The organism is Burkholderia sp. AU45251 (assembly GCF_030482905.1).
Lineage (GTDB): Bacteria > Pseudomonadota > Gammaproteobacteria > Burkholderiales > Burkholderiaceae > Burkholderia > Burkholderia aenigmatica.
The window spans coordinates 1-42,431 of record NZ_JAUJQH010000040.1 but is presented as its reverse complement, the minus strand read 5'-3'; the positions used below and the strand labels follow the sequence as shown (position 1 = coordinate 42,431).

At 66.3% G+C, this 42,431-nt stretch carries 35 protein-coding genes; 15 read left to right on the top strand and 20 right to left on the bottom strand.

Features of this window, described 5'->3' with window-relative positions; all coding sequences use genetic code 11:
• Window positions 1-301: hypothetical protein (locus QZM67_RS37600; protein ID WP_301811114.1), on the top strand; the 301-nt coding region annotated here is incomplete at its 5' end.
• A 239-nt stretch (window positions 302-540) separates the two neighbouring features.
• On the top strand, window positions 541-2,463 hold the full coding sequence (locus tag QZM67_RS37595; protein ID WP_089451894.1) for an SMP-30/gluconolactonase/LRE family protein: 1,923 nt from the start codon (window positions 541-543) through the stop codon (window positions 2,461-2,463).
• 43 nt (window positions 2,464-2,506) lie between these two features.
• Here QZM67_RS37595 and QZM67_RS37590 read toward each other — a convergent pair whose 3' ends face one another.
• From QZM67_RS37590 to QZM67_RS37575, 4 genes are read right to left on the bottom strand one after another with little or no spacing between them, the layout of a single operon-like run.
• Window positions 2,507-3,442 (bottom strand): c-type cytochrome, encoded by a 936-nt coding sequence (locus QZM67_RS37590; protein ID WP_175023383.1) that lies wholly within the window; start codon window positions 3,440-3,442, stop codon window positions 2,507-2,509.
• Window positions 3,439-4,125 (bottom strand): c-type cytochrome, encoded by a 687-nt coding sequence (locus tag QZM67_RS37585; protein WP_175023382.1) that lies wholly within the window; start codon window positions 4,123-4,125, stop codon window positions 3,439-3,441. Before QZM67_RS37585 ends, QZM67_RS37590 begins: the two co-directional genes overlap by 4 nt.
• A 60-nt stretch (window positions 4,126-4,185) precedes the next feature.
• Complete coding sequence (locus QZM67_RS37580) at window positions 4,186-5,235, bottom strand: substrate-binding domain-containing protein (RefSeq protein WP_301811110.1); 1,050 nt, start codon at window positions 5,233-5,235, stop codon at window positions 4,186-4,188.
• An 8-nt stretch (window positions 5,236-5,243) separates the two neighbouring features.
• Window positions 5,244-6,035: a transcriptional initiation protein Tat gene (locus QZM67_RS37575; RefSeq protein ID WP_301811108.1), complete on the bottom strand. Its 792-nt coding sequence runs from the start codon at window positions 6,033-6,035 to the stop codon at window positions 5,244-5,246.
• Between the two features lie 387 nt (window positions 6,036-6,422).
• Between QZM67_RS37575 and QZM67_RS37570 the strand changes: the two genes are divergently transcribed.
• Entirely contained in the window at window positions 6,423-7,298 is an 876-nt protein-coding gene (locus QZM67_RS37570; protein ID WP_043180728.1) for a LysR family transcriptional regulator, read from the top strand.
• Window positions 7,299-7,331: 33 nt separating this feature from the next.
• On the opposite strand, the gene QZM67_RS37565 is transcribed toward QZM67_RS37570, so the two are convergent.
• Both QZM67_RS37565 and QZM67_RS37560 read right to left on the bottom strand, forming a co-directional pair.
• Window positions 7,332-8,534 carry a multidrug effflux MFS transporter gene (locus QZM67_RS37565; protein ID WP_301811106.1) on the bottom strand — a complete coding sequence of 401 codons (1,203 nt, stop codon included), beginning with the start codon at window positions 8,532-8,534 and terminating at the stop codon, window positions 7,332-7,334.
• 443 nt (window positions 8,535-8,977) lie between these two features.
• Window positions 8,978-11,167 carry a TonB-dependent siderophore receptor gene (locus QZM67_RS37560; protein ID WP_301811104.1) on the bottom strand — a complete coding sequence of 730 codons (2,190 nt, stop codon included), beginning with the start codon at window positions 11,165-11,167 and terminating at the stop codon, window positions 8,978-8,980.
• Window positions 11,168-11,583: 416 nt separating this feature from the next.
• Here QZM67_RS37560 and QZM67_RS37555 point away from each other — a divergent pair, with 416 nt between their 5' ends.
• Window positions 11,584-12,030 (top strand): hypothetical protein, encoded by a 447-nt coding sequence (locus QZM67_RS37555; protein ID WP_175023377.1) that lies wholly within the window; start codon window positions 11,584-11,586, stop codon window positions 12,028-12,030.
• 26 nt (window positions 12,031-12,056) lie between these two features.
• Here the strand turns inward: QZM67_RS37555 and QZM67_RS37550 are convergent, their stop codons facing one another.
• From QZM67_RS37550 to QZM67_RS37530, 5 genes are all read right to left on the bottom strand, one after another.
• Window positions 12,057-13,157: a porin gene (locus QZM67_RS37550; RefSeq protein ID WP_301811101.1), complete on the bottom strand. Its 1,101-nt coding sequence runs from the start codon at window positions 13,155-13,157 to the stop codon at window positions 12,057-12,059.
• A gap of 94 nt (window positions 13,158-13,251) precedes the next feature.
• Window positions 13,252-14,595, bottom strand: a complete 1,344-nt coding sequence (locus QZM67_RS37545; protein ID WP_301811100.1) for an MFS transporter — start codon at window positions 14,593-14,595, stop codon at window positions 13,252-13,254.
• Between the two features lie 155 nt (window positions 14,596-14,750).
• Window positions 14,751-15,812 (bottom strand): aromatic ring-hydroxylating dioxygenase subunit alpha, encoded by a 1,062-nt coding sequence (locus QZM67_RS37540; protein ID WP_301811098.1) that lies wholly within the window; start codon window positions 15,810-15,812, stop codon window positions 14,751-14,753.
• Between the two features lie 48 nt (window positions 15,813-15,860).
• Window positions 15,861-16,826 carry a PDR/VanB family oxidoreductase gene (locus QZM67_RS37535; protein ID WP_301811096.1) on the bottom strand — a complete coding sequence of 322 codons (966 nt, stop codon included), beginning with the start codon at window positions 16,824-16,826 and terminating at the stop codon, window positions 15,861-15,863.
• On the bottom strand, window positions 16,823-17,902 hold the full coding sequence (locus QZM67_RS37530; protein ID WP_301811118.1) for an aromatic ring-hydroxylating dioxygenase subunit alpha: 1,080 nt from the start codon (window positions 17,900-17,902) through the stop codon (window positions 16,823-16,825). The genes QZM67_RS37535 and QZM67_RS37530 overlap by 4 nt, the downstream gene beginning before the upstream one ends.
• Before the next feature lie 198 nt (window positions 17,903-18,100).
• Here QZM67_RS37530 and QZM67_RS37525 point away from each other — a divergent pair, with 198 nt between their 5' ends.
• Window positions 18,101-18,589: a MarR family winged helix-turn-helix transcriptional regulator gene (locus QZM67_RS37525; protein WP_301811093.1), complete on the top strand. Its 489-nt coding sequence runs from the start codon at window positions 18,101-18,103 to the stop codon at window positions 18,587-18,589.
• A gap of 65 nt (window positions 18,590-18,654) precedes the next feature.
• On the opposite strand, the gene QZM67_RS37520 is transcribed toward QZM67_RS37525, so the two are convergent.
• Window positions 18,655-19,401 carry a TetR/AcrR family transcriptional regulator gene (locus tag QZM67_RS37520; RefSeq protein ID WP_175023371.1) on the bottom strand — a complete coding sequence of 249 codons (747 nt, stop codon included), beginning with the start codon at window positions 19,399-19,401 and terminating at the stop codon, window positions 18,655-18,657.
• A gap of 170 nt (window positions 19,402-19,571) precedes the next feature.
• Between QZM67_RS37520 and QZM67_RS37515 the strand changes: the two genes are divergently transcribed.
• The 6 genes from QZM67_RS37515 (at window position 19,572) to QZM67_RS37490 (ending at window position 27,916) form a co-directional block, all read left to right on the top strand.
• The gene (locus QZM67_RS37515) at window positions 19,572-20,753 is read left to right on the top strand and encodes an isovaleryl-CoA dehydrogenase (protein ID WP_175023370.1); all 1,182 of its coding nucleotides are present in this window, start codon (window positions 19,572-19,574) and stop codon (window positions 20,751-20,753) included.
• A gap of 31 nt (window positions 20,754-20,784) precedes the next feature.
• The gene (locus tag QZM67_RS37510) at window positions 20,785-22,392 is read left to right on the top strand and encodes a carboxyl transferase domain-containing protein (RefSeq protein WP_043180715.1); all 1,608 of its coding nucleotides are present in this window, start codon (window positions 20,785-20,787) and stop codon (window positions 22,390-22,392) included.
• A gap of 19 nt (window positions 22,393-22,411) precedes the next feature.
• Window positions 22,412-23,197: an enoyl-CoA hydratase/isomerase family protein gene (locus QZM67_RS37505; RefSeq protein WP_034190576.1), complete on the top strand. Its 786-nt coding sequence runs from the start codon at window positions 22,412-22,414 to the stop codon at window positions 23,195-23,197.
• 45 nt (window positions 23,198-23,242) lie between these two features.
• Complete coding sequence (locus tag QZM67_RS37500) at window positions 23,243-25,240, top strand: acetyl/propionyl/methylcrotonyl-CoA carboxylase subunit alpha (protein WP_301811088.1); 1,998 nt, start codon at window positions 23,243-23,245, stop codon at window positions 25,238-25,240.
• Between the two features lie 315 nt (window positions 25,241-25,555).
• The gene (locus QZM67_RS37495; RefSeq protein WP_043180709.1) at window positions 25,556-25,759 is read left to right on the top strand and encodes a hypothetical protein; all 204 of its coding nucleotides are present in this window, start codon (window positions 25,556-25,558) and stop codon (window positions 25,757-25,759) included.
• A 42-nt stretch (window positions 25,760-25,801) separates the two neighbouring features.
• Window positions 25,802-27,916 carry a phosphocholine-specific phospholipase C gene (locus QZM67_RS37490; RefSeq protein WP_175023367.1) on the top strand — a complete coding sequence of 705 codons (2,115 nt, stop codon included), beginning with the start codon at window positions 25,802-25,804 and terminating at the stop codon, window positions 27,914-27,916.
• Between the two features lie 172 nt (window positions 27,917-28,088).
• Here the strand turns inward: QZM67_RS37490 and QZM67_RS37485 are convergent, their stop codons facing one another.
• Together QZM67_RS37485 and QZM67_RS37480 are read right to left on the bottom strand one after the other, a co-directional pair.
• On the bottom strand, window positions 28,089-28,787 hold the full coding sequence (locus tag QZM67_RS37485; RefSeq protein WP_043180704.1) for a class I SAM-dependent methyltransferase: 699 nt from the start codon (window positions 28,785-28,787) through the stop codon (window positions 28,089-28,091).
• A 110-nt stretch (window positions 28,788-28,897) separates the two neighbouring features.
• A complete protein-coding gene (locus QZM67_RS37480) occupies window positions 28,898-30,220 on the bottom strand; it encodes a galactosyl transferase GMA12/MNN10 domain protein (RefSeq protein ID WP_301811083.1) in 1,323 nt (440 codons plus the stop codon).
• A 434-nt stretch (window positions 30,221-30,654) separates the two neighbouring features.
• On the opposite strand from QZM67_RS37480, the gene QZM67_RS37475 reads away from it, so the two are divergent.
• The 4 genes from QZM67_RS37475 to QZM67_RS37460 all read left to right on the top strand — a co-directional run bounded on the left by QZM67_RS37475 (window position 30,655) and on the right by QZM67_RS37460 (window position 34,206).
• Window positions 30,655-31,800, top strand: a complete 1,146-nt coding sequence (locus tag QZM67_RS37475) for a DUF2827 domain-containing protein (RefSeq protein WP_301811080.1) — start codon at window positions 30,655-30,657, stop codon at window positions 31,798-31,800.
• Window positions 31,801-32,586: 786 nt separating this feature from the next.
• Complete coding sequence (locus QZM67_RS37470; protein ID WP_175023428.1) at window positions 32,587-33,390, top strand: EAL domain-containing protein; 804 nt, start codon at window positions 32,587-32,589, stop codon at window positions 33,388-33,390.
• Between the two features lie 92 nt (window positions 33,391-33,482).
• Window positions 33,483-33,899, top strand: a complete 417-nt coding sequence (locus QZM67_RS37465; protein WP_205823374.1) for a hypothetical protein — start codon at window positions 33,483-33,485, stop codon at window positions 33,897-33,899.
• Window positions 33,900-34,026: 127 nt separating this feature from the next.
• On the top strand, window positions 34,027-34,206 hold the full coding sequence (locus QZM67_RS37460; protein WP_301811077.1) for a hypothetical protein: 180 nt from the start codon (window positions 34,027-34,029) through the stop codon (window positions 34,204-34,206).
• 29 nt (window positions 34,207-34,235) lie between these two features.
• Here QZM67_RS37460 and QZM67_RS37455 read toward each other — a convergent pair whose 3' ends face one another.
• From QZM67_RS37455 to QZM67_RS37430, 6 genes are all read right to left on the bottom strand, one after another.
• Window positions 34,236-35,372, bottom strand: a complete 1,137-nt coding sequence (locus QZM67_RS37455) for a DUF2827 family protein (protein WP_301811075.1) — start codon at window positions 35,370-35,372, stop codon at window positions 34,236-34,238.
• Between the two features lie 31 nt (window positions 35,373-35,403).
• Window positions 35,404-35,871, bottom strand: coding sequence for a DUF4019 domain-containing protein (locus QZM67_RS37450; RefSeq protein ID WP_301811071.1), 468 nt, complete (start codon window positions 35,869-35,871; stop codon window positions 35,404-35,406).
• A 25-nt stretch (window positions 35,872-35,896) separates the two neighbouring features.
• Complete coding sequence (locus tag QZM67_RS37445; RefSeq protein WP_301811068.1) at window positions 35,897-37,051, bottom strand: DUF2827 domain-containing protein; 1,155 nt, start codon at window positions 37,049-37,051, stop codon at window positions 35,897-35,899.
• Between the two features lie 14 nt (window positions 37,052-37,065).
• On the bottom strand, window positions 37,066-38,211 hold the full coding sequence (locus tag QZM67_RS37440; RefSeq protein WP_301811065.1) for a DUF2827 domain-containing protein: 1,146 nt from the start codon (window positions 38,209-38,211) through the stop codon (window positions 37,066-37,068).
• 389 nt (window positions 38,212-38,600) lie between these two features.
• The gene (locus QZM67_RS37435) at window positions 38,601-39,263 is read right to left on the bottom strand and encodes an OmpA family protein (RefSeq protein ID WP_043180690.1); all 663 of its coding nucleotides are present in this window, start codon (window positions 39,261-39,263) and stop codon (window positions 38,601-38,603) included.
• Window positions 39,264-39,387: 124 nt separating this feature from the next.
• Window positions 39,388-42,431, bottom strand: a 3,044-nt coding sequence (locus tag QZM67_RS37430; protein WP_301811058.1) for a YadA family autotransporter adhesin, incomplete at its 5' end; no start/stop codon positions are given.

Sequence of the window (42,431 nt, the reverse complement as noted above, 5' to 3'; positions counted from 1 at the left end):
GACGCGTGCGGATCGATCGGGGCCGCGCGCCGGCTTGGCGGGCGCGCGGTTCTGGTTTGCTTTGCCGTCTCCCGCTTTTTCCTTCCTTCCTCCCTTCCTCCCTTCCTCCCTTCCTCCCTTCCTCCCTTCCTCCCTTCCTCCCTTCCTCCCTCCCTTTCTTCCGCCGCATGCCGCTGCGCTGAATCGCGACAACGCGATTGCGCCGGATAATATTTTTCCCCTTTCATTTTTATTTCGATTTGTAATCATTGAGCCCATTCCGGGGAATGAAAAGGCAATGCGCACATTTCAGAAAAAATGACGCATTTGCATTGAGCGGCCCGGAAGAAAATGCCGGGAAAAAGCACTGAAACCGTGCGGCCGGCCAGCTGATGCGGCGCGGTGAGCGGGTTTGACCATCGTTGACGGAAAAGCGCCGGACGGCAAAAGGAACGGCGTGAATAATTCGGGGTGACGGCGAATGCGCTTTAGCCGGAATCACCAATATTTCATGCGCCGCGATTTACAGTGTCGACAATTGAATGTTCGGGAGCATTATTCATGTCAATGAAACAAATTCGGGCGGCGTTGCTGGGAATGTGCATGGCGATGCTGGCGCCGGCGAGTCACGCGCAGGTGCAATACTCGACCGACTGGCTCGCGAACACGTACGGCACGCTGGCCCAGCACGTCGGCAATGCGGCGCGCTCGATGTGGGTCGCGCCCGAGGGCGTGATCTACACGGCGTCGCGCTGGGACGAGAACGCGGGCGGCGTCGCGCTCTACCAGAACGGCCAGCCGATGGGCACGATCGGCATCCACGACGAATTCCAGGGCGGCGCGATTACCGGCAACGCGACGTCGATCTTCGTCGCGCTCGGCTACAACCGCACCTTCGGCAGCGGCTCGGTGGGCCGCTACAACCGCAGCACGAACAAGCGTGACCTGCGCATCCCGGTCAGCACGTGGACGGGCCTCCCGAACCCGGACGTGATCACCGGCCTCGCGACGGCCGGCAACCTGCTGTACGCGAGCGATTTCTACGGCAACCGCGTGCGTGTGTATACGACCGACGGCGTCTGGCAGCGCGACATCGGCGTGACCGGGCCCGGCGCGCTGGCGCTCGATGCCGCGGGCAACCTGTGGGTGGCACGCATGAGCGCGGGCGTGGTCGTGCAGTACAGCGCGACCGGCACGCTGATGAACACGATCCAGATGGCGGCCGGCGCGCGGCCGTCGGCGCTGTATTTCGACGCGTCGACGGGGCAGTTGCTGGTGGGCGACCAGGGCCGCGACATGAACATCAAGATCTACAGCCTCGCCGGGTTGCCGCAGCAGATCGGCACGTTCGGCGTGCAGGGCGGCTATCTCGACACGACCTCGGGCATCAAGGGGCAGGTGGGCGACAAGCGCTTCACGCGCGTGGTCGGCATCGGCAAGGATTCAGGCGGCAACCTGTACGTGCTCAACAACGCGTGGGGCGGCGGCTGGGATCTCGGGCGCAACGGCAGCACCGACCTGCATTCGTACAGCCCGACGGGCGCGCTGCAATGGAAGCTGCAGGCGCTGAACTTCGAGGCGATCGCCGCACCCGATCCGGCGACGGACGGCGCGTTCTTCTACAGCGGCAACAACGTGTACACGGGCTCGGCGGGCGGCACGTTCGTCGCGAACACGGTCGATCCGTTCACCTATCCGAAGGATCCGCGTCTCGACATGAACGACTACCAGCGCGGCCAGCACTTCGGCCAGCTCGTGATGGTCGGCGGCAACCGGATTCTCGTCGCGTCGGGCCAGAACCCCGGCAACTTCAATTTCTATTACTTCACGCCGGCGACTGGCTACATCGCGAATCCGGCGGGCTCGCTGCCGGGCAAGCCGTTCAACACGACGTTGCAGGTCACGACCGGTTTCGATATCGATGGCAACGGCGATGTATGGGCCGGGCTGAACGGCTCCAACGCGATTACCCGCTATCCGATGACGGGCTTCGACGCGACCGGCAAGCCGTCATGGGGCAAGCCGGTGACGACGCCCGTGCCGAGCACCGTGGCGCCGACCACGCGCATCGTCTACCAGGCAGACAGCGACACGATGATTCTCGCGCAGGGCCTCGCGAACAACTGGGACTGGACCGCGATGAACGGGCACATCGAGGTCTATCACGGCTGGAAGAACGGCAACACGACCGCGCCGAACCCGGTGATCAACCTGACCAGTGCGAACCCGAAATCGATCGCGGCGGCCGGCCACTACCTGTTCGTCGGCTATGTGCACACCGTGCCGAACGTCGACGTGTTCGATCTCAATACGGGCGCGCTCGTCACGACGCTGACCAACTCGAACACGTCGGCGATGGACGTCGGCAACGACGTCGACTCGATGTACGGGATCCGCGCGTATCTGCGCTCGACCGGCGAATACGTGATCACGAAGGACAACTACAACGGCACGAGCATGATCGTGTATCGCTGGCATCCGTGAACGGGCAGGCCGTGCGGGCCGGATGGCCGGCACGGCGCCTGCGTCACGGCGCGCCGAGCACGCGCCCGTTCACGCTGAGCCCGTACATCGAATCGGGCGAATTGTGGAACTTCGCGCGCGTGTCCTGCACCGAGCCCGTGAAGCGCGGGTCCTGCGGACGTTCGTGGCTGTCCATGAAGGTCGCGACGTCCCATGCCTCCTGATCGGTCAGCGTGCCGCCGAGCCCGAGCGGCATGTTGGCCTTGATGAAGCCGGCTGCATTGCGGATGTCGCCCATCCCCGCGCCCCAGTTGAACGACCGCGCGCCCCACAGCGCCGGGAAGACGGCCTTGTCGCCGCTCGACTGCCCCTGGCCGTCCGCCCCGTGGCACAGCGCGCAGTGCTGCGTGTAGACGGCGGCGCCGCGCGCATAGTCGGCCTTCTGCGCGGGCGGCGGCAGTTTCAGGAAACCCTGCCCCGGCAGCTTCGTGCCGACCGGCGCGCCCTTCGCGAGCCAGTACGAATAGGTCTCGAGCGCGACGAGGATCGGGTCGCCGGCCGGCGGCGCCTTGCCGTTCATGCTGTAACGGAAGCACCCCTGCAGGCGCTCGGCGAACGTGTTCACGTGGCCATTCTTGCTGCGGTACGCCGGATACAGCAGGTACGCGGCCCACATCGGACTCGAATCGGGCCGGCGGCCCGCGTCGAGGTGGCAGCTCGCGCAGGTCAGCTTGTTGCCGACGTACTTGCCTGCGAACTCGGGCGTGTGCAGGAAGATCTGCTCGCCGAGCTTCACGGTCTTGCCGAACTCGTCGGCGGGTATCGCGGATTCGGCGGGTGGCGCGAAGGGTTTGGCGGCCGCCGCCATCGCAGCCGGCGCGGGTGCGGAAGCGGCGGCCGGTGCGTCCTGCAGGGCGGCCGCGCACGCGAGCGCGGGCATCCAGGCCGCGCCGAGCAGGGCCGCGCGGGCGTGGCGGATCAGCGTCGTGCGGTCGATCATTGCTTGTCTCCTTGTGCTGCGCCGCCGCGCGCGTAGTAGGCGGCCACCGCGTCGATGTCGGCGTCGGACAGCTTGCCGGCGATCGCCGGCATCAGCGCCATCGGCCCGGGCGGGCGCGTACCGTGTTTCCAGCCGTTCAACTGGCCGGCGATGTAGGCGGCAGGCTGGCCCGCGAGCGGCGGAAACGCGGTGCCCACGCCGAGGCCGCCCGGGCCGTGGCACTGGGCGCACGCGGGCAGGCCCTGCGACCAGCGACCGCGCGTCGCGAGCCACGCGCCGGTGTTCGCCGGATCGATCGACGTGTCGTCGGTCGCGACGATGCCGGCCGGCGCGGGCAGGCTCGCGAAGTACGCGGATACCGCGTCGCGCTCGTGCGGCGTCAGCATTTTCGAGAGCGGCTGCATGACCGGGTTCTGGCGGCTGCCGTCCGCGAACGCGGCAAGCTGCGCGGACAGATACGCGGCGTGGGTGCCAGCGAGGCGCGGGAAGCCGGCCGCCGCGTTGCCCTCGCCCTGGCTGCCGTGGCAGCCGATGCACGCGGCGACGCCCGTCGTCGTGCCCTGTGTGGCGATCGTCTTGCCGAGCGTCGCGTCGTCCGCGCGCGCGTGGCCGGCCAGCAGCGCCGCGGCCGCGAGCAGCAGCGGCGCAAACCGGCGTCGCGGTGTGTCCACCGTATCGTTCACGTGTCCCCTCCTTGTTGTCGTTCGCGTAAGCGCCGCCGGACTGCCGGGGCGGCCGCGCGGTCAGCCCGCGTCGGGCTGCTTCTGCTCCGGCGCGAGGTGCTGCGCCGGTGCCGCCGCATCGTATCGGCCAAAGCCGTAGCGCTGGAAAATCCGGAACGCCTCCGGCGACCGGATGAACGCGAGCCATGCGCGGGCGGCTTCCGGATGCGGTGCGTCCTTCACCATCGCCCCCGCATAGATCGCCGTCGTATTCTGCTCGGCCGGAATGTCGATGTGCATCAGCGGATGCCCGACCTGTTCCTGGAACGCCGCTTCGGATTGCCACAGTACGCCCGCGTCCGCGCGACCCTGCATCAGAAATAACGCCGTTTCCCGATGATGGATGTGCGTGAGCTCGGTCGTGCCGGTGCGCACCTTGTCGTCGTAGACGGTACGTGCGAGCGCGTCTCCGCCGGCCTTCACGAGCGACGCGCGGATCTGCCGCGCGACGCCTTCGAATGCCGGATTGGGCATCGCAAGCTGCACGTCGGGCCGCGCGAGGTCGTTCAGCGACGTGATCCGCTTCGGATTGCCGGCGCGCACCATGATCGCCAGCTGGTTCGTCACATAGGGCACGGCCGGGCCGGCGAGCGTGCCGTCCGCGATCAGCCCGTTGATCTTGCCGAGGCCCGCGAAATACGCATCGGGCTTGACCGTCCACGTCATGTTGCCGACGGTGATTGTGCCGCCCGCCTGGATCTGCTTCACGAGCAGGCCGGGCGGGATCGTTTCCCAGTAGATGCGGCCGCGGTATTCGGGATGGTCTTCCTCGAACTTCGCGACGAGCGGCGCCATCGCGAAGAAATAGTTGCCGCCGACGAACAGCACGAGCTTCGGCGCGGTGAGGTCGCCGTGGAAATCGGCGAGCACGTCGACCTGCGGCACCGTGAATTCGAGGCCACGGTGCGTCGCGTCGTTGTTGCGGCCGTCCTGCCAGGGCGGAAAGACGGTCGCGGCAGGCGCGGCGAGCGAGAGGGCCGACGCGCAGCAGAGCCACGCTGCCAGCACGGCGCGCAGCGTGCGCCGACGGCGACGCGATGGCGGTTGCAGTTGCAGGGGGATCGATGTCATCGCGGGGCTCATTTTGCGTACGTGAAGCCGGCCTGCTGCAGTTCGGGCAGGGTGCCGACCGCGCCCGGCGTGACGATGGCCGACGGGATCACGTGGTTGGTCAGGTCGGCCGCGAGCGCATCGAGCGGCAGCTTGTCGGGATTCGCGTTCGCGCCGTCGAGGCGTTCCGCGAGTTCCCAGATCGCGTTGTGGCACGACAGGAACACGACGCCGCGCTGCTGCAGCGCGGCGAGGCTGTTGTCGTGCGACGAGAACGCGCCGTCGGGCAACTCGTGGTCTTGCGCGCCCTTCGATTGCGCAGGCTTCGCGTCCAGCAGCGTGTTGGTCGGGAACGCGGCGCCGGCGAATGTCGCGAGGCCGTATTTGTCCCACGCGGCCTGGTCGAACAGCGCGAGATGCGCGCTGCCGTGCGTGGCCGATACGACGAGAAAATCCGGATGGCGGTACGACCAGATCTGCGCGTTCAGCGAATTGCGCATCAGGTTCAACCACGGGCCGCCGAGCTCGGTGTTGTCCCACACCTGCTTCGGGCCGCCGCGGTAGCCGGTCACTTCGGCGAGCGCCGCGTGATCCCACTGGTCGGGACGTTCGAGGATCATCGGCACCGTCTTGAAGTCGCGCCGTCGCGGTGCGGCCGCGAGGCGGCGCGTGAGGTCGGCGAGGTGCGTGGCGCCGCCGGGCAGCAGCGCGCCGGTGTCGGGCGCGGCGGCGTGAGCGTGGCGCGCGGCGGCGAGCAGCGCAGTGCCGGCCGCGAGGCCGAGTGTCTTGAGCGCGCCTCGGCGCGCATGCCGGTCGGACATGGCTTATCTCCCGGAATCGTTTTTGTGGGGGCGTGACGCGTTGCCGTACGACGATGCGGCGTCGCGAATGCGTAGCCAGTCTAGCGGCGCGCGCTCGATACGGAAAATCGCGATATCGGATGGGAGATATTCGAGGGTCTGATGATTCGGCGGGAGGGCGGCGGCGGTGTGATCGCTGCAACCACCATCGGTGCGAATGTTGCAACGGGCCTTTTGGGGATTGCCGGGTTGTTGAGGGGTTTCCAGCGGACGGCTCCGGTTTCCGTCGGCAAGTTGCTCGTCCTGTTGATAGGGATGACTGATTATGCGCGAGGGGGAGTAGAGGATCGACTTGTATAATTTCGCCCCACGAATGCAAACATGCTTTACCGAGAGAGAACGTTAACCATGAACTGGGACGATGCCCGCGTTTTTCTGGCAGTTCATCGCGCCGGGACGCTGCGCGAGGCCGCAGTCGTGCTCGATGTCGATCAGGCTACCGTGGGGCGACGCCTGACGGCGCTGGAGAAAGCGCTGGGCGCGAAGCTGTTTCTCAAGACATCGTCCGGCTATGTCGTGACGCCGATCGGCGAGCATTCGCTGCAGGCCGCGGAAGCGATGGAGCAAGCGGCGAGTGACTTCGAGCGGCGCGTCCACGGCTCGGACGACCGGCTCGAAGGCGAGGTTCGGGTGACGACGACCGATTCGCTGGCGATGGATTTCGTCATTCCCGCGATACGGGTGTTGCGACGGACATGCCCCGCGATACACGTGATCCTGACGACGTCCGTGCAGGTGCTGAACCTGACCCGCCGCGATGCGGATCTCGCGATTCGAACCGTGATGCCGGAAAACCCCGATCTCGTCCGCCGGAAGCTGGCCGAGTGGGAGGTCGGGCTGTTCGCGAGTCGCGAGTATCTGGATGCACATGGTGCACCCGCGACCGGATCGGCTTTCGACGGGCATGACCTGGTGGTCTACCAGCCTTCCATCACGTCCAATCAGGCACACACGCTGTGCGGCGAGTCGATGGAACGCGGGCGTATCGTTGCGCAAGTCAGCTCGAGCCTGATGCTGGCGACGTCGATCCGGTCGGGCATCGGCATCGGCGAACTGCCCGTGTATATGGCGCAAGAAGACGATTCGCTCGTGCGAATCTGGCCCGACAGGACGCGTGCCGTGCCGTATCAGGTCTGGCTCGTGTCGCATACGGACCTGAACCGGACGGCGCGCGTTCGGGCGGTCACCGCCGAGATCGCTGCGTCGTTCGACCGCTATCGATAGCGGCCGGGATCTTGCCGGTGCGGGGCATCTTGCTCAACGGGGCCGGGTTTCACGCATCGAGAGCGTGCGCCGCGCGGCGTACCAGCGCGGCACGATCGCAGCTGCCGCGACGATCGCGAAGAAAGGAATAGCCGTCGCCAGCACATGGCTGCCGGTGCCGAGCAGGCCGCTGGACGCGGTAGCCGCGAGCGACGCGCTGCCGATCTGGAAGAAGCCGACGAGCCCGGACGCGGTGGCCGCGCGCCCGTGTTCGCTCGCGATGGCGCCCGACACGGCGAGCGACAGCGACGATCCGTTCGACAGGCTGACGAGAAACATCGGCACGACGATCGCGACGATGCCTTTGACGTGCCACGACTCGCACAGCGCGAACGCGATGCCGCCGGCCACGAAGCAGCCCACGCCGGCCACGACGATCGCGTCGTAGGACATCCGGTCGAGCATGCGGCGCGAGATCATGTTGGCGGACACGATGCCGGCGGTCAGCGGCAGGTAAAGCCAGCCGCTTTGCTGTTCCGACAAGCCCAGGCCCGAGAAAATGAACGGCGACTGCGTCAGGTACACGAACCACGCGCAATAGATCGCGCAGACGACGAGCGTGTATCGGATGAATGCCCGATCACCGAGCACGTCGGCGAAGCCAGCCAGCGGCACGGCGCGCTGTTGCCCCGGCGTGACGGGCGGCCGCGTCTCCTTCAGAAGCAACTGAACGAGCACGAGCGCGACGACGCCAAACGCGGCGACGAACATGAAATCGCTCCGCCACCCGAACCACGCAGCCAGATATCCGCCGATCGCGGGTGCGATCGCCGGAGACAGCGACACGAGCGGATACACGATGCTGTAGACCTTCGCGGATGCCTTCTTGTCGCAGGTATCGGCGATGATCGCGCGACCGATGACGAGGCCGGACGCCGCGCCGAGGGCTTCGAGGACGCGCCAGCCAAGGAAGCTTGCGAAGCCGCCTGCGTTTGCGCAGCCGATCGAACCGAGGATGTACAGGAGGATGCCGGCCGTCAGCACGGGTTTGCGTCCCCATCGATCGGAGAGGGGGCCATAGAACAGTTGCGCACAGGCGAGCGCGATCAGGTAAGCCGATACCGTCTGCGGCATCTGCCATGCGCCGATCGAAAACTCATGGGCCATCGACGGCATCGCGGGCAGGTAGACGTCGGACGCGATCAGGCCAAAGGCGCTCAACAGGGAGACGACGAGGATGAGTGAGAAGTGGGACATGTTCGCTGGGTGGTGGTGGCGGCGCGCGTGAACGGCGGGAAATGGCGACGCGCGTTGGCCCGCCTTGAGAAAAGGCCGGGGCGATCATACGGCGTGCGATGCGGTTCGGGAGCGGGCGGAATTGCATCGCTCGGATGCATTTTTGCGGGCGTTAAAGCCGTTGCCGGGGAGGCGCGTGGAGGACGGTGGCGGGTGTCGCGCGGGACGCCGGTCAAGAAGAATCCGGCGCGGGTGTGGGCGGCGAACAACGCGGCGCTGCGCGGTCGTCCTTGATTCGCTGGATGATCGCGCGATGTTCCGGCGCCGCGTTGTTGTCCGGCACAACGCGCGGGTTTGCCGTAATCGATCGAGCGTGAGGGGGCGGGATGCTGCGCTGAGGAGAGGGGCGGCGCGCGGGCCGCCACTTGCCGGCCCGCCCACGCGCGCATCAGGACATCAGAACCTCAGAACGACACCGTCGTCGTCAGCGTGACGAGCCGCGGCTCGCCGACCGCGACGATCAGGTTGTTGTTGCTCGACGGGTAGTAGGTCTTGTCGAGCAGGTTCTTCACGTTGAGCTGGAAGCGTGTCGGGAACTTGCCGATCGTCGTTTCGTAGGCCGCGAACGCGTCGACGGTCACGTAGCCGGGCAGCGTGAAGCTGTTCGCGGTGTCGCCGGAGCGTGCGCCCACAAGACGTGCGCCGCCGCCGAAGCGCCAGCGGCCGGGCAGGTTCGCGATCGCCGTGTCGTACACCGCAAACAGGCTGCCCGTGTGGCGCGCGACGTTGACGAGCGGCGTGTTGCTGTCGCGATCGGTCGCATTCGTATAAGCGTAGCTGCCGATCACGCTCAGATGGCGCGTGATCTGCCCCGCGACGTCGAGTTCGATCCCGCGCGAGCGCGCGGTGCCGATCGTCGAGGTCAGGTCGCCGACCGTGACCGCGACGTTGCGCTTGTCGATCTGGTAGACCGCGAGCGTGCCGGTGATCGCTGGCTTCAGGCTGAACTTCAGCCCGGCCTCGAGCACGCGGCCGTATTCCGGTGCGAGCGGCGCGGCGACGTTCGTGGCGACGTTCGGCTTGAACGAGCGGCTCACGTTCGCGTAGGCGGTCAGCGCCGGCGTGAGCGCATACGCGAGCCCGAACTGCGGCAGCCATACGTTGCCGTGTGAGCGGTCGGCGAACACGAACGGCCGGCCCATCCCCGATTCCTGCTGCCAGTTTTCCCAGCGCAGCCCGCCCACCGCCGTGAGGCGGTCGGTGAGCTTCACCGAGTCCTGCACGATCGTCGAATACGCATGCACGACCGAGCGCGAGTCGCTTTGCTTCGGGTTGGGTACGCCGCCCGGCGCGAGCAGGTCGTACACGGGATCGTAAAGATTGAAGCCCTTGGTTGCCTTGCCGCGGATCGTGTCGCCGCGGAAGCTGCGCTGCCGCTCGTACTCGCCGCCGATGTAGATCGCGTGGTTCATCCCGGCGAGCGTCACGTTGCCGAGCAGGCCGAGCGTCGCGATCTGGTCGGAATCGTTGCGCCCGAGGTTCGCATCGGACGAGCGTGTCAGTGCGCCGGTCGTGCTGTTGAATGCGGTGGCGCGGGTGATGGTCTGGTCATAGCGGTCGCGGCCCCAGCCGAAGGTCGCGCGCACGCGCCACGCATCGGAGAAGCGGTGCTCGATACGCGCGCGCAGCGTTTCCTGGATGCCGCTGCTCTGCGACCACGCCTCTTCGTAACGGCGATAGCGCAGCGCATCGTCGAGCTGGCCGTTCACGAGCACGGTGCCGCGATCGAATGGCGTCGTGTAGTCGACGTACTGGTAGCTGACGTCGATCGACGTGTTCGCGTCGTGCCACGACAGCGCGGGTGCGATCAATGCATCGCGCTGGCGGCCGAAGCTGCGCCAGTAGCGGCTCGTGTCGTATTGGCCGGTCAGCCGGAACGCGAGCGTGCCGCCCGCGATCTGGCCCGGCTTGCCGAGCGGGCCCGTGAGATCGAACGTCGCGCTGCTGCCGCCGTGGCTCGTGCGCGACGCGGAAATCGAGCCGCCGAAGGTGTCTTCCGGCTTGCGCGTGACGAGGTTGATCACGCCGCCCGGATCCTGCATCCCGTAAAGCAGCGACGCCGGGCCCTTCAGCACTTCGACGCGGTCGATCGTCGCGAGATAGCTGTGCAGCACCGGTGTGCGCACGCCGTCGACGAGCACGGAGCCGTCGTTGTTCGACCCGAAGCCGCGCTTGATGAACGCATCACGTGTGCCGCCGAGCGTGTTGGTCTGCGTGACGCCGCTGATGTTGCCGAGCACGTCGTCGAGCGAGCGCGCCTGCTGGTCTTGCATCACGCTGCTGCTGACCACCGCGACCGATTGCGGAATCTCCTTGATCGAACGGTTGTCGCCGCCCGCGATGCTCGTGGTGCGCGGCTGATAGCCGATCGTCGGATCGGCGGTTGCCGATGCGCTGACGCTGATGGCCGGGAGTTCGCGTGCGGCTGGCGTCGCGGGCGTCGAAGCGGAAGCAGAGGCGGCGGGCTCGGCGTCGGCGCGTTCGGCGGCGGACGCATGCGTGCCGCTCGCGACGCATAGGGTGATCAGGGCGGGCAGGCTCGTGCGCCACGGACGCAGGGTCCGGGCGCGGCGGGGTGTTCGACGGGAGGGCATGAATCGATGCAGGACGGAGTGCTAAGGATCGGGTCGCGGGCCGCAGCGTTTCGCGGCGGCCAGGGTGCAGATCATATATGTAATGAGAATCATTTGCAATTGTAATGAGGCGATCGGCATCATGCGGGCCTTGGTTGCCGGGCCGTCGGCCGTCTGCTACCGTAGCGACCAAAATCAGACGCAGTGAAATTCAACGAGAGAGCCGGGGGCCGCACCATGTCATCTTCCTGTCACGTCGCGTTCAGCGCGACGCTGCGCGCCGCACACGACCATGCGGGTGGTGAAGTGATCGCAGCCGTGTACCGCCAATCGAACGATTAAAGCAACGGAAGCGAATTCATCGGGCGTTGCGCCGGGCAGCCGGCGAAGCGCCGTATTCAATCACTTCAACCACCACGCTAGACGGGAGACCACCCATGAGAAAAATTTCCGCGCCGTTCGCGGCGGCCGCGCTTGCGGCCTGCACGATGCTGGCGGGCGTTCACCAGACCGCCCGCGCCGCGTCGGACACCGAACCGGCGATCGACGCGCATTACGGCGCCGTGATCGAGGCCTATACGCAGGACATGGCCGCCGCGAAGACGAAGTACGACGGCAAGCGCCTCGTGTTCGTCGGCGCCGTGATCCGGATGGGCGGCGACCCGGGCGGCACCTATTTCGGCGCGTTGACGAAGGATGGCGAGCAATTCGACACGCATTTCGACGTGGCCGACCAGGATGCGCTGAAGCCGAAATTCCCCGGCGGCGAGATCAAGCCGTTCGTCACGTCGTCGGCGTTCCGCTTCAGCTGCGTGAACGAAGGCTATATCGATGCGCCCGTGCTGCCGGGGTTGAAGCTCTCGCACTGCCGGCTCGTCAACTGACCTTGCGCTGGCGCGGTGTCCGGCGTTCAGAACTTCTGCTGAATGCCGGCCATCACGCCGAGCTGGTTCATCCCGGTCCCGACCGTCCCGCCGGCAGCGACCGCGTTCGCAGCCAGCGTGCTGTTGAACATGTAGCCCACGGACGTATAGACGGTCGTCCGCTTCGACAGGAAATAGTTCGCGCGGCCGACGAGCAGCGTGGCATTCGTGCCGCCTTCGCCGTTTTCGCGGCGCTGCAGGTAGCGTACGCCCTGCAGGTCGAGCGCGAGGTAGGGCGTCGCATAGTACGTGCCGCCGGCGAACACGATATCGGCCTGCAGGTGTTCGGCCGCCGCGAGGTTGCGCCGGATCCACCCGGCGCCCAGTTTCGCGGGGCCGATCTTCACGTAGCCGGCGACGATGTCGCGCGTGTCGGTGTACGCCGGATTGTTCAACGGCGTGAGCGCGCCGCCGCCGCCGCGCATCACGTCGTGCGATGCGGCGAGCCCGAAATTGCTCGCGTCGTACGCGAGCATCGCCGTGTACTGGCGGCAGGCGACGATGTCGCCGGGCACCTGTCCGGCGCAGCCCGTCGCCGACGGCCCTGCCGGCCCGGCCGCGTCGCGGCCGAAGCTGTAGGTGGCGCCGAGCGTCACGCCATGGAACGTACCCTTGTAGCCGATCGCATTGTCGCTGCGCGCATTCGGCAGATAGGAATCGAAATCCGCCATCGAGTGAATCGACGGGCCGATCACGTCGGCATTGGTCAGCACGATCATCGACATGTTCATCTGGCGACCGAGGGTCAGCGTGCCGAACGGACTGTTCACGCCGACGTTCGCCTGTCGCCCGAACAGGCGCCCGCCGTAGTTCAGTGCGCCGGTGCCGGGCTGGAAGCCGTTTTCGAGCACGAAGAAGGCCTGGTAGCCGCCGCCGAGATCCTCCGTGCCTCTCAGCCCCCACCGTGACGGCACCTCGCCGGTCAGCGTCGGCATCCCCGTGAACGATCCGCCGTGCGCGGCGTGGTTGTAGTAGGACACGCCGGTATCGATGATCCCGTACAGCGTGACGCTGCTTTGCGCGCAGGCCGGTCCGGCCAGCCCCATCGCCAACGCCGTCGCGAGTGCGGCGCCCAATTTCGTTTTCATGGCTGTCTCCAAACAGTATGTAGATATGCTTATTGATTTTTCTAATGAACCGGACGATGCCGACAGGTATCGGCAAGACTGCGGGCGTCGCGTGTTACGACATCGCCGGGTCGCGTTGCCGGCGCGGTGCCGCGGTACGCGCGCCCACCATGACGACGGCGATTGCCGCGCCGGCCATCGGCACGAGGAACGCGAGATAGAGGTGGGGAACGGACCAGCCGTCGTCCAGCAGCGCCCCGACCGTCATGGGTGACAGGATCGCGCCGAGGCGGCCGATGCCGACCGCGAGGCCGATGCCGGTCGTGCGGATTTCGGCGGGGTACGGCGTCGGCGACAGCGCATACATGCCGGCCACGCACGCATTGATCACCGCGCCGAGGAACACCGCGACGGTCATCCCGATGCCGAGCGAGCCCGTGTTCGCGCCGAACACGACCATCAGCGCGCCGCCGAGCAGCAGTGTCGCGCCCAAAAGCTTGCGCAGGCCGAAGCGCGTCGACAGCAGGCTGAAGAGTGACGCGCCCGCAATGCCGCCGAGGTTGAGCAGTACGCCGCCGGTGACGCCCTGCGATGCCGACAGCCCGGCCTGGACCAGCAGCTTCGGCGTCCAGCTCACGACGAAGTAGAAGCTGCCCATCACGAGGAAGAACGCGATCCACAACGCGATCGTGCGGCGCGCGAGCGGTGCGCGCAGCACGGCTGTCCAGCTCGATGCCGGGCTCGCCATGCCGACGGACGAAGCCACGGTCGGCAGCGTGTCGATCGGTGCGCGCTTCATTCTCGCGAGGATGCGGTTGATTTTCTGCAGCGCGTTGTCCGGACGCCTCGCCAGCAGGAAATCGAGCGATTCCGGCAGCAGCGCGAGTACCATCGGGATCGACAGCAAGGTCAGGATGCCGCCGAACGCGAACACGCTGCGCCATCCCCACGTCGACAGCAGGTAGCCGGCGATGACGCCGCCGGCGGTGGCGCCGATCGCGTAGCCGGTCGACTGCATGCCGATCGCGGCGCTGCGCCATTTGTTCGATGCGTACTCGCCGCTGATCACGGTCAGGCTCGCCAGCATGCCGCCGATGCCGAGCCCCGTGTACGCACGCGCGATGGCGAGTTGCAGCGTGCTGTGCGTGGCCGCGCAGGCGAGCATCCCGGTCGAGATCACGGCCAGGCAGAGCAGGATGATGCGGCGGCGGCCGACGCGGTCGGCCAGCGGCGCGATCAGCACCGAGCCGATGCCCATGCCGGCCAGTCCGGCACTCAACAGCAGGCCGATTTCCTTGCCGCTCAGTTTCCATTCGGCCGCCAGGTGCGGCGCGGCAAACGCGACGGCCAGCACGTCGAAGCCATCGAGCATGTTCAGCACGACGCAGGCCGTAACGGCCATCGTCTGGAACGCGCTCATCGGGGATTCGTCGATCGTATTGCGGATATTTGCGCTCACGTCAAAGATCCTTCATCAAATAGTATGACTAATCAAATGGGATGGCGTCGAAGCCGGCGGTAGCGAATGGGACGAAAGCGCATGCGCGGGCTGACGGGTATGCGGTGGAATACCCGTCGCGGCCAGCAGGTGTCGCTAGCGCGCCGGCACGATGCTTACGCGGGTTCGGGTTGCAGCAGCAGTCGTTCGATCACGCGCCGCGCGCGATTGGGGCCCGCATCGACGTGAATGTCGATCTGGCGACTGTCCGGAAACCGCAGCTGATTCCGGTATTGCGCTTCGATTACGGTCTTGTCCTCATCGAACGTCGCCGCGGATTGCTCGATGACCGTTTGCGCGACGCGCTCGACGTCGTGTTGCGGATTGGTCGCCATGGTCCAGAAGTAGTGCGTCGTCGTTTCCGTCTCGGGCGTGATGCCGTGGAAGCCGCGCATGTGAAGGCCGCCGCGTTCCGGATCGTGCAGGTCGCCGGTGCCGGCGTCCATCGCGCCGGTCCAGATCCGGATGTGCGACACGTGGAACTCGATTTCCTGCCAGCGATCGACGCGGCCCGCGAACGGCCATGCGGCGGTGTAGGTCGGCGGCGGGACGGAATCCGGCATCCGGCGAACCAGCGTCACCGTGTCGCCGTCGCTGCTGACGCGGGTTTCCGCGCCCATGTGCAGCGGCGCGTTGCCGCCGATCGTTTTCAGATGGACATAGCCGAGGTGGCTCAGGTCCATCAGGTTGTCGTGAATCAGTTGATACGGCGCGTCGTAATGGTAGTTGCCGCCGCCGAACCGGTATTGCGGATCCCCGTGGAACGCGTAGCGCGGCGGCGCGCAGGTCGGTTGGGCGTGCGCGTCGGCGCCGATCCAGATCCACACGATCGCGTCCTGCTCCTGCACCGGATACGGCGGCACGCACGCCTTTGCCGGAATTCGCTCCTGACCAGGGATCTCCACGCACGTACCGCCGCGGTCGAACAGCAGGCCGTGATAGCCACAGCGCAGGCCGCGCGCTTCGAGCGAGCCGCACGAAAGGGGCAGCGACTTGTGGCAGCAGCGATCCTCCAGCGCACCGACTTCCCCGGACGGCAACCGGAACAGGACGACCGGATGGCCGAGCAGCGTGCGGGCGACGGGTTTGTCCGTCAGTTCGGATGACAGCGCGGCGACCCACCATCGGTCGACCGGGAATTGCGTTGTACTGATCGGTGGCCGGGCATGTTGCTCCATTGATCGTCTCCAGTATTGGGGTTGGCCGCCTCGGGTCGGGCGGTCCGTTTACAGATCGAGTACCAGCAGGTCGCTTCGCGATCGCGAACAGCACGGCATGAACTGGTCGCCGGCCGCCTGTTCCGCTTCGGTCAGATACGAATCGCGATGATCGGGCTCGCCTTGCAGCACGCGCGTCATGCAGGTTCCGCATACGCCTTGCTCGCACGATGTCAGCACGTCGACGCCGTTCGCGGCCAGCGCCGCGATGACCGTGCATTCGGCCGGCACGTCGATCACCTGGCCGCTGCTCGCGATCCGGATCTGGAACGCACGGTCCGAGCCGGTCGACGCAACCGCGCCGCCGAAGAACTCGTAGTGCAGTCGCGCTTCCGCCCAGTTGCGCGCGCGTGCGGCGTTCAGCACCGCATCCATGAAGCCGCGCGGGCCGCATACGTACAGGTGCGTGCCTGCGGGCGCGGCGGCGAGCACGGCGGCCAGGTCGAAGCGTTGCGCCGGGTCGCCGTCGTCGACGTGGAAGCGGGCGCGGTCATGGAACCCGGCTGCGTTGATCCGCTCGACGAACGCCATGCGGTCGGTCGAGCGCGCGCAGTAGTGCAGGTCGAACGGCATGCCCGACGAGAACAGCCGTTCCGCCATGCTGAGGATCGGCGTGACACCGATCCCGCCTGCGAGCAGCAGGTGATGCGGTGCGTTCGGGGCGAGCGGAAACTGATTGCGCGGCACGCCGATCCGCACGGTATCGCCTTGCCGGACTTCGTCGTGAATCGCGCGCGACCCGCCGCGTCCGTCGGCATCGCGCAGCACGGCGATCTGATAGCGGTCAGCGTGCTCCGGGTGGTTGCACAGCGAATACTGGCGCACGAGGCCGCCCGGCAGATGCACGTCGATATGGGCGCCGGCGTCGAAGCGCGGCAGCGGCGAACCGTCATCGCTGACGAATTCGAAGCCGCAGATGTCGCGTGCTTCCTGCCACTTGCGGGCCACCCGGACCGTCAGCGTCGCGGCGCTCATGACGCCTCCTTGATCTGCGCGACCGGAATCACGGGCCGCGACGGGCCCGACGCGTTCTCGTCGGCGAGCAGCCGCTCGATCACCTTGCGCGAGAGCACGCCGCCGGCGTCGATGTTGAGCTTGAGCAGCTTGCGATCGGGCCACTTCTCCAGGTTGAGCTGCTGGCGCTCGAGCATCTCGAGATCCTCGCCGAAGATCTTGCCCTGGCCTTCGCGGATCTCGGCGGTCAGTGCGTGATCGTCGGGCCGGAAGTTACGCGCCATCCCCCAGAAGTACCAGATCGAGGTGTCCGTCTCGGGCGTGATGAAATCGACCACGATCGACGACGCCTTCAGGTCGGCCGGCGCGTCGTAGCCGCCGTGGCCCGCATGCGCGACACCGACTTCGATCATCACGTGGCTCGGCGGCGTGAAGCGGCAGATCTGCCAGCGATCGACCGGCACGTCGTCGGCCAACCCGTTGCCGCGCAACCCCATCTGCCAGAACGGCGGCGGCATGACGTTCTCCATGAAGCGGCTCGTGACGACTTCGTCGCCGTGGCTGGTCGTCTTCGGCGGCGCTTCGTCGATTTCCTTCTGGCCGATGCTCGTCGCATGCACGTAGGTTTCGTGCGTGAGGTCCATCAGGTTGTCGATCATCAGCCGGTAGTCGCAGCGGATGTGATACAGGCCGCCGCCGTGGGCCCAGGCCGGATCCTCGGCCCACGCCAGCGCGGGCAGTTTGGCGGGATCGGCTTCCGACGCGTCGCCCGGCCAGACCCAGATGAATCCGTACCGCTCGACCGCCGGGAAGCTGCGAATCGGCGGGAAGCCGCCGACACGCTGGCCCGGCATACCGGCTGCCTTGCCGTTGCAGCTCATTTCCAGCCCGTGATAGCCGCACACGAGTACGCCGTCGCGCACGAATCCCAGCGACAGCGGTGCGCCACGGTGCGGGCAGAAGTCCTCGAGCGCCGCGACCTGGCCGTCCGCCGCGCGGTAAAACACCATCGACTCGTTGCAGATCTTGCGGCCCAGCGGCTTGCCGTCGATTTCATCGGGCGTGCACGCCACGTACCAAGCATTCTTGAGAAACACGTTCGTCGTCTCCTTCAGGTCGATGCCACCGGTACGCGGCATCTCTTCATTCCGTGTGCTGAATGAGATTCAGTGTACTCATCGAGATTGGCTGGGGCAAGGCGGGCGGTATACTGGTTTTCCCGGGAAATGGCGCGAGGCAGCGCCATGCCGTCGGCGCGCGCAACCGGCACGCGCCGCTTATGTCATCGACTATTCATGGAAAAAACGAATCCCGACAACGCGCCGGTTTTCCCGCTCGATCTGTACGACGAACCCGGGCACCTGATCCGGCGTGCACACCAGATCGCGGTGGCGATGTTCTACGAGAAGCTGGGCCGGGACGTGACACCGGTGCAGTACGCGGTCCTGCGGATGCTCTACGAGTGCCCGGGGCTCGATCAGGTGACGCTCGCGCAGCGGGTCGCGCTCGACACGTCGACGACCGCGGATCTCGCGGTCCGGCTCGAAGCGAAAGGATTGATCGTGCGCGAAGTGCTGCCGCGGCGTCAGCGCCGCTTGCTGCTGACGCCGGCGGGCGTCGAACTGCTCACGCATCTGATTCCGTCGGTGAAGGAGCTGCGGGCTGGCCTGTTCGACGGAATGGGAGAGGACGATTCGCAGGAACTGGTGCGCCTGTTGCGCAAGTTCGTCAATTTGAACAACGAGCAGAGCCGCGCGCCGCTGCGCGTCAGCGACGAGTCATAGCGACCCCTAACCCCACGACGGTGGGGCAGCGGCGATGAGGCGGCGGGCGCGCTGCCCGCCGCGCGTCACCCGCGTGGGCCTTCGCCTTCCAGCCGCCGCACGGCTTCCGCCACTTCGTTCCTGAAGCGCACGAGCGCCGCCTGCTCCGGCGCCGGCGGCTGCACGGCGGCCCACAGCATGTCGACGAGCTGCGTGGCCGTCGTTTCCGTATCGAGCTTGCGGTGTCCGAGGATCGCATCCCACAGCACGTGCTCGATCGGCCCGAACACCATCGAGCGCAGCAGGCTCAGCGGCAGGTCGGTGCGCACCTGGCCGGCCGCCTGGCCGCGCGCGAGCACGTCCATCAGCGGTGCGGTGTAGCGGCGCTGCAGCGCGGTGAGCTCGTCGCTCAGCGCATGCTGCTTCGCGCGGCCTTCCGACAGCACCAGCGCGCACAGGCCCGTGCCGTTCACCAGCATCAGCCGCAGGTGGGTGCGCACGATGAACGCGAACTGCTGCTGGACCGACGCGTCCTGCGGCATCCCCTCCTCGAACGCGGCGATGTTTTCGTCGTACCAATCCGCGATGACCCGCGCGCACAGCTCCCGCTTGCCGCGGAAGTAACTGAACACCGTCGCCTCCGAGACGCCCACGCGCTGCGCGATCTCGGCGGCCGTCGCATGCTCGTAACCTTTTTCGGCGAACACTTCCCGGCCGGCGCGCAGAATGTCCTGCACGCGTTGCTGGGATTTGCGCCCGGCGGGCGCGCGCGGCGTGTCGGCGCGGTCGGCTTTGGCGGTGGCGGTCATGGTGTCGGCGGTAGCGGCTGTCATCTCGGCATGATATCTGAGTGTCACTCAAAAAACTATTGACGCCGAACCCGACGAGGCGCGAAACTGTGCAAAATTTACGCTGTATAGGTCAATGAATCGGTGCATTCATTCGATTTGAGCGAAACTCAGAAATCGGTGAGTGCCACACACTTTCTGGAGACGGAGGAGACATGATCAACCTGCCCGGTGTGCAATTCATGCTCGGTGAAGACATCGAGATGCTGCGCGACGCCGTCGCGACGTTCGCGGCGAAGGAAATCACGCCGCGCGCGGCTGAGGTCGACCGCACCGACCAGTTTCCGATGGATCTGTGGAAGAAGTTCGGCGATCTCGGCGTGCTCGGCATGACGGTCGCCGAGGAATACGGCGGCGCGAACATGGGCTACACCGCGCACATGGTTGCGATGGAAGAGATCTCGCGCGCATCGGCGTCGATCGGCCTGTCGTACGGCGCGCACTCGAACCTGTGCGTGAACCAGATCCACCGCAACGGCACCGACGCGCAGAAGCAGAAATACCTGCCGAAGCTCGTGTCGGGCGAACACATCGGCGCGCTCGCGATGAGCGAGCCGAATGCCGGCTCCGACGTCGTCAGCATGAAGCTGCGCGCCGACAAGCGCGGCGATCGCTACGTGCTGAACGGCACGAAGATGTGGATTACCAACGGCCCCGATTGCGACACGCTCGTCGTCTACGCGAAGACCGACCTCGAAGCCGGCCCGCGCGGCATGACCGCGTTCATCGTCGAGAAGGGGATGAAGGGCTTCTCGGTCGCGCAGAAGCTCGACAAGCTCGGCATGCGCGGCTCGCACACGGGCGAGCTGGTGTTCCAGGACGTCGAAGTGCCGGAGGAAAACATCCTCGGCCAGCTCAACGGCGGCGTGAAGGTGCTGATGAGCGGCCTCGACTACGAACGCGCGGTGCTGTCGGGCGGCCCGACGGGCATCATGGCCGCGTGCCTCGACGCGGTGGTGCCGTATATCCACGACCGCAAGCAGTTCGGCCAGGCGATCGGCGAATTCCAGCTGATCCAGGGCAAGATTGCCGACATGTACACCACGTTCCAGGCGTGCCGCGCGTATCTGTACGCGGTCGGCCGCCACCTCGATTCGGCGGGCAGCGACCACATTCGCCAGGTGCGCAAGGACTGCGCGGGCGTGATCCTCTACACGGCCGAGAAGGCGACGTGGATGGCCGGCGAGGCGATCCAGATCCTCGGCGGCAACGGCTACATCAACGAATACCCGGTCGGGCGCCTGTGGCGCGATGCGAAGCTGTACGAGATCGGCGCCGGCACGAGCGAGATCCGCCGGATGCTGATCGGCCGCGAGCTGTTCGCGGAAACGCTGTAACGCCCCACGTCACGCGAACGGAGCCCCGTCGATGCCGATCATCGAATCGAAACTGAACCCGCGCTCGGAAGACTTCCGCGCGAATGCCGCCGCGCTCGAGGCGGTCGTCGCCGACCTGCGCGCGAAGATCGAACAGCTCGCGCAAGGCGGCGGCCAGGCCGCGCGCGACAAGCACCTGTCGCGCGGCAAGCTGCTGCCGCGCGACCGTATCGCGCAACTGCTCGATCCGGGCGCGCCGTTCCTCGAGTTCTCGCAGCTCGCGGCGAACGGCATGTACAACGACGACGCGCCGGGCGCGGGCGTCATCACCGGGATTGGCCGGATCGCCGGCCGCGAGTGCGTGATCGTGTGCAACGACGCGACCGTCAAGGGCGGCACCTACTACCCGGTCACCGTGAAGAAGCACGTGCGCGCGCAGGAAATCGCCGCCGAAAACCGGCTGCCGTGCGTGTACCTCGTCGATTCGGGCGGCGCGAACCTGCCGAACCAGGACGACGTGTTTCCCGATCGCGACCACTTCGGCCGCATCTTCTTCAACCAGGCGACGATGTCGGCCGCGGGGATCGCGCAGATCGCCGTGGTGATGGGCTCGTGCACGGCGGGCGGCGCGTACGTGCCGGCGATGAGCGACGAGTCGATCATCGTGAAGGAGCAGGGCACGATTTTCCTGGGCGGCCCGCCGCTCGTGAAGGCGGCCACCGGCGAGGAAGTGAGCGCCGAGGATCTCGGCGGTGGCGACGTGCATACGCGCCTGTCGGGCGTGGCCGATCATCTCGCGCAGAACGACGCGCATGCGCTGTCGATCGCGCGCAACATCGTCGATCACCTCGCGCCGAAGATCGCGTCGCCGGTGGCGCTGCGCGAGCCGAAGCCGCCTCGCTACGACGCAAAGAGCCTGTACGGCGTGATTCCGGTCGATACGCGCAAGCCGTTCGACGTGCGTGAAGTGATCGCGCGCATCGTCGACGATTCCGAGTTCGACGAATTCAAGGCGCGCTACGGCACGACGCTCGTCACGGGCTTCGCGCACATCTGGGGCCATCCGGTCGGGATCGTCGCGAACAACGGCATCCTATTCTCCGAGTCGGCGGTGAAGGGCGCGCATTTCATCGAGCTGTGCTGCCAGCGCAAGATCCCGCTCGTGTTCCTGCAGAACATCACGGGCTTCATGGTCGGCCGCAAGTACGAGAACGAAGGCATCGCGCGGCACGGCGCGAAGATGGTGACGGCCGTGTCGAACGCGAAGGTGCCGAAGTTCACGGTGATCATCGGCGGCTCGTTCGGCGCCGGCAACTACGGGATGTGCGGCCGCGCGTTCGGCCCGCGCTTCCTGTGGATGTGGCCGAACGCACGGATCTCGGTGATGGGCGGCGAGCAGGCCGCATCGGTGCTCGCGACGGTGCGCCGCGACGGCATCGAGGCGAAGGGCGGCTCGTGGTCCGCCGAGGAAGAGGATGCGTTCAAGCAGCCGATCCGCGACCAGTACGAGCGCCAGGGCCATCCGTATTACGCGAGCGCGCGGCTGTGGGACGACGGCGTGATCGACCCCGCGCAGACGCGCGACGTGCTCGGGCTCGGGCTCGCCGCGTCGATGAACGCGCCGATCGAAGACACACGCTTCGGCGTGTTCCGCATGTAACGGCCGGGAGGGCTGAACGATGCGATACGAAACGATCAAGGTAAGCGAAGCCGGCCGCGTGGCGACCGTCACGCTCGCGCGTCCCGACGTGCGCAACGCGTTCAACGAGACGACGATCGCGGAGCTGACCACCGCGTTCGAATGGCTCGACGCGCATGAAGGCGTGCGTGCGATCGTGCTCGCCGCGGAAGGCGCGGCGTTCTGCGCGGGCGCGGACCTGAACTGGATGAAGAAGATGGCCGGTTACTCGGACGACGAGAACCGCGCCGATGCGCGCAAGCTTGCGCGGATGCTCGAGGCGATCCATCGCTGCGGCAAGCCGGTGATCGCCCGCGTGCATGGCGATGCGTATGCGGGCGGTGTGGGCCTGGTGGCGGCGGCCGACATCGCGATCGCCGCCGACGGCGTGAAGTTCTGCCTGTCGGAAGCGCGGCTCGGGCTGATCCCCGCGACGATCGCACCGTACGTGGTGCGTGCGATGGGCGAGCGCGCGGCGCGCCGCTATTTCACGACGGCCGAGGTGTTCGACAGCGCGCGCGCGGCGTCGCTCGGTTTCATTCACGACGCGGTGCCGGCCGATGCGCTCGACGAAACCGTCGCGAAGCTGGCCGCGACGCTCGTCGCGAACGGCCCCGACGCGGTGAAGGCGTGCAAGCGGCTCGTCGCCGATGTGGCCGGCCGGCCGCTCGATGCGACGCTGATCGAGCAGACCGCCGACTGGATCGCGCGAACCCGCGCCGGCGCGGAAGCGCGCGAAGGGATTGCGTCCTTCCTCGAAAAGCGCACGCCGTCGTGGCGTGAATGATCGCGCAGCGCGCGTGACCCACTCTTTCCGGACGACATCGAAGCCATGTTCGACAAGATTCTGATCGCCAACCGTGGCGAAATCGCGTGCCGCGTCGCCGCGACGTGCAAACGTCTCGGGATCGCGAGCGTCGCCGTCTATTCCGACGCGGACGCGAACGCGAAGCACGTGGCCGCGTGCGACGAGGCCGTGCACATCGGCGGCTCGGCCGCCGCAGACAGCTACCTGCGCATCGAGCGCATCATCGAAGCCGCACGCGCCACCGGCGCGCAGGCGATCCACCCCGGCTACGGCTTTCTGTCGGAGAACGAAGATTTCGCGCATGCGTGCGAAGCGGCCGGCATCGTCTTCATCGGGCCGCCGGTCGACGCGATCGCGGCGATGGGTTCGAAGGCCGCCGCGAAGGCGCTGATGCACGCGGCCGCCGTGCCGCTCGTGCCCGGCTATCACGGCGACGACCAGGACGCGGCCAACCTGCATCGCGAAGCCGATGCGATCGACTATCCGGTGCTGCTGAAGGCCAGCGCGGGTGGCGGCGGCAAGGGGATGCGCGTGGTCGAGCGCTCCGGCGATTTCCCGGCGGCGCTCGCGTCGTGCCAGCGCGAAGCCGCGAGCAGCTTCGGCAACGACCGCGTGCTGATCGAGAAATACCTGACGCGCCCGCGTCACGTCGAGGTGCAGGTGTTCGGCGACACGCACGGCAATACCGTGTACCTGTTCGACCGCGACTGCTCGGTGCAGCGCCGTCACCAGAAGGTGCTGGAAGAAGCGCCGGCGCCGGGGCTGCCGGACGACGTGCGGCGCGCGATGGGCGAAGCGGCCGTCGCGGCCGCGCGCGCGGTCGGCTATGTCGGCGCGGGCACCGTCGAATTCATCATGACGGGCGACGCGTTCTACTTCATGGAAATGAACACGCGCCTGCAGGTCGAGCATCCGGTCACCGAGATGGTCACGGGGCTCGATCTGGTCGAATGGCAACTGCGCGTCGCCTTCGGCGAGCCGCTGCCGCTGAAGCAGGACGAACTGCGCGTACAGGGCCATGCGCTCGAGGCGCGCCTGTATGCGGAGAACCCGGCGCGCGGCTTCCTGCCGTCGACGGGCACGCTGAAGCACCTGCGGCTGCCGGCAGGCGTCGAGTTCGCGCTCGGCGCGTCGGTGCGCGTCGACAGCGGCGTGCGCGAAGGCGATTCGATCACGCCGTTCTACGATCCGATGATCGCGAAGCTGATCGTCCACGGTGCGGATCGTGCGGAAGCGCTGAGCCTGATGCTGCGCGCGTTGCGTGCATGTGAAGTGGTCGGCCTGCACACGAACGCTGCGTTCCTGCAGCGGATCGTTGCGTGCGAACCGTTCGCGACGGCCGATCTCGACACGGGCCTGATCGAGCGCAACCACGACGCACTGTTCGCGCCGCAACAGCCGCCGCGTGCGATGCTGGCGCTCGCATGCGCGGCGCTGCTCGCACGCGAACGCGGCGCGGCCGCGCAGGGCGCGTCGCCGTGGGGCGCGCTGCCGGACTGGCGACTGAACGGCGGCTATCGCCGCACGCTCGAATGGCATGCGGCCGAGCGCGAAGCGGACGTGACGGTCACGTACGAGGACGACGGCGCGGTTGCACGCCTCGCGACCGGCGACGCAGCCGCGCAACCGTTCGCGTGGGCGCACGGCGCCACGCCGCTCGATTTCGACGTGACGCTCGGCGGCGTGCGCAGCAGCGGCCGCGTGTATGCGGACGGCGACAGCTTCCACGTGTTCACACAGGGCGCGGCCGAGACGTTCGAATGGCGCAACCTGATCGCGCATGCGGGTGACGCGGAGCAGGGCGGTGGCCGCCTGACTGCGCCGATGCCCGGCAAGGTGATCGCGGTGCTGGTCGAGCCGGGTCAGAAGGTCGAAGCGGGCACGCCGCTGATCGTGATGGAAGCGATGAAGATGGAGCATACGATCGGCGCACCGAGCGCGGGCGTCGTCGCGGAAGTGCTGTACGGCGTCGGCGACCAGGTTTCGGATGGCGCGCAGTTGCTGATGATGGCGGAAGGCTGAGCATCGCCTGTTTCGCCGCATGCGGGCCGGCTGCCGCGGTTGCCGGCCCGTAAAAGACGCTTCGCGATTCGTTGCACGACCGGTACCGCGACGGACCTGCCTCGATCGCCCGGCAAAACAAAGCAATGCGAATCTTTCGATTGCATTACGTCGCTCGCTCCTTTTCCGCCGCGACACGTGCCGCTACCTGTGTGCACGCAGCTCGCCTCCTTACGCGACACTGTCGTGTAACACGCTGAAATTAGCATCTCGCCGTCGACATGACCGGTGCGCTCCCGCACCTGTGTCACGTCATCACATCTACGGAGAGACGTTATGCGAAACTCGGCCCTGCGGCCTTTCGCGGTCGTTGGTCTGATCGCGCTGACAGCACTCCTCGGTGCCTGCAACGACGACGTGACGGCACCCGCCGCCCCCGTCGCGCAGCAGAAGGCCGCCTGCGGCGGCGGCGTGGTCGCCACCGCGCAGATGCACTGCCCGCCCGGATTCACCGCACCTGCTTCCTCGCCCGCTTCCTGATCCCGGCCGTTTCCACCAGAAATCCAATCAAGAGCAACCAGCATGGCCACCCATTCGCGACGCGATTTTCTGAAGTTCTCCGCCGGCCTTGCCGGCGCGACCGCCGCCTCCGCACTGCTTCCCGAGTCGATCCGCAAGGCGCTGGCGATCGAGCCGAATTCCGTGACGGGCACGATCCAGGATGTGCAGCACATCGTCGTGTTCATGCAGGAGAACCGCTCGTTCGACCACTACCTCGGTCACCTGAGCGGCGTGCGCGGTTACAACGACCGCTTCCCGGTCACGCTGCCGAACGGCAAGCCGGTGTGGTTCCAGCCGCGTCAGGAAGACAAGACGAGCGTGATCGCGCCGTTCCGCTACGACACGACCAACCCGGGCGTCAACGCGCAGTGCATCGGCGGCCTGCCGCATACGTGGGCGACGACGCACGGTGCGATCGACAACGGTCGCGCGGATCAATGGGCGGTGCAGAAGTCGAACATGACGATGGGCTACCACGTCCGTGACGACATCCCGTTCCACTACGCGCTCGCGGATGCGTTCACGGTGTGCGACAACTACTTCTGCTCGATCCCGGGCAACACGCACCCGAACCGCATGTACCTGATGACGGGCATGGTCGACCCGCTCGGCACGGGCGGCGGCCCGCTGCTCGACAACACCGACTACATCGACAACCAGTTCGACAAGATCCAGTTGCCGCCCTTCAGCTGGACGACGTATCCGGAGCGCCTCGAGAAAGCGGGCATCTCGTGGCAGATCTACCAGCAGGGCACCGGGTTCGACAACTTCACCGGCAATTACGGCACGAACATGCTGGCGTGCTTCAATAATTTCGTGAATGCGCCGGCCGGCTCGTCGCTGCAGACGCGCGGGATGAGCACGCGCGCGATCACGCAACTGAAGGCCGACGTGCAGGCGAACGCGCTGCCGCAGGTATCGTGGCTGCTGCCGCCCGCTGCGTATTCGGAACATCCGAAGTTCACGCCGCTCTACGGCGCGTACTACCTGTCGACGATTCTCGATGCGCTGACGTCGAATCCGGACGTATGGAGCAAGACCGTCCTGCTCGTCATGTACGACGAGAACGACGGCTTCTTCGATCACGTCGTGCCGCCGTCGGCGCCGACGCTGCCGGGCTCCGGCATGAGCACCGTGGATGTGTCGCTCGAGCGGCACAACGTCGTGACCTCGACGCAGACGGGCACGTACACGGCCGACAACCTGCCGTACGGCCTCGGCCCGCGCGTGCCGATGTTCGTGGTGTCGCCGTGGTCGAAGGGCGGCTTCGTCTGCTCGCAGGTTTTCGATCACACGTCGGTGCTGCAATTCATCGAGAAGCGCTTCGGCGTGATGGAAACGAATATCTCGCCGTGGCGTCGCGCGATCTGCGGCGACCTGACGTCGGCGCTCGACTTCTCGAAATCGGATGCCACGCTGCCGACCCTGCCGAGCACGCAGGCGTATGTCGCGCAGGCGGACCTGCAGTGCTCGCGCGCGTCGTCGCAGACCGCGCCGGCCAGCACCGCGCAGCAGGTCGTGACGGCGCAGGAGCCCGGTACGCGGCCGGCGCGTGCGCTGCCGTACGAACTGCATGTGACCGGCCAGCTCCAGTCGCAGGGCTACGCGCTGACGTTTGCGAACACCGGCACGCAGGGCGCGCACTTCTGGGTCTACACGGGCGACCCGACCGCGATGCCGCGTCGCTATACGGTCGAAGCGGGCAAGCAGCTGACCGATACGTGGGCGCTCGACGCGAACGGCAACTACGTGGTGAGCGTGTGGGGGCCGAACGGCTATTTCCGGCGCTTCGCGGGATCGGCCGCCGCGGATGCCGGCGCGAAGCCTGAAATCACGCCGTGCTACGACACCGCCAACGGCGACGTGTACGTGACGATCGCCAATGCGGGCACCGGCACGCTCACGGTCACGGCGACCGATGTCGCGTATGGCGGGGCAGCGCGCACGCTGACGGTTCCGGCCGGGCAGCGCGTCGAAGCGCACTGGGACCTGTCGTGCAGCAGCCACTGGTACGACCTGCAGTTCGTGGTGGCGGGGAACGCGGGCTGGACGCGCCGCATCGCGGGGCACGTCGAAACCGGCAAGGCCAGCGTCACCGACCCGGCCGCGGTCGCGCCGACGATTGCGGCGATCTGACTGCCCCTTCGCGCGTGCCGGCCGCTTGCCGGCACGCGAGGCGGGCATGAAGGCGCCCGGCTTCTGACGCCGCGAGCGTTTCGTCAATCGTGAAAAAGGCGCCGTGAGGCGCCTTTTTCATTCATCGGGCAAGCAAGACGCAGTGATTCCGGACTGAATCACGGTCGCGCAATCAAATCGGGCGAAATATTGCATATTGGTCGCCATCGAGTTTTTCCATGTACCGGTAATCATGGAGCGTCAGGTTGACTGGCTGGAGGAATTTTTCATTGGCGGCCTCCTGTTCGTTGTTGGCGCGCGTGTTGAACAGATTCGACGCGTTTGCGGCGTTCACCAGGGAATCAAGACCCTTCGCGTTCCAGTCGAGGTGCCCTCTGAGCAAATAGAAGTGCATGATCCCGCATTGCTGATGCGCCCAGAAATCGTGCCACATGAACGAATCGGGCCGCCACACGGAGTTGTGGCTCTCGAAATACGAGGCCCCGCTCATCGGCATGCACTCGGGGGTCGAGATGAGGATGTATCGCGATCGATAGTTCAGAAACTCCAGTAAATCGCGACCGTGCGAGTGACGCATGTGTTCGATGACATCGCCCAGGATGACCGTATCGTACGAGTCGCCGGATCGTTCATAAAGCGTGTCGCTGACGCCGGAGATGATGTCGTCGTAGCCGTTCTCGATCAGGAACGGATGCGTCTCCTCATCGCATTCCAGCGCCGTGAAGTGACAATCCGGCACCACCTTTTTGAGCAAGCGCCCGTATTTCCCGCCACCGGCCCCGATGTCCAGAATCTTGTTCGGGTTGATTGACTTGACCAGGTGCTGAGTGAGCTGATCGAAGGTCGGCCATGAATATCCGATCTGTTCCAAGCTGATCTCCCGTTAAAGCTGGTTTGAGAAATGAATCGCAGTCGTGTAACGGATCGCACGGCCGGACGGAACCCACGTCCAGTCCGCGTTAGCTGCGCCGGTCGAGGGCGCTAGCGCAGCAGCCCGTCGTCGTGCGCCATCATCAGCGCCCGCATCGCGGACCACATCCCGTAGTAATGCACGATATAGCTGTCCGGGCGGCGAAACAGCCAGGGCGTGTTGACGCGGACGAGATCGGCCACACCTTCGCCTTCCAATTGCCCGTCGCGCTCCATCGCGCGAATGAATTGCACCTGATCGCCGTCGCTCGCATAGACGCTCGACCGGTCGTGCAGCGCGGCGATCGTCGTCATCATGTCGCGCAGCATCGCATCGTTGCGCGCGGTGCGCCGGAACGCCATCACCCCCGAGTTGAATGCCCACTGGCCGATGTCGTGCGCGAGCAGCCAGTCGCGTCCTTCGAGAAGCGGCTCCAGCGCTTGCTGCTGGTCCGCGATCAGCACGTCGGCGTCGAGCCACACGACCCATTCGTGGTGCTGCAGGTACGCATGGAGCAGCCACGGCTTGAACCAGTTGCCGGTCGCGTTCAGGCCGATTTCGGCGGGAATGTCGCGATGCACGTAGAGCGTGTAGCCGTGTGCGTCGCAGTAGCGCCGGAAATTCCGTTCGGCGATGCGTGCATAGCTGCCGATGTTCGGCGTGTAGAGCATCATCAACGCGATCGGGCGGCCCGGATTGAAGGTGCTGCGCTCGGCGGCTTCGTCCTGGGTGTCGGCGGCGTCGTGATCGAACGAGAACAGCGGCCGGCCGGCGGCGCGGCATCGATTGACGTACGCCACGAGCGTGTCGCGGAAACGGGCCGTCGTGCCTTTCCGTTGGGGATCGTGCGGCGTGTCGTCGATGCTGATCGCGAACGTCGGTTCGCGGCTCCACATCGGATCGAGGTCGGGGCTGGTCGGCATGACCGGATACAGCCCGTCGATCGGCGTCATATAGCGATGCGTGTCGAGCTCCGCGAACAACGCGGCTTCCGAGGTCAGCCGCGGTTCGCCGCCGAGCCTGCAGCGCTGCACGAGCCGCATCACGATCGCCCGAACGGCCGCCGTATTGCGCCAGATCTGCACGTCGACCTGCGGCAGCGGGGACGCCAACGCGTCGACCAACAGCATGTCGCGGCCGCTCATCAGGCGATCGAGCGCGACGGGCTCGATGATCGCCGCGTCTTCGCTGAGCAGCAGCACGAGTTCGTCGGGCTGCGCGCGGCGCAGCACATGGAGCAGCGATTCGTAACGATAGAGCGGGTGCAACGGCAGCGCCTGCGGCATCGCGGACGCATCGACGAACGCGTGGCGATAGCCTTGCGCGTGCGCGTACTGCCGGTGATTTTCGAGGCTGGCGGGTGCGTCGTGACTGAAGTGGCTGAGGACGATCATCGCGCGCTCCGAAGGCCGCGCGGCGGATGACGGCGGGCGCCGGGCGCGGTGTGGTTCCGCGCGGCATCGCGGCCCGGCACGCATGCCTGCGCGTGCCGCCCCTGTTCATGATGGATTGCCCGGAAGACTTGCGCGGCGTCGCGTTCCATTCTGTCAGCCATTGTTTCAGCAGCGTTGCTGCAAGGTCGTTTTCTGCCCGCCCGGGATGCCGATACCGCCCGGCAACCCGGTAGTGCGGCCGGTCGCCGGAGTATCGCACAACCGTCTCGCGGATTTGCGTGCGCCGGCCGCGGGCTGACCATCCCTGACAGTATGCGGCCGGCGCTCCGCTAGAATGCCGGGTTGCCGCCGGCGTGCACCGCTTGACGCGGGCGGCGTTTCGCGCGCTACACTGCGTCCATTCCATCCCCATCCAACCTTCCATCCCGCCGACGATGACGTCTCCTGTCCTGAACGGCCTGCGCATCGGTATCACGATCGGGCTGCGTGCCCCTGACGAAAGCCTGTGGATCAACGGCATCAAGCAGAACGCGCTGTTTCTCGCGAAGCTGCTGATGGCATCGCCGCACGGTTACCGCGTGACGCTGGTCAACACCACCGACGTGCCGCTCACCGATGCGCTGCCGTGGGATCGCAGTGTGTACGACACGCGCGCGTTCGCCGACACGAAGGATGCGCTCGACGTGGTGATCGAGCTCGGCGGGCAGATCGACGGCGAGCAGACGGCCTACCTGAAGTCGCGCGGCGTGAAGCTCGTCAGCTACTGCTGCGGCGTCGAGTACATCAATGCGATGGAGTCGATGCTGTTCGGTCGCCGGCTGTGGGATTCGCTGTTCATCAACCGCGGTTTTGACGAGGTGTGGGCGATTCCGCAGATCGCGCCGTCGTCGCTGCCGTTCCTGCAGTCGCTGCGCCGCTGCCCGGGGCGCGTCGTGCCGTTCGTGTGGGATCCGATGTTCCTGAGCGCGCGCGCGCAGTCGCTGCCCGAGCGCGGCGAATACCGGCCGCGGCGCAGCGAGCCCGGCAAGCGGCTGACGGTGATGGAGCCGAACCACAACGTCGTGAAGTTCTGCGTGTATCCGATGCTGATCATCGACGAAGCGTATCGCCGCGATCCCGACGCGATCTGCTTCACGCACGTGACGAACGCCGACCGCCTCGCGCACGACAGCCCCGAGTTCGTGATGCTGATGAACTACCTGGACATCGTGCGCGCGGGCAAGGCGAGCTTCGTCGGGCGCTTCGATACGCCGCTGTTCCTGGCCGACCTGACCGATATCGTCGTGTCGCATCAGTGGTCGAACCCGCTTAACTATTTCTATTTCGACGTGTGCTGGCAGGGTTATCCGCTCGTGCACAACGCGAGCCTCGCGCCCGATCTCGGCTACTACTATCCGGACAACGACGTGCAGCAGGGCGCCGATGCGCTGCTGCGTGCGCTGCATACGCACGATGACGATTGGGAAGCGTACACGCGGCGCCAACGCGAGATCCTCGGCCGCTATACGTCGGCGAATCCGGCACTCGTCGCCGAATACGACGCGCTACTCGCGAACCTGATCGGCGCATCGGCCGCATAAGGCCCGATTTTTGGCGCGGCGCACACTGTTGCGCCGCGGCCCGCTATCGGGATTGTCCCGCCCTAATGTCTGACGAAATAATGCCGTTAAAAAAGAAACCGCCGAACCCGATCGGTTCGACGGTTTTTGAAGGCACGAATTTGACGGCTCCGAGGGAAGTCCGTCAGAAATTATTTTAGAGGTTAACAAGTCTTTAAGATTGTTAAAAATGTTTCGATCGATAATCATCATATGATTTAAATTGATATTATTGATTCATGGCGGATCGATTCGGTTTAGAAATTTAATAATCCGTTTGAAACGAGAAAATTGAATGCTGCGATGATCGAATGACGAGCGGCAGCCGATTTTCGGCGCTGGGCAGGCCGTGCGGCTAGCCGTCACGATGGGCTTGGCAGTACGCGAGGGCGGTGCGTCCCGGGCCGGTATTTATCGGATTAATTGGAAATTTCCTGATTTGCGGGGCATGCAAATCGCGGGAGAATCGATTCGGGCAAGGTTGTTTAGATCGGGAAAATAAACGGCATCGGGATCGGGGTTCGGTAATTCGCGTTAGTGTGGTCTGTCGCACAGTCGGGATCCCGCGGGCATGGTGTATTTCCAGTAACTGAATATCGTTGAAAATATCGAATTTGACGGCGCGCCGAAGCGAAAAGTACGCTCCCGGAAAAGATCGACATAACAGGATGGGCCGGGTAGGCGGCGGAGCGCGTCATGATCGGCTTGCTTCGCATGTTTCTTGAGGTCGAGCCGCTCGCGGCGGCTCGCCATTTGCCGGAGCGCCGGATGAATGCGGTCGAAGCTCGCCTGGTGGCGAATCGGGAAGCGAATCGTGACGAAATCGATCTCGTCTTCGGTGCTCCCGACGATCATTCCGACCTCGCGTCGGTACGCAGTTTCGTGGAAAGCCGGCTCGGGTTCGCGCGAGAGCCCGTGTGCCGGGCCGACCTGTCGGGTGGTGTGCTGTATCAGGAATGCCTGGCGCGATTGCGGTGGGGCGAGCGCGAGGCGCTACCGCCGATCGCGTTCCTGCCGCGCCTCGAGGCGCTCGGGCTGATGCGGTGGTTCGACCGGCTGGTGGTCGGCCGGACGATCGACGCGCTGCGCGCCGATCCGGCTGCCGTCTACGGTTGCAATGTGGCGGCGGCGAGCGCGGTCGTCGACGACGCGTGGCTGGCCATCTTCAAGCGGCTCGAGCGCGAGCCGTCGGTCGCGGCGCGGCTGGTGGTCGAGATCACGGAGACGGGGCCGCTGAATCCCGTCGCGGGCCGTTCGTTCGTGAACCGCTTCCGGCAGACCGGGTGCCGTATCGCGATCGACGATTTCGGGGTCGGTTTCAGTGCATTGAACAACCTGGTGGTCGGCAATCCCGACATCGTGAAGCTCGACCGGTCGATCCTGTCGATGATCAAGCGCAACGCGATCGGGCGCTACCAGTTCCGCAGGCTGATCGCGTTCGCGCATGAAGGCGCGCGGCACGTCGTCGTCGAAGGCGTGGAGAGCGAGGTCGACCGGCAGATCATCGTGGATGCCGGCGTCGCCTGGGCGCAGGGCATCCGCTTTTCATGGCGGTCGCCTGCCGCCGCGTGACGGCGCGGGAACGGGCGGGGTGGCGTGCATGATGCATGCCGGTGTCGAGATGGCCGGCGTGTCGCCGGGACGAATCGCAAAGGGGCGTGGGCATGGCGGGGACGAAGGCCGGAGGCGGAACGGGCACGCAGGCGGCCGGTGCGCGCGACCTCGTCGCGATCGCCGAGCTGGCCGACATGCTGTGGCAACTGGGCGCCGAAGCGACCGATGTGCCGATCGACGTCGCGCCGTATCTCGACGGCCTGAAGGCCATTGCGCGTCGCATTCAGCGCATGAAGCCGCTCGACGCCGGTGGCCGCGAACTGGCGGCGCGGCACTATTACGCGGGCGTCATCGCGGGCGCGTGCGGTGAAGAGTCGGCGATCGCGCGTGGCGTAGCCGACAGCCTCGTCAAGCAATCCGGCGGCGCCAGCCGGCCGGCGGCACATTGCTTCGCCGTACTCGCGCGGACAGGGCGGCGGCACGGCCGTGTGTTCGCCGCGCAGAGCGGCGATCGGGTGCTGGTCTAGCGCCTGTTCACGCCGGTCACGGGCGCTGGCACGGTGCGATGGGCGCGGCCCGCGTCGGCATCGTTTGCGCATAGCGGCCAGGACTTCCGGCCAATCGATCGATCCTTCCTGAATCCGCCGAGGGCGCATGCCATTGCGTGGGCGGCTGCGTGGTCGCGCGGTCGATCGCCCGCAGGATCGCGTCGAGTTCGCGCTGGATGGGGCGGCGGCCGGTCGTGATCAGCGCCTCGGCCGGACATCCACCGTGCCGGTTGATGACGAACGACCGTGGATCGACTCGATCGCGACGAAATCGCGGACGGCCTGATTCGTGAGCGGTCGCGTGGACGACAGAGGTCAGCCGAGCGCGCGGCCGGCGAACAGCCGCTGGATCTGCTCGGAATACGCGCGGACGTTGTGCTCGGCGAGCGTGTCGACCTGGTGCAGGCAACGGCGAGCCGCCGCCGCGTAGTCGTCGAGCCGCGCGTCGTGGGTCTGCGCGGCGGTCGCGATCGCACGCGCCGCATCGAAGATTTCGAAGTCCGGATAGTAGTAGCCGACGTCGCGCAGGAACGGCGAGTTGTGCACGAGCGGGTAGTTGCCGTACAGCGCGTCGTACAGCAGGTAGTTGAGGCCGTTTTCCCAATGATGGGACACGACGATGTCGGTGTGATGCGCGGCCCACGCGACGAACGGCGCACGCACGTCGGCGGTCGCCTTGCCGTCGCGCACCATTTCGAGCCCGAGCGCGAGATGCTTGAAGGCGACGTTTTCCTTCTTGTCGAACGTGTTGGTCATGTACACGTGTTCGACGAGCTCCGGGTGCTCGACATAGCACGCGTTCGCGGCGAGCATCGGCACGATCGAACTCTTCACGACGTTCAGGTTCGGCTCGAAGAACGCAATGCGTTTCGCGGTGCCGTGGTTGCGATAGCCGAAGCGCGCTTTCAGTTCAGGATCGGCGTCGAGGCTGCGCTCGATGAAATACGGCGACCAGATGTGCGGCAGCGCGATCACCGGCGCGCGATAGACGGCCTGGAAGTAGGCCGCGCACGTGTGCATGTGCTGCGGGTTGGTCCAGATTTCGTCGAACTGCACGCGGTGCGGGTTCGGCCGCCAGTCGTTCTTCTCGAAGTTGATCGTCTCGACGGCGATCACGTAGTCGTTGCCGAAGCGGTACGACACGCACTTGCCGCCGCGCTGGCGCACGACGTCCGTGTGGGTCGGATCGATGAACGCATTCATCTCGATCAGCAGGTCGGTCTGGTGGACGACGGCCGACAGCGGGCGCAGCGCGTCGCCGAACGCGTCCATCATCAGCGCCTGCGGATACTCGGTGATGCCGTTGTCGTGCGTGAGCCAGACCTCGCCGATCAGCGGCGACTGCTTCAGCAGCATGTACAGGTACACGCAGTGCTGGTTCGCGCCGTTGTACCAGATCGACTGCGTCGCATCGCGCTGCACGTTCATCGTTATCGCGACATTGAGTTTCATCGGGTCGGCTCCGTGGGGCGCGCGGCGCGCGTTATTGCGCGAAATTCTGCGACTGGCGCGGCACGTAGCCCGTCAGGTGCCAGCGACCGTCGCCTTCGAGGCGGAAGCTCAGCTTCTCGAACACCGTGGCGCCGTTCGTCAGCGTCGTCGCAAAGTCGACGTTCGCGTAGAGCCCATCGGGCGTCGTCGATGTATTCGAGTAGCGGATGCGCGTGACCTGCGCCCAGCCGCGATGACTGACCGCGCCGACCGACTGGCGTGCACGCTGCATGTCGGCCGCGAACTGGTCCTGCTTGATGCGCGCCTTCACGAACGGGGCGGCATCGGTCCAGACCGCGTCGTACTGGCCGGCGTCGAGCTGCTTGAATACCGCATCCGAGTCGCGGAGCAGCGTGTCGGCTGATTCGCCGGCGGATTGCGCGTGCGCGCCGATCGCGATCGAAGCGACGGCGCAGCCGATCAGCCATTTGGCGCGGGTGAGGGTCGGGCGTGCGTTCATGTCGGAATCCGGAAAGGGCGGCGCGTCACGCGTCGCGATAGAGGGAGGCGATTGCGTCGGTATAGGCCGCGACGTTCTCGGGGTTGTAGATGCTGACCGAGCTGAGCACATGCCTCGATTGCTCGCGGTACGCTTCGAGGTTCGCGTCGTGTTCGGCGAACGCCTGCAGCAGCGCGCGGCCGCCGGCCTGGCAGTCGAAGTCCGGATAGAAATACCCGGCCTTGCCGAGGAACGGCGAGTTGTGGATCAGCGGGTAGTCGCCGTACAGCAGCTCGTAGTACAGGTAGTTCTGCGCGTTTTCCCACGTGTGCGACACCACCGCATCGCCGTACGCGGCCATGAATTCGTACACCGCGTAGCGGCTCTCGAACGTCGTGATCCCGTGGTTCACGATGTCGAGGCTCTTCGCGAAGTGAACGAACGTCGCATGTTCCTTCAGGTGCAGCGTGTTGCACACGCGCACGAACTCGAGGAAATCAGGCTTGGCGCGATACGCTTCCTCGGTCACGAGCATCGGGATGACGCTGGTCTTCACCATGCAGATGTTCGGCTCGAACATCGTCACGCGCCAGCGCGGCTTGCCGGGCTCATAGCCGAACGACAGCCCGGCGCCGAGTGTCGCGCGCGCCTTGTCGAACAGCATCGGGTGCCAGATGTGCGGGACGATCGTGACGGGCGCGCGCAGGCCCGTCTGGTAATAGTGCAGGCACGAGCGCTCGAACTCGGGAATCGTCCACACCGCATCGTATGGCGCGCCCGAGAACAGGAAGCCCGACGGCTTGTCGAACATCGCGCGTTCGATGTCGATCACGTAGTCGTTGCCGACCCGCATCGTGACGACCTTGCCGCCGCGCTCGCGGAACGCGCGCAGGTAGTCCGCGCCGAACTGCGCGCTCATTTCGATCAGCACGTCGCAGCGCTGCAGCGCTTCGTCCATCGACAGCAGCGGCACGTCCCATTCGCCGAGCATCATCTGTGGATCGGCGATCTGTTCGCCGCCGTTCACCATCACCGCTTCCGCGACGAGCGGCGACTGGCGCAGCAGCAGGATCAGCAGCAGGCAGTTCTGGAAGATGCCGTTTTCCCACAGCGACTGGCCGGCGCCGCGCACGAACAGCGACACGCCGACGACGAGACGCTTGCCCTCGCCGGGCGCTTGACGGGCATTGGAGTCCGACATGCGTATTCTCCGGTTCAGGCGACCAGACGCGAGACGAACGCGTCGAGGTTCGCGGGGTTGTCGATCGAAACCGACTGCAGCAGCCGGCCGGCCTTCGCACGGTACTCGTCGAGGCGTTCGTCGTGATGCAGCCACGCATCGAGCAGCGCACGGCCGCCCGCGGCGGCATCGAAGTCCGGGTAGTAATAGCCGGCGTCGCCGATCAGCGTCGAGTTGTGGATCAGCGGATAGCCGCCGTACAGCACGTCGTAATACAGATAGTTCTGCCCGTTTTCCCAGTGGTGCGACACGACAGCATCCGCATGGCGCGCCATGAAGCCCGGCAGGTCGAGGCGCGGCTCGAAGGTGGCCTTGTGCTGGCGCACGAGATCGAGGCTGTTTGCGAAGTGCACGAAGGTCGGATGCTCCTTCATGTGCAACGCGTTCACGACGAACATGTGTTGAACCGCGTCCGGACGCGCACGGTAGAACTCATCGCACGCAAGCATCGGGTAGTGACAGGACTTCGCGACCGAGATGTTCGGTTCGAGCATGGCCAGTTGCCACGGGCGGCGGCCCGGCCGATAGCCGAACGTCGCGCCTTCCGCGGCGAGCACGGCGATGCGGCGCTCGAGGAAGTACGGCGACCAGATGTGCGGCATCAGGTGGACCGGCGCACGCAGGATGGTCTGCAGCATCGGCGCGGCGGTCTTGTCGTATTGCGGCAGCAGCCATACTTCGTCGAACGGCGCGCCGTTGAAAACGTGTCCCGACGGTTTGCCGAAGATCGGGGTTTCGCACAGGCCGGCGTACACGTGCCCGCAGAAGAACGCGGCGATTTTCTTGCCGAGCGCCTTCATGTGCCTGAGCCATTCGACCGGCAACTGCGCGCCCATTTCGATCACGACGTCGAGTTCGTGCGTGACGTCGGTGGGCTTGACGAGCGGGATGTCGAGGCCGTCGAGTTCGAGGCCGGCCGGCAGTGCGTTGGCGTCGCCGCCGTTCAGGAAGTAGACGGGGCCGACGCGATCCGAGCGCTTGAGCATCATCGCGAGGAACGCGATGTTCTGGTGTATGCCGTTTTCCCAGATCGCCTGGCCGTCGCGCGCAAACAGCGAGATGCCGACGGCCGGCCGTTGCTTGCGAGTGCCGCCCGAGGCGGCTTCATTGATGTCCGTCACCGGTTGGTTTCCTCTGCGGCGTCGTGCGTCCGGGCGTGGCGTCGAGCGCCGGGCCGGGAAGCGGCGCGCCGTGGATTGTCATGATTGGATTCGCGCCGGTGCGCCGCAGCAGGCGAATCGTGTGACGTGGATCGCGGGGGCGGCAGCCGGATTCCGGCGTGTCGTCGGGCACGCCTGGCACGGCGCGCGATTCGGGCAGGCTGCCCCGGCGACTGTCTGCGGCGATTGTGGCATGGAAACCGCCGGTTTGTGGAGGGACATGACGAACTTTGACATAGCCGCCGGCCCACGGGAGCGGGGCGCCGGCGAAGCGGCGCCCGGGTGGTCCGGCGGTGGTCGGGTGCCGGTCCGGCGCGGCGCTGGCGGCCTGCCGGAGCGGGGCGCCGCGCTCAGTGCTGCAGCCGGATTTCGACGCGGCGGTTGCTGGCGCGGCCTTCCGGCGTCGCGTTGGACGCCACCGGATCGGCCTTGCCGCGGCCCGAGACCGTCAGCGAGTCGGTCTTCAGGCCGTGCGCCTTCAGGTATGCCGCGACGGATTCGGCGCGGCGCTTCGACAGCGCGAGGTTGTAGTCGTCGCTGCCCACCGAGTCCGTAAAGCCGGTGACGCTCACCTGCGAGTACGTGTGGTCTGCGCGCTCGCTTAGCAAACGGTCGAGCGATTCGCGCGCGGTCGGGGCGAGCGTCGCGTGGTCGGTCGCGAAGAGCGCGTCGCCCGACAGGTTCACCTGTTCGACGACGGCAGCCGCCGGCGTGGCGGCGGACGCCGCTTCGGCCGGCGCGGCGCCGCACTGGAACACGAGCGTCGCGGGATCGGATTTGTCGCGCAGCGCGCGGGCCGAGTCGAGGGCGCGCACGGGTTCTTCGCCGCAAATCTTGCGGGCGGCCTTCATGCAGGTCTGCGGGCCCGACAGCAGGCCGTGGCAGTCCACCTGGAAGGTGCGCACGCCGTCGCGCGGCTGCAGTTCGGAGGCGCTGAAGGTCGGGCCGGATGCGGTCGAGCACGCGGCGAGGGCCGTTGCGGAAAGCGCGAGCGCAAGAGCGAGTTTGTTCACGGTTACATCCTCAATGCTTGGGTTGACTGAAGCCCGCCACGGCTTGCGCGGCGGGCTCGTCTGGCCGTCGGGGCCGCCGCGGGCCGTCCGGCTGGCGAGCCGGGCGGCCTGGCGGCGCGACGCGTTACTTCCACTGGTACAGCATGCCGGCGCCGATCACCTTCTGACCGCCGCTGAAGCCGCCGTTGATCGACGCCTTCAGGTTCTCCGTGATGCGGGCCTGCATGTTGACCGCCATCGCCTTCTGGCCGAGGAAGGTCGACGTACCCACGCCCATCCCGAAGTTGGCGTCGCGATCGAGCTGCGGGATCGACGCCATCGCGCCGACGGCCGCGATACCCTGCTTCGCCATCTGGTCGGTCTGCTGCAGTTGCGAACCCAGCGAGTTGATTTGCGCCTGCTGACCCGACAGTGCCGTCGACAGCGTCGTCTGCACCTGCGTCAGCTGGTTCACGTTCACCGCGTCGGTGCCTTGCGTACCCGGCGCGACGTTGATGACCTGGCGCTGCTGCGTGTCGCTACCGACCGACACCACGTTCGAGCGACCGCCGTCGTTCGAATTCGCGCCGATCGCCACCGAGTTCGAGCCGGCAGTGACCTTCGGCGCATCGCTGCCCGTGCCGTTCATGTCGGCCGCGACACCGTTGTTGTTGTTGGCGCGAATCGTGTTGTTGTTGATCGTCGTCGACAGCGAGTTCAACGTGTTGTTGATGTTGGTCACGCCGGTCGACAGCGAGGCCACGTTGCTGTTCGTCGTGCTCAGGCCGGTGGACAGCGAACCGATGCCGGTCGAGGTCGACGTCGACAGCGAGTTGACGTTGCTGTTCGTCGCGCTCAGGCCCGTCGACAACGAGTTGATCGCGGTCGAGGTCGACGTGGACAGCGACGACACCGAGCTGTTCGTGCTGCTCAGGCCGGTGGACAGCGAGTTGATGCCGGTCGACAGCGACGCGACGTTCGACACGGTCGAGGTCGACAGCGCGTTAATCGCGTTGTTCGTCGCGTTGAGCTGGCTGCCGTTGATCGCGTCCGTGCTGCTGGCCGAGATCCGGCCGGCGGCGACGCCGGTGATCTGGCGCTCCTGGTCCTTTCCGCCGATGTTCAACACGCCAACCGGCGAGGTGCCCGCGAAGAAGTACGTGACACCGCCGATCGTGGCGCTCGACGTCGGGTTCGCGGCACTCGTGACCGAGTTCGCGCCGAGTGCGATCGAGTTGGCGACGTTGGCCTGTGCGTTCGTGCCGAAGGCGAGCGCATCGGCGGCCGTGGCCTTGGCAGCCGAGCCGTAGGCTTGTGCGCCGGTGGCGCTTGCCGTGGCATTGTTGCCCAGCGCGATCGTGTTGTCCGCGGTGGCCTGGTTCGAGCTGCCGAGTGCAAGCGCGCTGGCGCCGTTGGCCGTGTTCGCGTTGCCGAGCGCCACTGCGCCGTCGCCGGTCGCCGTGTCGTTCGCGCCCATCGCCACCGCGCCGGTACCCGTTGCGATGCTCGGGTCGCCGATCGCGACCGCGCCGTCGCCGCTTGCCGTGTTGCCGGAGCCGATCGACACGGCCTTGCCGCCCGTTGCCGATGCGTTCTGGCCGATCGCGACCGCGCCTGCCGACTGCGCGTTCGAGCCGTCGCCGACCGCGACGCTGCTGTTGCCCGCTGCGCTGGCGTTCACGCCGGCTGCGATGGCGTTGATGCCCGTCGCGCCCTTGTTGTCGTAGTTGCCTTGCTGCACGCCGTTGTCGTTGACGCTGTAGTAGTGCGTCTTCGCGTCATTGATCGCGGTCGAGGTCGAGGTCGACAGCGACGACACCGAGCTGTTCGTGCTGCTCAGGCCGGTGGACAGCGAGCCGATGCCGGTCGACGTCGACGTGGACAGCGACAGGATCGTGCTGTTCGTGCTGCTCAGGCCGGTGGACAACGAGTTGATGCCGGTCGAGGTCGAGGTCGACAGCGAGCCGATCGAGCTGTTCGCCGACGAGAGGCCTGTCGAGGTCGAGGTCGACAGCGAGCTGATCGAGCTGTTGGCCGAGGACAGGCCCGTCGAGGTTGAAGTCGACAGCGACGACACCGAGCTGTTCGTGCTGCTCAGGCCGGTGGACAGCGAGTTGATGCCGGTCGAGGTCGAGGTGGACAGCGAGCCGATCGAGCTGTTCGCCGATGACAGGCCGGTCGAGGTCGACGTGGACAGCGACGACACCGAGCTGTTCGTGCTGCTCAGGCCAGTGGACAGCGAGTTGATGCCGGTCGACGTCGAAGTTGACAGCGAACCGATCGAGCTATTCGCCGACGAGAGACCCGTGGAGGTTGAAGTCGACAGCGACCCGATCGAGCTGTTGGCCGACGAGAGGCCGGTCGACGTGGAGGTCGAGAGCGAACCAATCGAGCTGTTGGCCGACGAGAGGCCGGTCGAGGTCGACGTGGACAGCGAACCAATCGAGCTATTCGCCGACGACAGGCCGGTCGACGTGGAGGTCGACAGCGAGCCGATCGAGCTGTTAGCCGACGAGAGGCCCGTGGAGGTCGACGTGGACAGCGAACCAATCGAGCTATTCGCCGACGAGAGGCCGGTCGACGTCGAAGTTGACAGCGAACCGATCGAGCTATTCGCCGACGACAGGCCGGTCGACGTGGAGGTCGACAACGAACCGATCGAGCTGTTGGCCGACGACAGACCGGTCGACGTGGAGGTCGACAGCGAACCGATCGAGCTGTTAGCCGACGAGAGGCCCGTGGAGGTCGAAGTCGACAGCGAACCAATCGAGCTATTGGCCGACGACAGGCCGGTCGACGTGGAAGTCGAGAGCGAGCCGATCGAGCTATTCGCCGACGACAGACCGGTCGAGGTCGAAGTCGAAAGCGAACCGATCGAGCTATTCGCCGACGACAGGCCGGTCGACGTCGAGGTCGACAACGAACCGATCGAACTGTTGGCCGACGACAGACCGGTCGACGTCGAGGTCGAGAGCGAACCAATCGAACTATTGGCCGACGACAGGCCGGTCGAGGTCGAGGTCGAGAGCGAACCGATCGAGCTATTCGCCGACGACAGCCCCGTCGACGTGGAAGTCGACAGCGAACCAATCGAGCTGTTAGCCGACGACAGACCCGTCGACGTGGACGTCGAGAGCGAACCGATCGAGCTGTTGGCCGACGACAGACCGGTCGACGTGGAGGTCGACA

Bases quoted from the DNA above. Each gene is read 5' to 3' on its own strand.
- QZM67_RS37595 (WP_089451894.1), top strand. From the start codon at position 541: ATGTCAATGAAACAAATTCGGGCGGCGTTGCTGGGAATGTGCATGGCG.
- QZM67_RS37590 (WP_175023383.1), bottom strand. From the start codon at position 3,442: ATGATCGACCGCACGACGCTGATCCGCCACGCCCGCGCGGCCCTGCTC.
- QZM67_RS37580 (WP_301811110.1), bottom strand. From the start codon at position 5,235: ATGACATCGATCCCCCTGCAACTGCAACCGCCATCGCGTCGCCGTCGG.
- QZM67_RS37575 (WP_301811108.1), bottom strand. From the start codon at position 6,035: ATGTCCGACCGGCATGCGCGCCGAGGCGCGCTCAAGACACTCGGCCTC.
- QZM67_RS37570 (WP_043180728.1), top strand. From the start codon at position 6,423: ATGAACTGGGACGATGCCCGCGTTTTTCTGGCAGTTCATCGCGCCGGG.
- QZM67_RS37565 (WP_301811106.1), bottom strand. From the start codon at position 8,534: ATGTCCCACTTCTCACTCATCCTCGTCGTCTCCCTGTTGAGCGCCTTT.
- QZM67_RS37560 (WP_301811104.1), bottom strand. From the start codon at position 11,167: ATGCCCTCCCGTCGAACACCCCGCCGCGCCCGGACCCTGCGTCCGTGG.
- QZM67_RS37555 (WP_175023377.1), top strand. From the start codon at position 11,584: ATGAGAAAAATTTCCGCGCCGTTCGCGGCGGCCGCGCTTGCGGCCTGC.
- QZM67_RS37550 (WP_301811101.1), bottom strand. From the start codon at position 13,157: ATGAAAACGAAATTGGGCGCCGCACTCGCGACGGCGTTGGCGATGGGG.
- QZM67_RS37540 (WP_301811098.1), bottom strand. From the start codon at position 15,812: ATGGAGCAACATGCCCGGCCACCGATCAGTACAACGCAATTCCCGGTC.
- QZM67_RS37535 (WP_301811096.1), bottom strand. From the start codon at position 16,826: ATGAGCGCCGCGACGCTGACGGTCCGGGTGGCCCGCAAGTGGCAGGAA.
- QZM67_RS37525 (WP_301811093.1), top strand. From the start codon at position 18,101: ATGGAAAAAACGAATCCCGACAACGCGCCGGTTTTCCCGCTCGATCTG.
- QZM67_RS37520 (WP_175023371.1), bottom strand. From the start codon at position 19,401: ATGACAGCCGCTACCGCCGACACCATGACCGCCACCGCCAAAGCCGAC.
- QZM67_RS37515 (WP_175023370.1), top strand. From the start codon at position 19,572: ATGATCAACCTGCCCGGTGTGCAATTCATGCTCGGTGAAGACATCGAG.
- QZM67_RS37510 (WP_043180715.1), top strand. From the start codon at position 20,785: ATGCCGATCATCGAATCGAAACTGAACCCGCGCTCGGAAGACTTCCGC.
- QZM67_RS37505 (WP_034190576.1), top strand. From the start codon at position 22,412: ATGCGATACGAAACGATCAAGGTAAGCGAAGCCGGCCGCGTGGCGACC.
- QZM67_RS37500 (WP_301811088.1), top strand. From the start codon at position 23,243: ATGTTCGACAAGATTCTGATCGCCAACCGTGGCGAAATCGCGTGCCGC.
- QZM67_RS37495 (WP_043180709.1), top strand. From the start codon at position 25,556: ATGCGAAACTCGGCCCTGCGGCCTTTCGCGGTCGTTGGTCTGATCGCG.
- QZM67_RS37490 (WP_175023367.1), top strand. From the start codon at position 25,802: ATGGCCACCCATTCGCGACGCGATTTTCTGAAGTTCTCCGCCGGCCTT.
- QZM67_RS37480 (WP_301811083.1), bottom strand. From the start codon at position 30,220: ATGATCGTCCTCAGCCACTTCAGTCACGACGCACCCGCCAGCCTCGAA.
- QZM67_RS37475 (WP_301811080.1), top strand. From the start codon at position 30,655: ATGACGTCTCCTGTCCTGAACGGCCTGCGCATCGGTATCACGATCGGG.
- QZM67_RS37470 (WP_175023428.1), top strand. From the start codon at position 32,587: ATGAATGCGGTCGAAGCTCGCCTGGTGGCGAATCGGGAAGCGAATCGT.
- QZM67_RS37465 (WP_205823374.1), top strand. From the start codon at position 33,483: ATGGCGGGGACGAAGGCCGGAGGCGGAACGGGCACGCAGGCGGCCGGT.
- QZM67_RS37460 (WP_301811077.1), top strand. From the start codon at position 34,027: ATGCCATTGCGTGGGCGGCTGCGTGGTCGCGCGGTCGATCGCCCGCAG.
- QZM67_RS37455 (WP_301811075.1), bottom strand. From the start codon at position 35,372: ATGAAACTCAATGTCGCGATAACGATGAACGTGCAGCGCGATGCGACG.
- QZM67_RS37450 (WP_301811071.1), bottom strand. From the start codon at position 35,871: ATGAACGCACGCCCGACCCTCACCCGCGCCAAATGGCTGATCGGCTGC.
- QZM67_RS37445 (WP_301811068.1), bottom strand. From the start codon at position 37,051: ATGTCGGACTCCAATGCCCGTCAAGCGCCCGGCGAGGGCAAGCGTCTC.